This is a genomic window from Streptomyces sp. NPDC026672, assembly GCF_040638185.1.
Taxonomy (GTDB): Bacteria; Actinomycetota; Actinomycetes; order Streptomycetales; family Streptomycetaceae; genus Streptomyces.
In genome coordinates this window covers 1-56567 of sequence record NZ_JBEZXS010000019.1, presented here as the reverse complement: position 1 = coordinate 56567, position 56567 = coordinate 1, and the positions used below count along the sequence as shown (strand labels likewise).

Genomic DNA, 56567 nt, shown 5'->3' with positions numbered 1-56567 from the left:
GGGAGGGCAGCTCAGTGTGCTGCTCTGACCTGCCCCGACCTCGCCAAGGGAGGCATCGGCCATGACCATCATGTCCAGTTCCGCGCCGCGCGGCACATCCGCGAAGGAGTGGGTGGTCGAGGACGTCGCCGCGGGCACTTTCCGCGTCGACCGGACGACCCTCGTCGACGACGCCGTGTTCGAACGGGAGATGGCGTCGGTGTTCGGCCGTTGCTGGCTCTACGTGGGCCACGAGTCGGAGATCCCCCGGCCCGGGGACTTCAGGGCCCGCGACGTCGGGAACCGTCCGCTGCTCTTCTGGCACGGTCACGACGGCGTACGGCGGGTGCTGTACAACACCTGCCGCCATCGCGGCGCCCTGGTGTGCCGCACGCCGGAGGGCAACGCCCGCGGCATGAGCTGCTTCTACCACGCCTGGACCTACAACAGCACCGGAGCGCTCAACGGCGTGCCCGGCGACGAGGGGTACGGCGAACACTTCGACCGGGACGCGATGGGTCTGCTCCCGCCGCCCAAGGTCGACAGCTATCGCGGGTTCTACTTCGCCTGTTTCGACCCGGACGCGGTCGACCTCAAGACATACCTGGCGGGCGCGGCCGGGTACCTCGACCTGGTCGCGGACCAGGCGGACGACCTGGAGGTCGTACCGGGCGCCCACGAGTACTCGATGGACGCCAACTGGAAGCTGTTCGTGGAGAACAGCCTCGACGGCTACCACCTGCTGCCGCTGCACAAGACCTACTTCACGTACCTGGAACAGCGCGAGGGCAACACCCTCGACCGCGACGACACCACCGAGGCGCTGGACCTGGGCAACGGCCATGCCGTGATCTGCGTCCACGGCCCCTGGGCACGACCCGTGGCCCGCTGGACGCCCGCCCTCGGCGAACACAACCGTCCGCAGATCGAGGCCAAGTACCAGGAGCTCGTGGAGCGTTACGGTCCCGAGCGGGCCGAGATGATCGGGCACACGGACCGCAACCTGCTCATCTTCCCCAACTTGATCATCAACGACATCATGGGCGTGGTGATCCGTACGATCACCCCCACCTCGGCGGGCCACACGAAGATCTCCCAGTGGTCCCTGGCCACAGCCGGCGAGGACCCGGACCTGCGCGCACGACGCCTGGACAGCTACATCGCCTTCCAGGGGCCCGCGGGTCTGGCCACCCCGGACGACCTGGAGGCGTGCGAGGCGTGCCAGGCGGGACTGCGCACCGCCCCGGACGTGACCTGGTCGGACATCTCCCGCGGCATGCATCGCGAGCACGCCGGACTGCCGAGCCTGGCCAGTGACGAACTGCAGATGCGGGCCTTCTGGCGGCACTGGCAGTCGATGCTCGGCTGACCGTCAGAGCGTTTCCACACCCCCCACGAAGGTGCCGAACCTTCGGCCGCAGGACCCCAGAAAGGTGAAGACCATGGCAGAGGTGCTGGGTCTCGGAGTGACCCACTATCCGCCGCTCAGCGGTACGAACGACAACCTGACCCGTGTGTTCCTGCGGGCGCTGGCCGATCCGGGGCTCCCCGAGGAACTGCGTGACCCGGCGAACTGGCCCGCGGAAGCCCGCGCCGAGTGGGCCGCGGACGAGGGCACCCTGGCGGGCCGCGCCCACCGGGAGGCTCTTGTCTCGCAGTTCGCCAGGGCACGCCGGACGCTCGACGAGTTCGCCCCCGACGTGGTGGTGATCTGGGGCGACGACCAGTACGAGAACTTCCGCGAGGACATCGTCCCGCCCTATTCCGTGCTGGCCTACGACGACCTCACGGTCCGGCCGTGGGAGCACTCGGCGGAGTCCAACGTCATGGGCGACCGCAATGTGTGGGGCGAGCCGAAGGACCACGAAATCGTGGTCCGGGGACACCGCGAGGCCGCCAAGCACTTCACAAGTGCGCTGCTCGGACAGGACATCGACGTCAGTTACGCCTACAAGCCGCTGCACCACCCCGGCTTCCCCCACGCGTTCCTCAACACGGTCCTCTACCTGGACTACGAGCGCCGGGGCTTCGACTACCCCGTCGTCGCGTTCCCCATCAACTGCTACGGCCGCCGCGTGATCAGCTACCAGGGCAACATCAGCGCCCTCGGCGACATCCGAGAGCTGGACCCGCCGAGCCCTTCGCCCTCCCGAGTCATGCAGGTGGGCGCCGCCGTCGCCCGCGCGGCGGCGGAAAGCCCCTGGCGGGTGGCTCTGATCGCCTCGTCCAGCTGGTCGCACAGCTTCCTCGTGGAGTCCACGCACCACCTGTTCCCGGACACCACCGCCGACCGACGCCTGTACCAGGCGCTGGTGCGGGGAGACCTGGACGTGTGGCGGTCCACCACCCTCGCCCAGGCGGAGGCCTCCGGTCAGCAGGAGCTGCTCAACTGGTGGGCCCTGCTGGGGGCCATGGGCGAACTGGGCCGCACCACGCCGACCTGGTCGGAGTTCGTGGGCTCGCACCTGTTCGTGTCCGACAAGGTCTTCGCGGCCTACCAGCCGTGAACGGCCCGCTCAGGAGGAGTGCTTCGTTGACTACCGTGCGCAGCGTCAATCCGCACGATCCCGGGGAAACGGTGGCCGAGGTGGCCGCGACCCCCGCCGAGCAGTTCCCGGCCCTGCTGGAACTCACGGCCGACGCCGGCCGTGCGTGGGCCCGTACACCCGGTCCCGACCGGGCCGTGGCGCTGACCCGCGTCGCGGACGACATCGCGGCGGGGAGCAGCGGACTCGCCGATCTGATCTCCCGTGAGGTGGGCAAGCCGATCACCGAGGCCAGGGGCGAGGTGGTCCGTGCGGAACGCACCTTCCGCTACTTCGCGCAGACCGCTCTGCTCCCGGAGGGGGACGTGCTCCCCGCCGGCGATCACCGGGCCCTGTCCTACACCCGCTCCCGCCCCCGCGGAGTGGTGGGTCTGATCACCCCCTGGAACTTCCCGCTGGCGATTCCCGCGTGGAAGCTGGCACCCGCCCTGGCCTACGGCAACGCGGTCGTCCTCAAGCCGTCCGCCCAGGCCGTCGGTACGGCCGAGGCGCTCACCGAGATCCTGGCCCGGCACCTCCCGCCTGGCCTCGTGATGTTCGCGGTCGGGCCGGGCACCGGGGCTATGGTGTCCCACTCCCCCGCCATCAGCGCCGTGTCGTTCACCGGATCGACCGCGGTGGGCCGCGAGGTCGCGGCCACGGTCAGCGCTCGCGGCGCCATCGCTCAGGCCGAGATGGGCGGCCAGAACCCGACCGTGATACTCGCCGACGCCGACGTGGAGAAGTCGGTCGACGGCATCGTCGGCTCCGCCTTCGCCTTCGCGGGGCAGAAGTGCACCGCGACCAGCCGCATCATCGTCCACGAGGACGTCTACGATCGCACACGGGACGCCCTGGTCGAGGCGATCGGAACGCTGGTGGTCCTGGACCCGTCCGACCCCAAGTGCCAGGTCGGCCCGGTCATCGACCACGCCTCGCGCGACAGCGCCCTGGCGGCGGTCGCGGCCAGCGGCGGACGAGTCCTCACCGGTGGGACGAAGCCGGACGTGGCGGGTTCCTACCTGGAGCCGACGCTGGTCGAGGTCACGGACAGCGGCGACATCCTCGCCACCGACGAGGTGTTCGCCCCCGTCACCGCGCTCCTGCGCGCCCGGTCGGTCGAGGAGGCCGTCGAACTGGCCAACGCCACCCCGTACGGTCTGTCCGCCTCCCTCTACACCCGTGACCTGACCGCGGCCCTGGCCTGCACGGGGCGTCTGGAGGCCGGGATGGTCCGGGTCAACGCCCCCACCACCGGGCTCGACCACTGGGCGCCCTTCGGCGGAACGAAGGAATCCAGCTTCGGTCCCCGCGAACAGGGGCTGGCGGCACGGCAGTTCTACACCGAATCGACCACCGTCGTCATCGCCCCTTGACCGCGGGAACCGGCGTCGTGGTGAGCGTCGAAGCTCTCTCCTTCATGCGCCCACCACGACGCCAACCGTGAATCCGAACGAGAAGAGAGCGGTGTCGTGGAGAAGACCGCGAAGAGTTCGTCGCGGGCGATGCTCTTGCTGCCACCGCTCCTGACGGCTGTCGGACTGGCCTGCCTCCTCATATGCCTGTACACAGGGCTCGGCAGCACGTCCGCACCGCGGGTGCCTGTCGCCGTCGTGGCAACCAGCGGGCCCCACAAGCAGGCCGGCCGGCTGACGGCGTCCGTGCTGGAGACAACACGGGTGAACGACCGCGGCGCGGGACTTGTGTTGTTGCGGGACGGCGCCGTGGGCGGGGTTCTCTCCTCCTCGCGCACCGGGCTCCGCCTCGATGTGGCGGGAGCGGCGGGTCCCACTACCGCTGCCGACGTCGAGCGGGTCATATCCCGTGCGGCCTCGGATCTGCACCTGCCGTTGACGGTGCGCGACGTGGTGCCGCTCAGCATGTCCGACCAGCGGGGCCTGGCCATGTTCTTCACCGGGCTCGGCATCGCGCTGGGTTCCTCTGCCCTGGTCCAGGGTCTGAACAGGATGCGCATCCCGCTCACTTGGTCGCAGCGCGTCTTCATCACCGGTGTCTTCAGCGTGCTGACCGGCGTCGCGGGAGCGCTCCTCACGGGGCCGGTCACCGGGGCGTTGCCGGGTCCGCCGGTGCCGGTGGCGACGACTCTGGCGCTGCTGTCGGCGGCGGGTGCCCTCACGACCCAGGCTCTCACCCAATGGGTGGGAGCCGCCGGCCTTCCAGCGGCCACCGTTCTGTTCGTCGGCGTGGGCATGCCCACCAGCGGTGGTGTCGTCGACACCGATCTCCTGCCGCCCGCCGCTCGCTCCATGTCCGCCCTGCTACCCCCGGGAGCGGCGGCCCGCGCCATCCGCAACTTCTGCTACTTCGACGGTGTTCACGTCGTCGGACCGCTGCTCACCCTCACGGGCTGGGCCACCGCGGCGGCGGCACTCCTCTGGGCTCGTACGGCGACCTCACGCGGTCCGACACCTGTACCTGTTCACGCCGGATCCGACCGGAACGCGGGCAATGGGCGAAGCCGGACAGGGCCAGTCGTCAGCCGCCGTGGCGAGTGACTTCTCCCGCGCCAGGGGGCGAGGGCGGCGATGTCGTCGGCGGAACGGCGCTCGATCACTTCGACCGCATCACGTCCCATCGGCAGACGTGGGGGCATCGGATCGCTCGTCACGGCCTCGTAGATGAGCTGGGCACCCTTGACCGGGTCACCGAGCTGGAGGTGGTTGTTCTACTCAATCCACTCACGGTGCGGGCGGCCGGCCCATCGTCGTACTCCGCGATCCTGTTTGTGGTCTGCACCAGCGACGAAGGGTCGAGGAAGTCGGTCCGGAACACCCCGGGTTCGATGATCGTGGCCTGGATCCCGAAGGGTGCCACTTCGAGTGCGAGCGCTCCGGTGATGAACCAAGTAGACAAAGTGTTCCTATCAGTGCGTGCCGAAAGGAGGTGGTCAGAAGATGCGTTGGCTCTCCCCCGGAGGTGTTCATCGGGTCTCTAAGCCATCGCGGGACTCTCGGTCTCCGGCTCGGCGGCGAGCCTTCTGTTGCGGCGTACGGAGGACCAGAACGACCAGCCGATCAGGGCGACGCCTACCAGACCGGTGATGACCTCGTTGATCTGGTACTGGATGGTGACCATGAGGATCACGGCCAGCGCGCCGATCGCGTAGTGGGCGCCGTGCTCCAGGTAGACGTAGTCGTCCAGGGTGCCCTGGCGGACCAGGTACACGGTGAGCGACCGGACGTACATCGCGCCGATGCCGAGGCCGAGGGCCATGAGGACGATGTCGTTGGTGATGGCGAACGCGCCGATCACACCGTCGAAGGAGAAGGACGCGTCCAGGACCTCCAGGTAGAGGAACATGAAGAACGCGGCCTTGCCGGCCAGCAGCACCGCCGACCCGGGCTTCATCCCAAGGGCGGCCTTCTCCCCTTCGTGTTCCCGTTCTTCCTCCAGCCGGTTCTCGAAGAAGCCGGACACACCGCCGACGACGAGGTACGTGATCAGACCCGCGACGCCTGAGATCAGCACGGTCGAACGCTTGTCGACGTGGCCGACGTGCTGGTGGGCCTGGAGCGCGACGGTCGTCGAGGCCAGCAGCAGTACCAGAAGCGCGACGCAGACCGACAGCATGTCGACCTTGCCGAGCCTGGCCAGCGGCCGTTCCAGCCAGCCCAGCCACTTGATGTCCCGCTCCTCGAAGACGAAGTCGAGAAAGATCATCAGCAGGAACACGCCGCCGAACGCGGCGATGGCCGGGTGCGCGTCCGTGACCAACTGCTGGTAGCGGTCGGGCTGGTTGAACGCCAGGTCCAGGGCATCCACCGGGCCCAGCTCTGCGGTGACGGCGACAATGACGACCGGGAAGACCAGCCGCATGCCGAAGACCGCGATGAGCACGCCGACCGTGAGGAAGATCTTCTGCCAGAAGGCATTCATCCTCTTCAGGATTCCGGCGTTGACCACCGCGTTGTCGAACGACAGCGAGATTTCGAGGACGGCCAGGATCGCGACGATCCCGAAGGCTGTCCATCCGCCGTAGAACACCGCTGCGATCAAACCGAGCACGGTGATCGCGAACGACCAACCGAAGGTCCTCAGAACCACTGACAGATGTTCCTTTCCGTTGCTCACGCCTCGGTCGGAGGCAGAGCTGGTGGTCGTCCTCGTCACCTGCTGCGACTTCACCCGCTCGGTGCCGCCCGGTGAGTCCTGCGTTCAGACTCCTGCGCTTCTGATCTCTGTTCCCAGGACCAGCGGAGCGTCCGTGCGGGCTCGGACCTCGTCCACGCCGACGTCGGGCGCGGTCTCGACGAGCCGCAGTCCGTCGGGAGTGACGTCGATGACGGCGAGGTCGGTGATGATGCGGTCGACCACGCGCAGCCCCGTGTGGGGCAGGGTGTTCTCCCGCAGGATCTTCGGTTCGCCGTCCTTGGTGGTGTGCTCCATGAGGACGATGACCCGGCGGGCCCCGTGCACCAGGTCCATGGCGCCGCCCATGCCTTTGACCAGCTTGCCGGGCACCGCCCAGTTCGACAGGTCGCCCCGCTCGGAGACCTGCATCGCGCCGAGCACCGCCACGTCGAGATGCCTGCCGCGGATCATCCCGAAGGACAATGCCGAGTCGAAGAAGGAGGCGCCGGGCCGGACGGTCACGGTCTCCTTGCCGGCGTTGATCAGGTCGGGGTCCACGGCGTCCGGAGCCGGGTAGGGGCCGGTGCCGAGGATGCCGTTCTCGCTGTGCAGCACGACGTGTACGTCTGGGGGCAGATGGCCGGGGATCAGGGTGGGCAGGCCGATGCCGAGGTTGACGTACTCCCCGTCGCGCAGTTCCGCCGCGGCGCGGGCCGCCATCTGCCGGCGCGTCAGGCTCATCGGGCCGCCTCGGGGTCGGTGGTGGTGATCTTTTCGATGCGCTTGTCGAGGTCGGGCGCCCACACGACGTGCTGCACGAACACGCCGGGCAGGTGGACCTGGGCGGGATCGATCTCGCCCGGCTCGACCAGTTCCTGCACCTCGGCGACGGTGATGCGGCCGGCCATGGCACACAACGGGTTGAAGTTCTGTGCCGAGCTGTCGAAGACGAGGTTGCCGTGCCGGTCCCCCTTCGCCGCCGCGACCAGGGCGAAGTCCGTCACGATCGCTTCCTCGAGGACGTGGTCGACGCCTCCGAAGGAGCGCACCTCCTTGGGGGGTGAGGCCACCGCGACCGAGCCGTCGGGGGCGTAGCGCCACGGCAGTCCGCCGTCGGCGATCTGGCTGCCGACGCCCGCGGGTGTGTAGAAGGCGGGGATGCCGCAGCCGCCCGCGCGCAGGCGTTCGGCCAGCGTTCCCTGGGGGCAGAGTTCGACCTCCAGTTCGCCCGAGAGGTACTGGCGGGCGAACTCCTTGTTCTCGCCGACGTAGGAGCCGGTGACCCGGCTGATCCGGTGCTGGGCGAGCAGCAGGCCAAGTCCCCAGTCGTCCACTCCGCAGTTGTTCGAGACGACCTTCAAGTCGCTCACGCCAAGGTGCTGCACGGCGGCGATGAGCGTGGAGGGGATGCCGCAGAGGCCGAATCCGCCGACGGCCAGCGAGGCGCCGTCGCCGATCGCGGCGACCGCGCTTTCAGCGGTGCACGTCTTGTCCATGTGTCATCCCTCCGCCCTTCGGGGCACGAACTTGTGCAGGCAGCGATGGAGGCGTGGAGTCCGGCCCGTACTGCGGGCGAAGGACTGTGGCACCTCGGCCACGTAGACGGCTCCGGTCGAGTCGACGGCAACGGCGTGCGGGGCCAGGAAGCCCGTCTCCGGAGGTCCGATCCGCGCCGCGAGCCGGCGCTCCGGTGTCCACATCGTCACCCGCCCCGGCATTTCGTGCTCGGCCTTCCCGAGGCGCCACGACTTCATGTCGCCCGGCCCGCGGGCGAGTTCCGTCACATAGACGTTGCCATGCTCGTCGACGGCGGTGTCCGTCGGACGCTGGACGTCGTTCCACACGTCGAGGAGTTCGCCGCCGCGGGTGAAGACCTGGATCCGGTCGTTCTCCCGGTCGCAGACCAGCAGTCGCCCCTGGCGGTCCACGGTGATGCTGTGCGGGATCACGAAGCACCCCGGGGCGGCCCCGGCACCGCCCCAGAAGGTCACGAGCCGCCGTCGGCCGACGGAGAAGCGGTGCACGCGGCAGTTGCGGTAGCCGTCACTGACGAACAGTTCTCCGTCCGGTGCGGCGACGGCTTTCGTGGGCCTGTTGAAGGGGGGCCCGCCGGGCATGTTCTCGAACGCGTCCTCGGTACTGGTGTGTTCTGTGTCGTAGAACCCTGTCTTCGCCGGGATGCCCCGTCCGATCACCTCAAGTCGTCGGCCCGAGCGGTCGAACACCACAACCTGGTGACCACCGTCGTCAGCGATGTAGAGACGGTCGGAGGCGTCGATCGAGATCAGGTGCGGGCGTTCGGAGAGAAGTGTGTCGCCCCAGCGGTCCAGGACCGCGCCGTCGCGGTCCAGGACGGTGACGGCGGGGTCCCCCCGTCGCAGTGCGTAGACGCGGTCGCCGGAGTCGACGGCGACACCGGTCACGTCGTCGTCCCAGCTCTGGTCGCCCCATCCGGGGACTTCGTCGAACTCGATGGCCATCGTCACCGCGCCGGCGAATCGACCCAGTGCGGGGCCAGCGGCGCGGCGGCGTCGGAGGAGTCGTCCACGAGCGCGGGAACCGGTTCCTCGTCCATGAACCAGTCAGAGAAGTCGTATGCCTTCCACGCCTCGTCGGAGGCGTCGAAGGACGCGATCTCCAGCGGGTTGCCACTGGGGTCGAAGAAGTAGAAGGACGAGATGAACCGGTGGGCGTTGTTCGCGCCGCGCCGCTCGGAGATCTCCGACACGGCGACTCCGTGGGCGTGCAGGTGCTCGCGGAACCACACCAGGTCGGCGTGCCGGGGCACGTCGAAGGAGAGGTGGTCCAACTTCTGGGGCTCGGTGGGCCGGCTGCACACCTCCGACTTGATCGAGGGCCACAGGACCGAGCTCACGGGAGCGGCGGGCTTGGGCGCGACGTTGGGCGCCTCGTAGAGGGAGAACAGCTCACCGTTGCCCATCTCGAAGAAGACCTGGCGGACCGTCATGTCGACGGAGATGGCGGAGGATTCGTCCGCGTCCCGTACCGCGCCGCCGCTGGAGTGGTTGGCCGCGGTGCGCAGGCCGTCGGCGGAGGTGGTGAAGCGGACGGTGCGCACGACGCGCAGTCCGAGGAGGTCGCGGTAGAAGCGCACGCCCTCGTCCATGTCCCGCGTGAACAGGACGAGGTGGTTGATGCCGGTGATCAGGCCGGTCGCCGGCCCGTTCTCCTGGAGGATGTGCCGGCGGCGCCGCGAGTCGTCGAGGTCCGGTGCGCCGGTGTCCCGGGGTGCTGTGGTGGTCATCGCGATCAACTCCTGAGTGTGGTGCGGGTGGGCGGTCGGTCCGGTCGGCGCAGGGCCGGCGCCCGGTCTGCTGCCGGGCGTGCCGTGCACGTGCCGCTGCGTCCTGTCGGCTGCGGGAAGGCGTGGCCGGGGGTGTCAGGCGTCGAGTACGAGCCGCGGGGAGCGTGACCGCGAGACGCACACCATCATCGTTCGGCCTGCGGTGCGCTCGTCCTCGCTGAGCACCTCGTCCCGGTGGTCGGGGGTTCCGGAGAGTACGGGTGTCTCGCACGACCCGCAGATTCCCTCCTGGCAGGACGAGTCGATGTCGATGCCGAGTTCTTCGGCCATCGCCAGCACGGACCGGTCGGGGGGCACGGTGACGGCGACGCCCGAGCGGGCGAATTCGACGTCGAAGGGGGTGTTCGCCTGTTCGTCCTGTGTCTCCCGGCGGGTGAAGCGCTCCGTGTGAAGGCGGTCACCGGCTACTAGGGCGCAGGCCTCCTCCACCGCGTTGAGCATGGAGTCGGGCCCGCAGCAGTAGATGGCGGTGTCGGGGTCGGCCCGGCCGACGAGAGTTGCCAGATCGGCCTGGCCGTCGGTGTCGCTCTCGTGGATGTGGACGCGGTCGGGTCCCAGTCCGAGCACTTCGTCGACGAAGGCCATGGAGTCGATCGCGCGCCCGCAGTACGTCAACTGCCACTGGCTGCCCGATGACGCTACGTGTGTGATCATCGGCAGGAGCGGGGTGATGCCGATCCCGCCGGCGATGAAGAGATAGCGCCGTGCGGACACCAGGGGAAAGTTGTTGCGAGGCCCGGTGACACGGACGGTACGGCCTTTCTCGAAGGTCTCGTGGATGTGGGCCGAGCCGCCGCGGCCGTCGGGGACGAGGAGAACGGCCACCTGCCATTGCCGGTGATCGGTCCTCCGGCCGCAGAGCGAGTACTGGCGTACGTACTCCACGCCGCGGGAGGTGAAGTGCAGGTCGATGTGCGCGCCGGGCTCCCAGGCCGGGAGGTCGCTGCCGTCCGGGGGGACGAGGGTGACGCGGAGGATTCCCTTGGCCACCAACTCTGCTGCGGTGACCGTCAGTTCCAGGTCGCTGGGAGGCATCGGTGTTCCTTACGGGGTGGGGCGGAGTCGGTCGGGCGGAGTCGTCGTGAAGGACCGGCAGCGGTGCGGGTGGCGGGCGCCCGCACCGCGAGGGGGCCTTGTTGGTTCAGATGTCGATGACGATCGTGGCGTTCTCGACTGAGACCGGGACGGTCTCCACGCCCTCACGCAGCCTTTCCAGCACGTCCGCCGGGACGACCGACACGGGATAGCCCCGCACCCGCTGGCGGGAGGTGAAGATGGTCCGCCCCGTCTTGATCTCGAACTCCCAGTGGTGCCAGGGGCAGGAGATGATCTCGCCCGTGCGCACCCAGCGGACCTCGGGCTGGCCGTCGGCCTTCACGTCGGCCTCCGATGTGCCGCGCACCGTTCCCTTGCACAGTGGGCCGCCCATGTGCGGACAGGTGTTCTTCAGCGCGTAGAACTCCCCGTCGACGTTGAAGACGCCGATGCCGCTCTTGACCCTGTCCGGATAGACGACTGTGGACGATCCCGGCGGCAGTTCGGCGGCCGGTCCCACTACATAACGCATGTTCTGGTCCTCGGGTTCGGTCGGGTCGTCGTCATGCGCTCGTGTCGGCGGCGAACCGTGCCGCCAGGCGCGGGTAGAACTGCATGGCGTTGCCGCCCAGGCACCGGGCTCGCTCCTGCTCGGACCAGGTGGGGAACACGTCCTTGGCGTCCGTGCCGTCCCAGTAGGGGTGCCGGCTGCCGTAGAGGACGAGCGAGGAGGTGTCGCCGCCGATGGTCCCGCTGGAGCGGGGGCTGTGCGGGGAGATCTCGTCCTCGGCCTGGGTGATGAAGCGGACGTGCTGTTCGAGGTAGGAGGTAGGGGGGTTGCTCACCCATGGGACCTCCAGGCGGTCGGACTGCCAGTCCTTGTCCGTGCGTACGACGAGCGACCGTGCCGCGTGCGCGCTCACGTCGCCGAATACGACGCGGAGGTCGGGCAGCCGCTCGAAGACGCCCGCGACGATGAAGCTGGTGAGCTGGGTGATGCCCGACAGTGGCCGGATGGCGTGTGTCTCGGCGTAGAAGCTGGGGAAGCCGACCTGTGAGGGCGGCGGTTCTATCAGGGTGCCGAGGTCGTCGTGGACGAAGACCACCAGGCCCCGTTCCGCTGCCGCGCGCCAGATGGGGAAGAAGCGCTGCTCGCCGTAAGTGGCCAGGGCCCGCGCCGGCACGACGATCTGAACGAAGCGGTCGTCGTCGGCCCAGCGGTCGATCTCGCGCAGGGCGACGTCGGTGTCGTTGAGAGCGATGCGGATGGAGCCCAGGAAGCGGCCCTCGGCCTCGGGAGCGGTGAGCCATCGTTCGAACAGCATCCTGTTCGCGGCGCTCGCCACCGCGGCGGCCTGTTGCGGGTTGGGCCAGTATCCGCGGGTGGTCGGGCTCAGCACGGCCAGGTCGACGCCGGCGTCGCGGAGACGGCCGGCGACAGCCGCCGGGTCGGCGGCCTGGTCCTCGGGCACCGACAACTGGTCGAACGGCGCGGCGTACCGGTCGCCGTACAGGCCGGGCAGCTTGAGGAGGTTCCAGGGCGAGCCGATTTCCTTGTTGAACTCGCCGTCGGGGAGGACGGGGTGAACCGCGCAGTCGATGATCACAGTCGGCCCGCCGCCCTGTCGAACCGGTCCGCCGGCCTTGTGGTGGGCAGATCGTAGAAGACGCGTGCGTTCTCCGACATGATGCGTTTCTTCACCTCGGGCTTCAGGGAGCGCGGCAGCGCCTTGCTCGGTGGGTCGTAGTCGTAGTGCGGGTAGTCGCTCGAGAACATGAGGAGGTCACCGGCCTCCGCTTCCTCGAACAGATCGGCGATCTGCTGGGGGTTGGGGGACTCCTCGATGGGCTGCGAGGCCCACCGGAAGTGGTCCCGCACGTATTGCATCGGTGTCTTGTGTGTCGCGAGTTCCTTGCTGGTGCGGCTCCAGTGCCGCTCCAGCCGGTCGATGACCGGCCGGTACCACAGGAAGCCTCCCTCGACGAAGAGGAACTGCAGCCCGGGGTGGCGGTCGAGGACGCCGTTGCAGATCCAGCTGGCCATGTGGGTCGCGTAGGCCATCGGTGCGATCAGGGAGTGGTATTCGACGAAGTACTGGAGCGGTCCGGTCGAGGTCCAGCCGAGCGGCTGGGTGGAGCCACCGCGAAAGTGCATGGCCACCGGGAGGTTGTGCCGGGCGGCGGCGGCCCAGATCGGGTCGTACATGGGGTGGCCGAAGGGCCGCGGTCCGTAGTGGCCGATGATCACCTGGCGGAAGCCGGGGTGCCCCGCCCACTTCTCGATCTCCCTGGCCGCGCCGACCGGGTCGTCGACGGCGATGGTGATCGATCCGACGTAGCGGTTCTCGGCGTTGTACTCGGACAGCCAGGTGGCGGCGAGCCATTCGTTGACTGCCGAGGCCAGGGCGGTGTCCAGGGCCGGATCGACGGTGAAGCCCCGGAAGCTCCAGGGCAGCAGGATGGCGTAGTCGATCGGGTCGTCGACGAAGAGCTGCTTTCCGCAGAGCTCGGGGTCGGATCCGATGTCCCCGTGATCGGGGTAGGCGTCCTTGCGGCCTCCGCCGTCGAGGGTCTTGTACGTGGCGCGGCTGAAGGGGACACGGTCGATGAGGGACCGGTCCCGCCAGGGGGCGTCCAGGTAGGAGACGAGTTCGTCGAAGGACCGCGGTTCGACATGGACGTCGGTGTCGATGACCTGGACCTCGACGGAGTCGAGTGAGCTGTCCGGGGGGCCCGGCCGGGGCTGCGTCGTTGTCATGGGGTGCGAGTCCCTTTCGCGTGCGGTGAGTGGGTTCATGCGCCGGTGGCGACGAGGCGTCCGACGATGCGGCCGTCGTGCTTGACGCGCTCGACGCGTGTGTCGAACGGGCGGGACAGGGCGTCCAGGTGGTCGAGGATGCGCAGCGAGTCGTTCTCGTCGGCCAGGACCGGGCAGCCACGCCGGGCGCGGCTCTGCCCGAATCCGGCGGTGACGGGCAGGAGTTCGCAGCCGGCGAGGGCGCCGTTGTCGTCGAAGTCGAACTGGGCGACCACGGACTCCCAGAAGCGCCGTTCGGTGGCGTAGCCGGTGACCCGGTCGTACAGGTCCGCCGCGGTGGAGTCGAGTGGCATGCCCTGCTGCTCGTAGACCTCGACCGGGAAGGAGGCCATGGTTTCGAGGGTGAAGATGAAGTTGCCCAGGGAGTAGCAGATGGGCCGGTTCCGGTAGAGCTCCATGCCGCGCAGCATGTGCGGGCCGGACCCGAGGATCGCGTTGGCGCCGGCGTCGATGAGCCGGTGGGCGAGGGGGCGCAGGAACTCCGCCCCGACCTCGGTGTTCCACCGGCCGTCGACGCCTTCGTGGCTGTGCAGCGCCACGAACACCAGGTCGGCCTGCTTGGTGGCCTCGTCCACGACGGCGGCCAGGGCGTCCACGTCCCGTTCCAGAGCGCCGGTGTGGATGTGCGAGCGCTCGTCCGGGGCGAAGTGCACACCCTCGACGGCGAATCCGTCCGCGGGCGGGCGGTCGTAGACGTTCATGTCCGGATAGGGGAAGGAAATGCCCGGGGCGGTGGTGCCGGTGGCGGCCACGTTGACCCCGGCCTCCGCGAGGATGCCCCGCAGCGTCTCGAACTTCTCCCGCTCGATGTAGTGCGTCTTCTGCAGCCGCACCGGAGCCATGCCGGGACGGCCGATGTCCCCCTCCCCCGGGTCGGCGGCGATCGACAGCCTGGCGTTGGACGAGCCGGCGGAGATCAGCGCGACCCGCCCCTGGCCGGTCTCGAGGTAGACGGGCCGTCGTGCTTCCCGCAGGGTGTGGCCGACACCGGCGAAGACCATGCCCCGCTTGTTCAACTCGGCGATGGACGCGGCGAGTCCGTTGGTGCCGTAGTCGGTGGCGTGGTTGTTGGCCATGCCGTAGAGGTCGAAGCCGAGCCGACCGAACTCGTCGAGCAGGTCCGGGTCGACGCCCACGTGGGTGCCGTGGTAGGTGGTGGACGGCATGCGGCCCGCTCCGGGGAAGACCATCTCCAGGTTGGTGAACGACACGTCCGCGGCCCGCACCCGCTCCACCACTTCGGTGAAGGCCGGGGCGCGCACCGCCGAGAGCCTCCTGGTCAGGATGGAGTCACCGGTTGCCACAAGGCGGGTCGTCATAGCAGTCCCTTTCACGTCGTTGCTCAGGCGCGGGGGCGAGGGCCCACGGGCCTTGCTGTCGGGCCGACCGCATCAGGCGGTACTCACGAGGGCGCGGGGGCAGTGCCGTCCCACCATCGGAAGCCGGGCTCCGGTGTGCTGCGCGAATGGACGCGTCACGCCGGCGGTCAGCGGCTCCCGGCGAGGCGTCACTGAAACTATGTAAATGAATTGCGACGCGAACGTCAAGAGCCCGGAGTGCGAAGCGAAGACGGGGCGGGGGTACAGAACCGCACAAATAACGCCCTGAACGCGATGACGCACACTCCTTGACGGGTCAAGGAGCAATCTATTCTAATGAATTTCATCCGGGCGTGATCCGCAGTCGTGCTCAGACGCCGGGCCGCGACCGGACGAAGACGAAGCGCACAGCAACAGCACACCCCCGCACTGTGCGCAGCAGTTGCTCCGCCGTCGACGGCCAGGGAGGCGCCATGCGGTCCATCGACCGGCCGCCGCCGTTAGGCCCACGCCGCACCGGGCGCCACCCCTGGTCGTCCCTCCGCGCCGGCATCTGACCGGCGCTCACCGTCCGAGTGCATCACCGCGGCACCGGGTCGGCTCCGCCGGACAACATCCCCGTCCTTGCCGAGCCGCCCGCGCGAAAGAGCACGGACGGGCATGGATCGCGACACCCCGCCGGCCGGCAACCGGGCGCACCGGACGCCGGCGGCCCAGGGCCCGCGATCCCCCGCGCATCGCCACCGCCGTGCCCGAGTGGCACCCCTCGACAAAGGAGTCGTATGCGATCTGCAGCCCCATCCCCGCGATCACCGGCCAGAACCAGGGCAGGCGTCGTCATGGCGCTCGTCGTCGGTGCGGTGGGCACGTACAAGGCGATCGAGTCCATGGCGTCGCCGGCCCTGCCGATCCTCCAGAACGAGCTCGGCGCGACCCGCGCCGAGATCGCCTGGGTGATCACAGGGGTCCTGCTGACCGGGCCGGTGGTGACACCCCTGATCGGCCGCCTGGGTGACATCTACGACAAGCGCCGAGTACTGCTCTGTGTGCTCTCGATCGTCGGCGCCGGGACACTGATCTCGGCGCTGTCGATCTCGGTACCGATGCTGATCACCGGGCAGCTCCTCCAGGGCTTCGGGTTGAGCACCGTGCCGCTGGCCGTCGGCATCATGAAGGAGACCCAGTCCGAGGAACGGCTGAAGTTCGGCAACGGCCTCATGGTCGGGACGATCTACGCGTGCACCGCGCTGGCGATGCTGGTGGCAGGTCCCATCGCCGACCACTTCCACTACAGCGCGCTGTTCTGGTTCCCGTTCGTCGTGCTGGTGGCGATGACCGTTCTGTCCTGGCGGCTCATCCCCTCGTGCCCTCCAGCCCCGGACGGCCCCACCCGCATCGACTTCATCGGGGCCGTGCTGTTCGGCGGCGGCCTCGCCGTCTTCCTGATCGCCTTGACCCACGCACCCGACTGGGGATGGACCTCGTCGGGCTTCCTGGGTCTTGTCGTCCTGGCAGGGGCACTTCTCGTGACCTTCGTGCTCGCCGAACTGAAGATCCGTGAGCCCCTCGTCGACATCCGGATCCTGCGCGGCCGACGGGTCGTCGCAGCCACCGTCCTCATGATCGTCGCCGGCCTTGTCATCAACATCTTCTTCGTCTCGATTCCGATGCAGGTCCAGCAGCCGGCCTCGACGGGATACGGGCTGGGTGCGACAGGAACGACAACCAGCCTCATTCTGGTGCCCGGTGTCCTGATCGGCACCGCGGCTCCCGTCGTCTCCTGGATCGAGAAGGCCGCGGGAACCCGGCTCGCCAACTTCTGTGGGCCGGCCATCATGGCCGTGGGATTTCTCTGCGCGACGCAGTCCGCCGGCAGTTTCGGTCTGACGACCGTGTCGATGCTCTGCGCCGGACTCGGGTCCGGGATCGCCATCGCACAGGCCATGAACCTGGTGGTCGCGGCGGTCCCCGCCGACCGCGTGGGCGCGTTCAGCGGGCTCAACTTCGTCGCCAAGGCCGTCGGGTCCACCTCCGGAGCACAGGTCTCCGCCAGCATCCTGTCGACCAACGCTGCGGACGCCGACCAGGCGCCGGACTGGACCGCCTTCCACACGATCTTCTTCCTGGGGCTCGCGTTCACGGTGCTGGCCCTCGTTGTCGGCCTGCTCGCCGACGGAAAACACGACAGTGCAGAGCCGGTTCAGGACCTCACCGACACGGAGGACGTCGTCGAACTCAGGCCGGGAAGCAGTCGCTGAGCCCACGACCGTGGCCCCCTGGGACCTGTCGGCCCCCGGGGGCCCGCTCGACGGCACGTGTCTCCGTGCTCATCGCACCGGTTCTCACGTGTCTCCATGTCATCGCACCGGTTCTTCCACCGGGCCACCGTGCACCCGTAGGGAGAACACCGCCGACCGCACCACCCTCGTTCGCCCGCCGCCGGAGCGGTTGTCCTCAGCGCCGCGTGTCACGCGGATCGTGGGCTCGTCAACCCGGCAGAGATCGGACCAGGTATGGTGACGGAGTGAGGTCGGTAGGGAAAAAGACGGCACGCCTCGTAGCGGGCGAACTCGTGCGTGAGATCACCACCGAGGGTCTGAACAGGCTGCCCTCCGAAGCCGAACTCCTCAAACGCTACCCCGTGAGCCGGCCCACGCTGCGGGAAGCGTTGCGCATCCTCGAAATGTACGGGGTCATTTCGCTCAAGCCCGGCCCGGGTGGCGGAGCAGTCGTCAATCAGGTCGCCAGCTACCAGTTCGCGAACTCCTCGTCGCTGTATTTCCACCTCCTTCAGCTGACTTTGCGTGACCTCATGGCCACCCGTCTGAGGTTGGAACCGTTCATGGCCCGTCTGGCAGCCGAGCGCGTCGCGCGCGGCGAAGTCGATCCCTCTGAAATCGACAGCGCCGGGGCCCCGGTACTCAGCGCGGACGACATTCATCTCTGTGTGGCCAGGCTTTCAAACGATCCGATTCTCCTGCTCGTTGCGGAGGCCCTTCGCGACCTCTTCTCCGCCGCGTCGAGCATGGAACGCGTCCGCAAAGGCATGGCCGGCAACGTGTCCCCCACGCACGAGGCCATCGAGAAGGCCGTGCGTGAGGGCTCCGCGAGCGACGCGGAGCAGCTCATGCGCGAGCACCTCGGCGACTACACCTCCAAGCTGGAGCAGCACTATCCGACCCTGCTGGACGAAGTCATCGCCTGGACCTAGAGGTCGGGCGCACACAGCTTGAATAGGTGACCTGCGCCAGGTGACTCATCCTCAAGGACGTGTCGGGGTCCCGGCGCACTCGCCACAGAATCTCGAAATGGGCCCGCTGCAGCCCCATCTCGTCCTCGGCGGAGCCGAACCGCAAGCAGCCGGGCCTGGCATCAAGAGCTCACGTCCGGATCTCACGTCCGATCGAGCAGTTCAGAGGACCAGTTGGGCCAGCAGCCACACGTTGAGCACGATGACCAAGCCGGCGGCGAGGACCGCACAGGCCGTGGTGGTCGGGCGGTTCGCCCAGCGGCCCATCAGCGCCTTGTCCCGGGTGAAGAGAATGAGGGGCAGCAGGACGAAGGGAATCCCGAAAGAGAGCACCACCTGACTCAATACCAGCGCTTCAGTCGGGCTCATGCCACTGAGGAGCACCGCCAAGGCGGGCACCAGTGTCACGACCCGCCTCAGAAGAACGGGGACGCCGCGTCGCAGGAAACCGCCCATCACGATCTGCCCCGTGTACGCTCCGACGCTCGTGCCGGCGAGGCCGGACACCAGCAGCGCCACGGCGAACGCCGCTGCCGCGGCCGGTCCGACCAGTCGGCCGTACGCCTCGTAGGCCGCATTCAACGAGTCCCCCGCAGCGGGCGCCTTTCCGTACAGGGAAGTGGCGGCCGTGATGAGGAGGGCGGCGTTGACCGCTCCGGCCACCGCCAGCGCGATGAGCACGTCGGCGCGCACGTGGCGCAGCATCCGTCGGTGCGACGCCTCCACGCCGGTTTCCGTTCCTTGTCCTTCCCTGTCCTCGACTGCCGCGAGGGCATGCCGTTGTTCGCTGGTGAGAGCGGAGTGGAGGTAGACCACGTGCGGCATGACCGTGGCTCCCACGATGCTGCCGGCCATCACCAGGCTGTCGCCCCCGCGCAGGTGGGGTACGAGGCCGACTACGGAGCGGGCTACGCCGTCGGCGGCGACGACTTGGCTGAGGAACACGCCGAGCAGCAGGGTCAGTGAGAGGGTCATCAGGAGTTCGAACCTGCGCCTGCCTCTGCCGCGCATCGGGAGCAGGGCGAGTGAGACGACGGCGGTGACGGCACCGCCGACGGGCAGGGGCAGACCGAACAGGATGTTCAAGGCGATGGCCCCGCCGATCACTTCGGCCAGGTCGGTCATTATCACGACGGCCTCGGCCTGGAGCCACAGCCCGATCACCACCGGCCGCGGGTAGTGTCGGCGGCAGAGCTGCGGCAGACTCTCCCCGGTCGCCGATCCGAGTTTGGCGGAGAGGTACTGCACGAGCATCGCGACGAGGTTGGCCGCCACGACCACCCACAGCAGCAGCGGGCCGAAGGTGACTCCTGCCTGGACGTTGGCCGCGAAGTTCCCTGGATCGACGTAGGCGACTGCGGCCACGAACGCCGGTCCAAGCAGAGCGATCGAGAATCCGGTGGGCGGTCGCGGGCTCGGGGGGAGCCTGCGTGTGCCCGCCCCCGAAGGCGATCCGGGCGGTGCACAGGCATCCGGGCTCCCGCCCTGTTGCGGGTGCGGCATGTGTGGGCTCCATCCGATGGGGCCGGGGCGCGCCGTTCAGCGAGGTGCCACCTGGCACCGCGCGCCTTGAAGGACTGCGTATGAGGTCGGAGGGCGGCGTGCTGGACACGGAGCGTCCACGGCTCCTCGTCCGCGGGCGGTCGCGACGCTCGCCAACGGCCGGCAACCGTGCCGCAGGGCAGGGGTCAGTGCCGGGAGGTCACGAGGATCGCGACGGAGGCGAGGAGCAGGGCGAGTCCGCTCAGCAACACCGTGCGGCCGTGTGCACGCCACCAGTTCAGCCTGCGCGCCATTGCGTCGGAGGTCATGTCGGTGTCCGCCGAGCGGATCGCGAGCAGGAGAAGCCCCGTGACGAGGCTCAGGGCTGCCGCGAAGCAGGCCAGCCGGACGAACACGTCCTGCGGGGTCGACGTGGCCGACATCAGCTTGTGCCCTTCTCCCGGCAGGCACGGTCCGTTCGCTCCTCCGGGAGCGTGGCGCACCGGCGCTTCCCTCCCGCGGAGTGCGGCCACTTGGGTTCTGCGGGGTGCGCGGGGCAAGGGTGTGAATGTGCGTGCATCGGCGTTCACGGCGCTTTCTCTGCGGCTCAGGAAAGACGGCTGGCAGTCCAGCGAGCTCCCTCTGTGAAATTCATTCAAATAGATTTCACCCGGAGCTGTCAACGGCAGCGACCGTCTACGCACCACGGGGGCGCCGAAGGTGATCCGGCCCAGCCCACGGCTCCGCCTTCTCGCAGGGCGAGACAGGGCGAGGCCGAGGCCGCCGTGCGAAAAGGCGTGCAGGACCGCGCCGAGACGGTCCGACGGCTCACCGCAGTGGCCACCGTTACTGTTCCTTGCCTCCCGCGACGTGCAGCGCCTCCGAGTCCAGGTGGGCGAGGAGTGTTTCGCCGATCGCGGTGAGCTGGTCACGTGCCTCCTCGCTCAGCGGGGCCAGGACGTGGTCGCGGACGCTGCACGCGTATACGGGTGCCGCCTGCTCGGCCCGAGCGAGACCTTCGTCGGTCAGAACGGCCAGCCACCCTCGTCGATCCCCTTCGGGAACTTCGCGGCGCACCAGGCCGTCCGCCTCCAGGCGGCCGACCGCGTGAGTGATCCGGCTGGACTTGGAGTGGGTGATCTCCGCCAGGCGGCTCATGCGCAGAGCTCGGCCGGGCGCCCTGCGCAGCCGCCACAGGATGTCGAAGTAGGTGCGGGGCAGGCCCGTCTTCCGCTCGAGGTCGGCGTCCAGGCGGGCCGAGACGGCTTCCCATGCGCGATTGAAGGCGCGGAAGATCCGCAGCTCGTCCGGGCTGAGCCAGTCACGCTCCTCGTCACTCATCACATCTACTACAGTACTGCACTATCTAGCGCTGTAGTAATCTGAGCGCTTCCCGTACGTGATCACGCGCAGGGGCGACCGTCACGGAATCTCCTTCACGTCGGAGCACTCGTCGTGTCCCGACCGGCCAGGAGCGGCGAGCCGGCCATGGATGCCTGTCGTCGGCACGTCGGGCCGACGACGCGAAGGACTACCGGACGGTGTTCGTCAGACTCGCCGCGTAGACGGCCGCCATGGACTGGAAGTAGGCCAGCACCACCGGGCCGAAGGGCTGGGCGGAACGTCGCAGCACACCGAGGCTCCCCCAGCGACGGTCGCCGAGCACCACAGGCGTGAATACCGCGATCCGCGACTCCGCCGCGTTCGGGAGCGCGGCGGTTCGGGCGTAGGACAACAGTATCGTCGGGTCCTTGGACCGAGGGCGCCCCCGGCTCGTAGACCTCGGAAAACGCCCCCGCCACCCCGGCGACGATGCACTCCCGGCTCGCTCACCCGGTCAGGACAGCGTTCCGCGCCGCAGACCTGGCCCTTGCCGGGACACGGCTCCTCCGCTGCTCTACTGCGCGCTGTCGTACTCCTCCCGTGCGCGGTCCACGCGCTCGACATTGGCCTCGGCCCACTTCTTGACCTGGAGGAGCAGCTCGTAGAGCTCCAGGCCCAGGGCGCTGAGTTCGTAGTCGACACGTACCGGCACGGTGGGCGTGACGGTGCGGGTCAGCATGCCGTCACGCTCCAGGCCGCGGAGGGTCTGGGTGAGCATCTTCTGGCTCACGTCCGGGATCTCGCGGCTGAGCTCGCCGTACCTCAAAGAGCCTCGCATGCCGAGAGCGCCGATGACCTGTGTGACCCACCGGTTGCTGACGTTGTTGAGCAGGGCGACCGCCGGGCAGGCACGGAAGAGCGCGGGCTCCGTGGCGGATCGACGCGGGGTCGTGGTCGGCATCGTGGTCTCCTCTCGCCGATAACACCATTCCATCATGGGTGCGCTACGAACCCAAAAGTGCCTACTTTCCTCTGGAACGTAACTCTTCCTAGGCTTGCAACGGTTCCGGCTCGCTGCCGGATCCCAGACGAAACCGAGGGAGAACAGTGGTGATCCAGCAGAGGATGCGGGCCGTCGTGGTCCGCCGAGCCGGTGGCCCGGACAGCGTCGAGGTGATCGAGGTCGAACGGCCCGAGCCGGGACTGGCCCAGGTACGCGTCCGGGTACACGCCGCGACGCTCAACCCCGTCGACGCCGGTGTCTGGAGTGGTGTCTTCGGCCGGCCCGCGGACGGCGGTCACCTGGCGCTCGGGTGGGAGTTCTCCGGCGTCGTCGACGCGGTCGGGCCGATGGCGAACCACGCCCCGGGCGACGCCGTCATCGGCTACGTCCAGGGGCCGGTACTGACCCACGGCGCGCAGGCCGAGTACGTCGTCGCGCCGGCCAACGCCGTTGCCCCGGCACCGGACGGGATCGACCTCACCGCCGCGGCCACCATCCCGCTGCCCGGTCTCACCGCCTCCCAGGGGCTCGATCTCCTGGCGCTGTCGGCAGGCTCCACCGTTCTGGTCGCCGGTGCGGCCGGCGCCGTGGGCGGATACGCCGTCCAGCTCGCCAAGGCCCAGGGAATGCGGGTGATCGGTCTCGACCTTCCCGGCACGGAGGAGACGGTGGTGGATCAGCTCGGCGCGGATCGTTTCGTCGCATCCGGTGAGCACCCCGCCGACGCCGTCCTGGAGATCTGCCCCGGCCGCGTCGACGGCGTGCTGGACGCCGCCTCGCTCGGCAGCCGGGTGATCGAGGCGGTCAAGGACGGCGGCTCGTACGTCACCACCGACCCGAGACCCGAGTTCCTGCCCGCCCCGGGCCGCGGCGTCCGCCGACGCGTCGTGCTGGCAGCGGGCGACGGCGCCCGGCTCTCGACCCTGGCCGACCATGCCGCCGCGGGGCGCCTCACCCTCCGCGTCGCCGAGACCTACCCGCTGACCGAGGCCCGCCGCGCACACGAACGGCTGGCAGCGGGCGGCCTCCGGGGCAAGATCGTCCTCCTCCCCTGACCCCCGCCCCACCCGAACCGCATCCCCTCAACAAGGAGCACCGTCATGGAACTCGAGAACAAGGTGGCCTACGTCACCGGTGCGGCCTCCGGCATCGGCCGGGCGGAAGCGATCCGCTTCGCCCGCGCCGGCGCCCGTGTCGCCGTCGTCGACCGCGACACCGCGGCGGCCGAGAAGGTCGTGGCCGAGATCGAGGCCGCCGGCGGCACCGCCGGCGCGTTCCACGCCGACCTCGCCGAGCCGGCCTCGGCGCAGGCCGCCGTCGAGGCGGCGCTCGGCCGATTCGGCCGCATCGACGTGCTCGGCTACACCGCCGGCATGTTCGACGGCGGACTGCCGTCCCACGAAGTCGGCGTCGAGCGCTGGAGCCAGGTCTTCGCGGTCAACCTCGGAGGCCTGTTCCACACCACCAATGCCGTACTGCCCCAGATGATCGAGCGAGGGTCCGGCGCCATCGTCATCGTCGCCTCCAACGCCGGCCTGATCGGCGGTGGAGGCGGGGCCGCCTACACCGCCTCCAAGCACGCCGTGGTCGGCTACGGCCGCCAACTGGCCGTCGACTACGGCCCACGGGGAATCCGCACCAACGTCATCGCCCCCGGCCTCATCGAGACCCCCATGGCCGCGGCCGTGGTGGCCGACCCGCACGCCCAGGAACTCATGCGCCGCTCACCCGCGGGCCGGCACGGTCAGCCCGAGGAGATCGCCGAGGCGGCGCTGTTCCTGGCCGGCGACGCCGCCAGTTACATCCACGGCGTCGTCCTCTCCGTGGACGGCGGCCGTCTCGCCAGCGTCGCCTGACCCCGACCACCCCTCCGGCATAGACCGACAAGGAAGCAGCCCATGTCCATCACCGAGACCAACACCCAGGTCGCCCTCAGCCTCCTCGACGCCTTCACCGCGGGCGACGTCGACAAGATCGTCTCCCTGCTCGCCGACGACGCGACCTGGTGGGCGGCAGGCTCCGTCCCCGGAGTCTCCGGAAGCCGCACCAAGGCGGAAGTCACCACCGCCGTCGCCGGCATGGCCGACCTCAGTGTGACCGGCACCCTGCCCACCACGATCCACCGCACCATCGCCCAGGGTGACCTCGTGGCGATCGAAGCCTCCACCGACGCCCGCTTCACCAACGGCAAGACCTACCAGAACCAGTACATGTTCCTGATCCGGGTCCGCGACGGCGAGATCGTCGAGATCAAGGAGTACATGGACACCGAACTCGCCCGATCCACCTTCCTGGGCTGACCCGAGCACGGGCCTGGGAACCAGCCATGACATGTTCCATCGACCCCCCACTCACCCCCGCCCTTGCGGTGCTGCCCGCCATCGATGTCCACGACCCCGAAACGGCACGCGCCACGGAACACGCGATTCTGTCGGAGCTGCCGGCTCCGCCCCTCCACGACCTCACCGTCGAGGAGCGCCGCGTACCCGAGCCCGACGCGGCCCCCGACGTCGACATCCGGATCTACCGACCGCGGCATGCCTCGCAGCCGTTGCCCGGCATCCTGAAGATCCACGGCGGTGGATTCGTCACCGGCGGCCTCGACACCGACCATGCCGCCGCGGCAGCACTGGCGAGCAGCCGTGGTCGTCTCGGTCGACTACCGGCTCGCACCGGAACATCCCTACCCCGCAGCCGTGCAGGACTGCTACGCAGTCCTCACCTGGCTCGCGGCCTCGACCGACGAGCCGGCCATTGACCCAGCCCGAATCGCCGTCCACGGCGAGAGCGCGGGCGGAGGACTCGCCGCCGTCGTCACCCTCATGGCCCGGGACCGCGGCGGACCCCGACTCGCCTTCCAGTTCCTGAGCATCTCCGAACTCGACGATCGTGTTGAGACGCCGTCGATGCTCGCCCAGCCGACACCCCGGTGTGGAACAGGCCGAACGCGGAAGCCAGTTGGTCGGCCCATCTCGGCGAGACGGCGGGGTCGGCCGACGTCACTGCGTATGCCGCGCCGGCACGGGCGGATGACCTCGTGGGTCTCCCGCCCGCCTACGTGAGTGTTTGTCAATTCGATCCGCTGCGGGACGAGGGAATCGAGTACGCCCGACGCCTCGCGCATGCCAATTTCCCCGTCCGCATGGACAACGATTCAGATGTCCACATGAACAAAGGGCCGGCTTGCACCCGCGAGCCGGTCCCCCTCTTTTTACTTCAATGGGACATCGCCCGGACACTCGTTTCACCGACGAGTGGCATCCGATGCGCCGACGGTCGCGTCCCAGCTCATCAAAAGCTTGAGACGCTCCTCCGAAGGTGAGCCGACGTTGACGGTGTACGCCGAGATGAACTGCCCTTCCGAGCGGTCGATCAGGAATGTCTCGAAGTTCACGGTGATATTCCCGACAGACTCGTGGTAGATCTCCTTGGTGCCGTGGCCGTGCTTGTAGAGGCGATAGTCCGCCCAGAAACGCGCGAATTCCTCCGAAGCGACGGAGAGCTCCCCGACCAGGCGCTCGAGCGCCGGGTCCGGCACGCGCGGGTCACGGGCCGCACGCAAGGAGGCCACGATGCCCCTCGCGACCTCGTCCCACTGCGGATACCGGATACGCGCCTCCGGATCGAGGAACAACCACCGGGCGATATTGCGATCCGCCACCGGCATCGCCCCGAAGTCGGTCAAAAGGGCCGCGGCCGCCCGGTTCCAGGCAAGCACCTCGAACCGAGGCCCCTGCAAAATCGCGGGGGTGGGGTCCATGGCCTCGATAAGGGTACGCAGGCCCACGCGAACGCTGATCTTCTCGGGCCGGCTGCGCCGTGGCCGGCTCGGACGCGGCTCCACCAGGGCACGCAGATGCTGGCGCTCGTAGTCGTCCAGGCGCAGGGCGTCCTCGATCGCTGTCAGCACTTGATCCGAGACATGGCCGACACGCCCTTGCTCAAGGCGGGCGTAGTAGTCGACGCTCACTCCCGCGAGCACGGCGACCTCCTCCCGGCGCAGCCCCTTGCCCCGTCGGGGCGTCGGCGAAGGAGGCAATCCGACGTCAGCCGGCTCAAGGGCCGCACGGCGCGAGGTGAGGAACTCGCGAAGAGTGTCGGGCATGGTCATTGCCCCATATTCCCGTATGGGGTGGTGGGTGGGCGATGGCTTAGCTGGTACTGGCAGTACCGGTTTGGCAGAGCCTGCTATGTCCTTCCGGGCCGGGGATGCCGCCGCTGTTATGGAAGAGACCCGATGAACACCCCCAAGGGAGAGTCATTCCATGACTGCGGCCGACACCACCGTGAAGATGGTGCAGCTGGCGCACCCGCGCGCCGACATCGGCGTCCAGGAATTCCACGACCACTGGCGCCACCCCCACGCGACCCTCGTCCGTGACATCCGCCCCATCCGGCACTACGTCCAGAACCACCGCATCACCAGCGATGTCTTCACCGACTCCGACTCGACCTACCGGGGCATCGCCGAATGCTGGTTCGACAGCCTCGCCTCGAACCAGGGCCTGGCCACCGACCCGCAGTACGTCAACCACGTGGGCCCCGACGAGCCGGAGTTCGTCGACCAGTCCAAGCACCTGATCACCATCACGACCGAGCAGGTGATCCACACCAACCGCGGTGACATCGCCCCCGACGCCCCGGCCGGCGACCTGTACTGGTCCGACAAGGACGCCCCCACCTACATCGCCCTGTGGCAGTTCGTCCGCGACCACTCCGCCCACTGGAGCCGCGAGGAGTCCCTGAAGGTCTCCCACTCCCTCGACGCCTTCCGCCAGGTCATCAACCGCAGCGTCGACCCCACCTCCGACATCGCGGCCGTACGCCAGTTCTACTGGCCCTCCCTCACCGCCTTCGAACATGCCGTGACCACCCACCCCACCGCCTTCGAAGACCTCCGCGCCACACCCGATTCCTTCCTCTTCCTCACCCACGCCGAACGCATCTTCTGAACAACGGCCCGACACGAAACACCACGATGGATGGCCACGATGGATGGCGAGGAACCATGACCGTCCGGAGTGACTCCCGGACGGTCCTAGCCGAGATCGAACGACAGTGTTCGGTCTCCGAACGAGCCGGTTCCGACCGTCCACCTCGCTCCGCCGCCGGAACCCAGTGACAGGCGAGGGCGGAGCCGGGCATCAGCTCACATCACTGTCAGCAACCAGAGCACACAGAAAGTACCAAGCGAATGATCGAGACCGTCCAGATCCAGGCGGCGTTCCAGGCCCTCCGCGCCGGACGGCGGGCCATGCGCGCCACCACCGCCGAGCAGCGCATCGAACTGCTCGAGAATCTCCGAGCCGAAATCCAGCGCCGCAAGACGGACATCATCGAGGCCATTCACCAAGATCTCGGGCGTCCGCTGACCGACGAGGGCGAGTTCGCCACGATAATGGGCAACATCGACATGGTCCACGCGCACCTCAAGGAGTGGATGGAGCCCGTCACCGTCGAGAAGTCCCCCACTTCCCCGGAGGCCGAGGCGATCTACATCAAGTACGAGCCCCGCGGGGTCGTCCTCCTGTTCGGGACCTGGGACTTCCCGTTCGGGATGTTCTTCTCCCCGCTCATCCAGGCGGTTGCCGCAGGCAACACGGTACTGGGGAAGACCAGTTCCATGGCGCCCGCGTCCGGCACCGTCGCCGCGGAGATCGTGCGAGCCGTATTCGGCCCGGACCAGGTCGCCGTGTTCGAAGCCGACGACGTGGAGACCACCGCCGACGGGCGCAGCCTCAACAACGTCCTGCTCGACCTGCCGGTCGACCACATCTTCCTGACCGGCAGCCCCAAGGTCGGCAAGGAGATAGTCAAGGCCGCCTCTCGGCATCTGGCGACGTTCACCCTCGAGCTCGGCGGCAAGTCGCCGGCCATCCTCGACGAGACCGCCGACCTCGACCTCGCTGCCGGGGCCTTCGTCGGCGGCAAGGCCGGCTACCAGGGACAGACCTGCCTGAGTGTGGACTACGTCTGGGTCCCGGAGGGGCTGCGCGACACCTTCATCGAGAAGTACGCCGCCGCTCTCCAGCGGGCCTACTACGTCGACGGCGAGTACCAGCTCGACCGGGACCAGCGCATCGTCAACCGGCGCAACTACGACCGGGTGAAGGGCTATCTCACCGAGGCGGTCGAGCGCGGTGCGAAGGTCGCGTTCGGCGGAAGCACCTGGGACGACGAACTCACCATCGAGCCGACGGTGTTGCTCGACACCCCCCTGGACACCGACGTCGTCCAGGAAGAGATCTTCGGCCCCATCCTGCCCGTGATGACCTACACGGACGTGGAAGAGATCTTCGCGCACTCCGACTCGCTCGGTAAGCCGCTCGGCTTCTACATCTACTCCGAGGACCAGCAGTTCATCGACCACATCCTCGACAACACCACTTCCGGGGGCGTCACGGTGAACGGTCATGTCGTCCACTGGCTCGAAGAGAACCTCCCCTTCGGGGGCGTCAACTCCAGCGGCTACGGCCGGTATCACGGCGTGTGGGGCTTCAGGGAACTGTCCAACACCCGATCGGTGTTCCACGTGAAGACCACCTGACGCGGACAGCCGCGAACTCACGTCTGATCCAACGATCAGACGTGAGACTCCACGGCGGTTGCTGTTCGAGACACCGCGGCCAGGGCCCAGTCGTCGGCGAGGTCATCGGCACCCGCCTCCCGCTCGGTGGGGTCCATGCGGAGTCGCCGAAGCTCCAGGCAGAGCGATGCGGGCGCGCCGAAGCGAAGCGGCAGGCACGCGAGGCGCTATGGACGCTGTCCGCCTGGCCCGAGCGAGGGGCCAGTGCCGATCGGCATGATCCGGCTGCCCTGACTCAGACGTCATCTCGTGTGGATCGATAGCCTGCCGGTCCTGGTTCCACTCGTTGAGCGGCTGGTGCCGGATGAGTTGTGGGAGTTGTTGCAGCGGGTGGTCCCGGAGGCTCCGTCGCGGCCTCAGGGCGGCGGCTCACCGGCGCTTTGCCGAGTGGTCGAAGGCTCGGGTGTGGGCAAAGCTCCACCACTTGGTCCTCGACGAGCTCGGCGCCCGCGGCGAGCTGGACCGGTCCCACTGCGCGATCGACTCCGCGAACATGCGGGCCCTCACGCCGAGGCGGGAGCGCGTTCGGGTGGCACGGTGTGTACGTCGTGCCGGTCGGCCCGGTTCTGCAGGGCGCACTTGCAGGCGTGGTCGAGATGACGCAGGCCGGCGAGGTTCCGCTTCCCGCTCGTCCGCCCCGTGTGGCGTGTGCAGGGAATATGCAGGACGTGTATGCGCCGTATCTCGTGTGTCTGCCACAGGGTGCCAGAGTTTTTCCACGAGGCGTCCGGCGGCGAAGGAGCGGGCTGTTGAACACACGATGGCGAGGAGTCACTGTGCTCGGAGTGTCCGCGGGCTCCGGCAAGACGAGCGTTTCCGGTCACATCCTGCGCGCACTCACCGATCGTGGAGTTCCGGTCAGGCCCTTCAAGGCCGTCGCCGTGGTGGATCCCGATGATCCGGCCTATCCGGACGTGCCCGGCCCGCTGCGCGGAGCACTCCACAACTGCGGTGCCGCCCGTGTCCGACCACGGTGGTGGCACAACCCGGTCACGGTGGTTCCCGACCGGCAGCGGCGGCACGAAGGCGAACTGTTCCTGTGCGGCGCTCCGGCCGGCGACGTCCCCATCCGCGGGCAGGACAGCATCGACCTGCACCGCATCTCGCCCCGGCTGCACAAGAAGTGTGTCGACGCGGTGCACGAGGCGCTGCGTCAGGAACCGGCCCAGTTGGTGATCGAGGGCGCGGGCGCGGTGGGTGAACTGGATCCCGAGCACGATCTGGCCAATCACCTCGCCCCGGTCTCCGCCGGTCTGCCCGTGATGCTCGTGGTGAACGCGGCTCGTTCCGGGCACGTCACCGCGTTGGCCGGCGTACGGCACCTGGTGGCGCCGGAACTGCTGCGGCTGATACGCGGCCATGTGCTCAACCAGGTACGCGACACCGAACACGCTCGCGCCACCGCCGAGAGGACCCGGCGGGGCTCGGACTTCCCGCTCCTGGCCACCATGCCCGAGGCGCTGCTCCCCGACGGTTATGACGGAACCCCGGAGAAACTCCAGCCGATCTATGACCGAGGAGCCGGCGACGTGATCCGCTCCGGGCTGCTGGACCGGCTCGGGCTGGACCTTTCCGTACGCGACCGCGAGGCGGTGGCGGCCGAGTGAACGCCATCAGCACTCGGGGTCTGCGCAGGACGTTCGCCCGGAAGGCCACCGAAAAGGTCGCGCTGCACGGAGTTGACATCGATGTCCCGGAGGGCGAGGTGCACGGCCTGCTCGGGCCCAACGGTGCGGGCAAGAGCACACTCTGCAAGGTCCTTTCCACCGTGCTGCTCCCCACCGCCGGTACCGCAAGTGTCATGGGCCGGGACGTGACCACCAGCACCGCCGCCGTACGGTCGCTGATCGGAGTCTCCCTCGGCGGCGACCGCGGACTGTACGGCAGGTTGTCGGCCCGGCAGAACCTCCGTTACTGGGGTGCGTTGTACGGGTTGAACGGCCGCTCCCTGGACGCACGAGTGGCGATGCTCCTCGACCGGGTGGGCCTGTCCGCCCAGGCGGACGACAGGGCCGAGACGTTCTCCCGGGGCATGAAGCAGCGTCTGCACCTGGCACGGGCCATCGTCCACGACCCTCCTGTGCTGCTGCTGGACGAGCCGACCGCCGGCCTGGACCCGGTCGCGGCGCACGGGTTCCGGAGCATCGTCGAGGAACTGCGCCGGGAGCGGCGTACCGTCCTGCTGGCCACCCACGACATGGCCGAGGCCGAGGCGCTGTGTGCTCGGGTGACACTCATCGACGGCGGCCGGGTACTGGCCACCGACAACCCACGCACCCTGGGCGAACGGGTGTCGGGGCACCAGCGGGTGGAAGCCGTGGACGCCCCCGCCGCCCTCCTCGCCGAGCTGCGCCGCCTGCCCGGGGTCCGGGGCGTCGAACACCACCCGGACGCCGTGGCGCGGATCGCCGTCGACGACGACCGCAGTGCCCGCGAGGTGCTGCGGCGGCTGGTGGACGCGGACGTCACCCGTGTCGCCGTCGTACGGCCGAACCTCGCCGAGATGTATCTCGACCTCGTCGGGGGACGCGGCATGGAGGTGGGCCGGTGACCGGTTCGTTCACCGCCGCGCCGGCCGCCTTCCGGCTCCAGACGACACTGCTGTTGCGTTCGCCCGGCAGCCTGCAACCGCTGTTCACCGCTCCCTTGTACACACTGATCTTCACAGCGATGGCCGAACACTCCGGCAGCCCGGAGAATCCGGGCTACGCGATCGTGGTGCCGGTGTTGATCTCGCTGTGGACCATGGCGCTGCTCACCGCCGGCGACCTGATCGCCCAGGACCGCTTCGACGGCACGCTCGAACTGCTGGTGGCGGCCCCGGCCGGGACGGCAGTGGTGACCACCGCACGCATCGCCGCCGTCACCGGGGTCAGCCTGGCCGCCGTCGTCGAGTGCTGGTGCACCTCGGCACTGGTGGCCGGCGCCTGGCCACCTGTCCACCATCCCTTCTTGCTCGCCGCCGGGGCGGTGGCGACGGCGGTCGCCCTGACGTGCGCGGCCTGTCTGATGGCGGCGGGTTTTGTGCTGGCGCGCTCGGCCCGGGTGTTCCAGAACGCGCTGAGTTATCCGCTCTACCTGCTCGCCGGGCTCACCGTGCCCGTCAGCGCGATGCCCGACTGGGTACGTCCGCTGAGTCGGCTGTTCTTCCTGTCTTGGTCCGCCGACCTGCTGCGCCGTTCGGTCGCGGAGGCGCCGGTGCCCGACCCGGCGGGGCGGCTGGCGGCCACCGTGCTGCTCGGCCTGGTCTGGTACGCGGTGGCTCTGCTCGCCTTCCGCGTGGTCTTGACCCGGGTACGCGCCACCGGAACGGTGGGCCTGGTATGAGCATCGTGCCCGACGCTCTCCCCGCCGCCGCGCGGGCCGTGCAGTGCGGGGCCGTCAACGGCCTGGCGGATCTGCGGGCGATCAACACCTGGTGGTCGTGGACCTTCGGCTGGCTGGCCCGAATGGTGTGTCAGGTGCTGTTCTTCGCCGTCTCGGCGACCGTACTGGGCCCCGAGGCCGACGCGAAGTTCCTGGTCGTCGGCAACGCGGTCGCGGTGTGCGCGATCGAGGCGATGATGGTGGTCGCCTCCAGCGCCTGGGAACGCCGGGCAGGGACGCTGCCCCTGCTGGTGACCGGTCCGGCGAATCCGGTGTGGGTACTGGCGGGGCGGGGCGTGCAGTGGCTGCTCAGCGGTACGGCCACTTCGTTCATCGCGTTCTGCCTGCTGCTGCCGCCCTTCGGGGTGCGCCTGTCGGCAGGCGTGGTACTGGCCGCCGTACCGCTGATCGCCTGTGCCTCGGTGTCCACCTACTGTTTCGGGCTCTTCGTGGCGACTGTCGTGCTCGGCTTCCCGTCGCTGCGCAATGTCGCCGCCAACGCGTCGTTCCTCGTGATGATGGCGGTCTGCGGCGTCGAGGTGCCGCGGGACTTCTGGCCGGGGCCGGTCCGCGCGGTCGCCGAGCTCCTCCCGCTCACCCATGAACTGCGCGCCGTACGGCGCCTGCTGGCCGGGGCCCCGGCGGACGCGGTGGCCGGCCCCGCCGCGCTGGGGCTGCTGGTGGGGTGCGGCTGGCTGGCGCTGACCGTACTCGCCCTGCACCGGCTCGTCGAGCGTGGACGGCGCGACGGGTCGATCGAGTTCACCTCGTGAGCCCACCGCTGTCACGGGACGCGCCGCACCCGGTGCGGCCGCACGGACTCCCGGCGCTACCTGCCGCCGGGCCGCAACGGACATGGAGAGGAGGGGATTTCGATGGAGCGTAACCACGCGACCGGGCTTCGCCCGCGGCTGGACAAGGTGAAGGTCGGCGACAAGGCGTAAGTCACCGAGTGCCATCCGTGTGCCGCCGCGGAAGCGCCTGTCCGCGGCGGCACGTGCCGTGCCGGCGACCGAGACCGATGGACGACGAGGGGCGGGACCCGTGGAGAAGTACCGACTGACCGGCGGAGTGACGCTGCTGGGACGTGCCGAGGACCACTGGCGAACCACCAGCCTGTGCCTGGCGGTGGACTTCGGATCGCGCCATGACCCGCCCGGGGGCGGCGGAACCGCTCACCTCCTGGAGCATCTCCTGATGTCCGCCCCTACGGCACAAGGCTGTTCGCTCGTCGAGTACGTGCAGCGGCTCGGCGGCAGCGCCAACGCGACCACCGGCCTGGACCGCATGCTCTTCGAGGTCCGGGTGCTCAACCGGGACGCTCTTGAAGTCGCTGCGCTGCTCGCCCGGTCGGTGCTGCGGCCGGTCCTGACCGAAAAGACGCTGGACGGCGAACGGAAGGTCGTCCTGCAGGAGTTGGCAGCGGCGGCGGCCGACCCCAGTGACGTCGTGCAGGACGCGTTCCTCGGCCGGATCTTCGCCGGACATCCACTGGGCCGACCGGTCGGCGGTACTCCCGCCGAGTTGCTCGACACCGGCGTCCGGACGGTCCTCGATGTCCACCGCGACCGTTTCCTGAGGCGTCCGATGACGCTCGCGGCCGTGGGCGGCACCCCCCTGGCGGCGCTGCGTGCGGCGCTCGCGGACTCCCCGCTGGGGGAACCGCCGGTGGACCCGCCCTGGCCGGGGGAAGGCGCGGGCGCGCCGAAACCGCTCGTCTCCGGTCCGGCGGTGCACTGGCCCGCAGACGGTTTCTGCTGGCTCTCCGTGGGCGGGCGGGCGCCCGCCGTCCACGACGAGCGGCGGCACGCGTACACGGTTCTGGCGGACCTGCTGGGCGCGAACCCGGCCTCGCTGCTGTACCGGCGACTACGAGTCGAACAGGGGCTCGCCTACATGTTCTTCGCCTGGGCGCGGGCCTACCGCGACACCGGAGCCTGGCGCATCCTGGTCGGCACCGAGGCCGCGAACGGCCCCGCCGTGCTGGCACTCGTACGCCGTCTCCTGATCGACCTGGCCGAACACGGACCGGACCCCGACGACCTCGCCGTCGCGCGGCGGCAGGCCGTGGCCGCGCTGCTGATGGAGACGGAGGACCCGGCCGCGTACGCGCAGCGCATCGCGACGGACGAGACGGCGGCGGCCGCGGATCCGGACGGGAAAGGCTCCGCCGCGGCGCTGGAAGCGGTCATCGGCGGCGACATCCAGGACGCGGCGGCGCGACTGTGCGCGGAGCTGACCGCCGTCGTCCGGCCGGACGGGGAGGCCGCATGAGCTGCGCGCTGGACGAGTTCCTCACCGCCGCGCTGCGCGCCGGCGTCCGTCACAGCTGGCGCGGCTTCGGTTATGTGGGCGACCGCTACACCGACGCGCTCACCGGGGAGGTCTCGTATCTCGTCGAGCACCTCGATCCCGACGTGCTGACAGCGCCGGAGCGGCTGACGGCCTTCGCGGACCACGTACTCGGCGAATGCCCCGGGGCGGACGGCGTGTTGCTGCGTGTCCCGGGCCGCCACACGCCGCCGCCCCGGTGGAACCGGCGGCTGACGTACCTGGCCAAGTCGGACGACGGCGATTCCGAGGGCACCGCTGCCGAGGACAACGGGCTCCGGGTGCGTGCCGCGAACGGCGGTGACACCTCCGACATCACCCGCTGGCTCGCCGACGCGTTCCAGACGGGGGCCGCCGACCAGGGCCGTCCCGTGGAACGTGGCACAGCCCTCCAACAGGCCGCCGAGGTGATGGCGGCACCGGACCGGTGCTCCTTCATCGTCCACAAGGACGGCGTCGCGCTGGGCCACGCCACGCTGCTCGTCGACGCCCGGGACGACGTGGACGGGACGACGTTCGTGAATCTGGTGGACATCCTGATCGAGGACCCGGCCGAACGACACGCCGCCACGGCGGCGTTGGTGCGGGCCTGTGCCCGGCGGGCGGCGACATCCGGGCGGCCGCTGATCGGCAACGTCATCCACCACTGGGCCGGCCGACGAGGAGACCGTGTGGTCGGCTCGCTGACGGCGGACGGCTGGCGCACACACTACGAGTACTGGTGGTACCCCCGCGAACCGCCGTCGCCCTTGCCCGAGTTCGGCCTCCGCACGCTCTACGGCCTGCTGCAACTGGACGAGGACGAGCCGCCGTCCGCCCTGGTGCGACGGGCCCGCGGCATCGCCCCGGTCCTGGCGCCGCTGGCCCTGTCGCTCGCCGTACGAGAGGGCGCCGAGCCCGGTCCTGGAACGGCCGAGGAACTGCGCCGCGCCAGGGAGAGAGCGGAGACGTACGAGCGGATCCTGCGCTCCTGCACACGGGCCGAGCCTGGTGTCCGCCCCGTGAAGGGCCCGTCGCTGCGCCGCTGGTACCCCGACGACGTGGTGCGCACCATGAACGACCTGGACCTCGTCGTGCCGGACGAGGCCGCCCTGTGGCGGGTGGTCGGCACCGTACTGTCCCAGCGGACCGTGTCCGGCGTCGGACTCTCCCTGCTGGAGGAACCGGGACGGTCGGTGGACGCCGGGCCGCACCTGCTGGTGGCGCCGTACTGGGAGCCCGCCGACCCGCTGCTGGACCCGGAGATGCGGGTGGAGATCACCACCTTCGGCTACGCGGGCGACATGGCCGCCCTGCCGATCCGGGCGGAACTGCCCGCGGACCAGGTCCTGGCCGACCTGCTGGCACTCGCCGAGGAACGGATCCAACGGCCTTTCAACGCCAAGGACATGCTCGACGTGAGCCTGCTGCTGCATCCCGCGCGGATGCCGGACCCCGCTGTGCTGACGGCGACCGCCGAACAGTACCGGCTCGCTCCGGAACTGGCCGAACTGCTGGAACTGGCCCGTCGGCGCGGCGGACTGCTGGCCCACCTCCCCGAGACGCTGCCCCGAACGCTCGACGATCTCGCCGAGCGGGAACGCGCCCGGCGGACGGCCCCCGGGCAGCCTCCCGCCGCCCGTACCCGGTACGGCATGCCGCTCGGCCCGGTCCGTATCCCCTCCGCCGGCACCTCCGCCGTCCGCACGCACGAGTGCGGGGCGGGCACGCTGCTGTTCACCCCGGTCGGGGCCTATCTGCTGGTGGACGGCGACCGGGTGGACCCCGAGCGGTTCGAGGCCGCGCGGGCCGAGGCCGCCGCCCTGTCACCGGTCCGCGACCTCCGCGACCCGGACCCGGACCCGTCGAAGCCACGGCGGGGCCAGTGACCGGCGCTGCGTCCGGCGGCCGACTCACGGGGGCGGATCGCGCTACCGAAGGCCCCGCACCGTGCGCCACCGCAGCCGCCCGCATCCGGCTACGCCGCACCGACCCGAACCGTCTGTAGCGCACCACACACCGACTCGGCTCACATCCGCTGGGGGAACCATGCCGGCCCTGACCACCACCACACCGACGAACACCGAGACGCCGCTGCCGGACACCGACCTCATCGTGGGCGCCGACCCCGGCCGGTCGCTGGACGCTCTGTTCGTCAACGCCCCGCTGCGGGACTACACCTTACGTCCCAGGGTGAACGACTACACGCTGCCCGTGCTCGGCATGGCCTACATCGCCACCTACGCCCGGCAGGCCGGATTCAACGTCGGCATACTCGATGCCGAGGCGCACGGGCTCGGCATCGAGCGGACCGTCGCCGTCGTCAACGCCGCCCGTCCCCGCTGGGTCGGAATGAACCTGCTGGCGCCCACGTACGAACTGTCCGCGCGGATCGCCGCAGGGCTGGACGACGGGATCGCGCTCATGGTCGGCGGCCACCATGCCAAGGCCATGCCGGAGCGTGTGCTCGCCGACCCGCGCATGGCACGGCTGCGCGCACTGGTGCTGGGCGAGGGCGAACCGCGTGTCGCCGCGCTCCTCGCCGACGAGACACGCCGTAGCGAGCTGCCCGGCGTGATGTGGCGCGACCGGCTGCTGGGCACCCCGGTCGTGGGGCTGGCCCGGGGCAGGGACGCCGGACGCTGGCTCTCCCCTGACATCGACGCCCTGCCTCTCGTCGACCGGGTGTTCCTTCCGCAGGACCCCTATGTGGCGGGCGACGGCCGCATCGAGGCGAACATCGTCGGCTCCCGCGGCTGCCCGTACGACTGCGGGTTCTGCGGCGCGGCGGTGTCCGCCAACCCCGACATCAAGATCCGGACCCGCTCGCCCGAGGGCATCATCGAGGAACTGGAGACACTGAACGCCGAGTACGGTGTCACGGCCTTCCGGTTCGTGGACGACCTGTTCCTCGGCGCCGCTCGCGTCATCAAACCCTCGATGGAGGCGTTCACCGCGCACAGGATCGGTGAACGGTACGTATGGGACGCGACAGGTCGTATCAACGTCCTGCACCGCGCCGACGATGCCATGCTCGACACCTTGGCCGACAACGGGCTGCGTGAAGTGGCGCTCGGCATCGAATCCGGCAGCGACCGGGTACTGGCGTCCATGGACAAGCGCATCACGGCCGACATGACCGCGTCGGTGGCCGGCCGGCTCATGGCCCGGGGCATCAACGTGAAGGGGTATTTCATCCTCGGGTACCCCGGCGAGCAGCGCGAGGACCTCGACGCCACTGTGCACCACATCCACCAGTTGTGGGACACCTCCGACCGGCTGCCGGGCACCTTCCGTGCCTCGGTGTTCGAGTTCCGTCCCTACCCGGGAACGCCGGTGTGGCAGCGGCTCATCCAGGCAGGGCACGACGCGGACCAGATGCTGGCCTACGGAGACGTCGATCTGACCGACCAGGGCGCCGACGAAAGCATGCGCGCGCGGGACGAGTTCAACTTCTCGGTCGGCATCCAGTTCGCCGACACGCCGCTGGCCGTACTGCGCAGCCACCTCGCCGACCTGACCCGCGAGCAGCACGTCCGCGGAAGCGCCGCGAAAACGGCCGTCTGACCCCTCGGACGGCCTCGACGGACGCGGATCGCACAGGAGACCGGTGTCGGATCGCCGGGGCGCTGGACAAGGTGGTTCCCGGGCTGTTCGCGTCCGACTACGACGAGCGGCTGGAGGCCGCTCGTCGTCCGCGGATCCTTCACCCGCGGATCTCGCCCGCGGCAGGGTGACCGGCCGCCGACGGCCGACCGTCCGGATCCGCGTCGGCGAACCGCACCGCACCGCACCTAGTGGTCGGGCGCGGAGCCGAGTTTCTCGAAGAGTTCGAGGGAATAGGCGCGAAGGAGGCCGTGCAGGACGTAACGGCCGGGAGTGCGCTCGCAGATCATCTGCGTGCGGGAGAGCTCGACGAACAGCGCGTGGGCCCGACGGGGGCTGTCACCGATGAGGCCGGCGGCGACATCCACACTGATGTCGGGCCCCTGATGCGCCGACAGTAAGCAGAACAGGTGTGCGGCCGGAGCGCTGAGCTGGCGGTAGGACCATGACAGCGCGGCGCGGAGGTCGGTGTCGCCCTCGTCGGCGAAAGCGTCGAGGCTTCCGTGGGCGCACCGCAGTTCCCCGGCTATCGCCTTGAGGGGAAACTCCGGGTGCACCTGGGCCCTGGTGGCGACGATGGCCAGGGCCAGGGGAAGACGGCCGCACAGGTCGACTATCTCTTCCAGTGCCTCGGGCTCCGCGGAGGCCCGCTCGATGCCAAGCCGTCGGGTCATGACCTCCAGCGCGGCCGCCGTGTCCAACGAGCACAGCCTCAGCGGGGTGACCCCTTCCGCGGCGACGAGGGTCGACAGGGAGGGTCGGCTGGTGATGACGGTGCGGCAGCCCGTCGCCGCGGGCAGGAGCGTACGTACCTGCTCGGCGTCCCGCGCGTTGTCGAGAATGATGAGTACTCGGCGCCGGGCCAGAGCGCTGCGGTAGAGCCCTGTCCATTCGTCCGGGCTCTCCGGAGGCCGGACGGGATGGATGCCCAAGGCATGGAGGAATGCCTGCTGTGTCGTGGTCGGGGAGAGGGCGGGAGCGTTGCTGAAGCCCTTGAGGTCGACGTAGAGCTGCCCGTCGGGAAACAGGTGAGCGACCCGATGTGCCCAGTGGACGGCCAGCGCGGTCTTGCCGCTTCCTGCCGTGCCGCTGATCGCCGTGACCGTCACGGCACCGCTCGGGTCGTCGGCCTCGGACACCAGGGCGTTCAGGTGTGCCAGTTCCGGCTCGCGTCCGACGAACGCCACCGGGTCTCGGGGAAGTTGTGCGGGAGGTACCGGCAGAGGTGCGGGAGGCGGTACGACGGCGTGCGAGCGGGCGTCGGCGGGCCGGGCCGCCGGTGCGCGGTCGTCCGGGCCCTCCTTGTGCCGTCCGTCCGAGCCGACCAGCCAGGGGTCCGCCTCCAGGATGCGCTGATGCATGGTCCGCAGAGCGGGACCGGGCTCGACGCCCAGCTCCTGCCGTAACACGCTGCGGGTACGACGGTAGATGTCGAGGGCCTCGGTCTGTCGGCCGGAGCGGTACAGGGCCAGCATCAGCAGTTCGGAAAGACGCTCGCGCAGGGGGTGGGTCTCAAGGAGAGAGAACAGTTCCACCGATGCCTGGGCGTGTCGGCCCTGCTCGATGTCGATCGCCAGGCACTCTTCGGCTGCCAGCGCCTTCCATTCGTCCAGGACGTTCCGCTGGACCTGTGCGAAGGGCGTCTTCTGCCCCGCCAACGGGGTTCCCGACCAGATGCGCAGCGCCTCACGCAGCAGGGCGGCGGCGTCATCCATCGCCCCCTGCGACTTGGCCGCACGAGCCCGCACGGTGAGGTGCCGGAACCGCTCCACATCCAGGCTTTCCGACGAGACCGCCAGGCTGTAACCGCCACTTCGGGTACAGATGAGGCTCTTCTCGGAACCCAGGATCTGGCGTAAGCGGGTGATGTAGGTGCGGACGACACTGGCGCCGGAGACGGGAGGGTGTTCGCCCCACACGGCACGGACAAGATGGTCCGTCGATACCTGGGCGCCGTTGTTCAACAGCAACACCGCCAGCACGGTCTGCTGTTGGGGGGATCCGAGCGCGATCTCCGTCTCACCGCGCCAGGCCCGGACCGGGCCGAGCAGGGAGAACCGCACGGTGTCCGACTGCGCTCTCTCTTCCTGGTCCCACTCGCCCCGAGCATCCGCGATGTCCGCATGGCAAGTCGGGGAGTCCAGTGCGACGAGATCTGGCATGCGAATCTCCGTTCAGTACGGGAAGGACGGTGGGACGAGGACGGCCTTCGCGGCGCGGCCCACCGTGAGGCGCGGCACTCCGCGGCGTACGGAAACCCGGTGGCGGCGTTGCAGGAGGATTCCTCCGCTCTCCTCATCCGATTTTTTCATCGATGGAATCGACCGTCAGGTATGCCTGCGACAAGGTCGGCTGCGGTGGGTAATGCGGGGTCCTCTCGTCCGGAGTATTTCAAGGAATGTTCAACCGGCAGTCACGCGTTGGCTGTGACGCATATCACGTGTATTTGCCGAGGTGGCGAGATCATCACCGGGTTTGCACAGCAAGAATCATCCTGATCTGCGGCGTACCGCAGAGGACGATCGCGGATTGGCTTGAAGTTTTCTCCGGTAAGGCGTCACGACGCGGTGCCCGATGTATTTTTTTCAGCTGAGGCGTAAGCGGCGAGCCGCCTTGCCTTCAGAGAGGGCGAGTGGCAGGCGATTTCGTCCAGGCGTGACCTCGCCGGCAGATCTTTCCGGAACCGCGCCCGCCGCGTCTCCGCGACGCGAGAGGCTACCGGTGCCGAAAAGTGCAGCACAGCAAGAGGAGCGCCCATGGCCGCCGTTCTGACGACCGATCACCCTGCCTGGCACGAGGGCGAGGACGGTACACACGTGCGTGTCGTGTGTACGTCGGGTGGTGTGTGGGTCGTGTCGTGGAGTCAGGACGGCCCGCACATGACCTGCGTGCGGGGAAGCGAGGACACGAAGCCCACGGTCGTCACCACGGATCCCGCGTGTCTGCCCGACACGGTTCCCGCCGCGCTCAGGGCAGGACTCGACGGTCTCGGAGCCTCGCGGCGTCTGACGAACCCTTCGCTGTGGGACGCGATCACCACCGCTGTCCTCCGGCAGGTGGTACGGGCGGCTCAGGCACGCAAGTTGTACCGCGTGTGGTGCGAGACCTACGGGGCCGTCGTCGGCACACCTCACGGTGAGCTGGCCCTCGCCCCCACCGCGGAACAGGTCCTGGCCCTCGACGAGGGGCAGTTCGCGGCCGTCGGCGCCAGGTTCCACCGTACTGCCCTGCTGGCCGCCGCCGCGTACTACGAGCGGCACGCCGCGCAGTGGCAGGGGATGGACGCCGCCGGTCTGGTGACCGCGCTGAGCGGCATCCCACGGGTCGGGCCGTGGACCGCGTCTGCCGCGGCAGCGGACTTCACCGGAGATTTCAGTGTCTATCCGCACGACGATCTCGCCGTGCGGACCTGGGCCGCACGGATCGCGCCCGACCACCCCTGGCCGGGCGCGAAGGACAAGAGGTTCGGCCCGCTGTGGGCCGGAATGGCCGGGCCCGACCGCACGGCCCTGCACACCCTGACCCTCTCCACCCTCACCTGGGGCTCACACGCCTTCTGACCAGGAAGAGTCGCCGGCACCTGCCGGCACCTTCCATGGAATCGCGATAGCCTCGATGATCTCGACCGCTCCAACGGCCACTACGGTCCCAGCAGCCACTCAAGGAACATGAACCCGGAACCAGCTCAACCCGTCATCGACACTCATGTCATCCTCCGCGCCGGAGACAAGATCCTCTTCTCTCAACGCGGAGGCCCCTACGGCCACGGGCGATGGCACCTGCCCTCGGGGAAACTCGACAAGGGTGAGCCGCTCACCGTCGGCGCCGCCCGCGAACTCCACGAGGAGACGGGCGTCGTCACCGATCCTGCGCACCTACGCCTCGTTCAGGTCGTACACCATCGGCAGGACGCGGAAATGGAGCGGATCGGCTTCTTCTTCGAAGCCACGGAATGGGAAGGGGAGCCGGTCAACCGAGAGCCCGAGAAATGCCAGGCGCTCCAGTGGTTCACCGTCCACGAGCTGCCCGATGACATCATCGAATATCCCGCGGCCGGCTTGAACGGTTACCTGACGACCGTCGGCCTGTTGACCGAACACGCCTGGTAACCAGGTCGTGCCCGGCGACCGGCCAAGTCCTCCCTTTACCGGGTGGCGTTGGTCGGGAGGGGTGTGGTGTGTGTGCCGGGGGCGGAGGGCTGGTCCGGTTGCGGGGTTGCCGCGGATCCGCGTGGGATGAGCAGGGAGGCGGCGGCTGCGGCGATGCCGACGACGACGAGGACGGCGAATCCGGTGGTGTAGCCGGTCTGGGTGGGCAGTCCGTCGGTGCGCAGGTGGGCGGTGACGACTCCTGCGGTGACGGCGTTGCCGATGGAGCCGCCGATGGTGCGGATGTTGGCGTTCATGCCGCTCGCGATGCCGGTCTGGTGTGCGGGTACCGCGGTGACGACGATCTGGGAGGCGGCGGCGTAGGCAAGGCCGATGCCGGCACCGAGCACGCCCGAGGCGAGGTAGATCTCCCAGGGGTTGTCGTGGGCCCACGCGAGGACGGCGAGCGGGGCGGTGGTGAGGACGGCACCGGCGAAGAGGACGGCGCGGGGGCCGAACCGGATGGTCATCGGGGCCGCGAGGAGTCCGGCGGCGAACATGACGGCGGTCATGGGCAGCATGTACAGACCGGCCGCGGTGGCGGTGGCTCCGAAGCCGTATCCGGCCGACGCGGGGGTCTGTACGAACTGGGGCAGCAGGCCGAGCGTCGCGTACATGCACATCCCGAAGAGCAGGGCGACCAGGTTCGTGGTCCATACGGCCGGGATGCGCATCATCTGCATGTCGACGAGGGGGTTGGCGGAGCGGAGTTCGGACCGTATCCACAGGGCGCAGAGCACAACGGTCGCCGCGAGCAGGATGAGCGTCGCGGGCGCGGTCCAGCCCCAGGAGCCGCCTTCGCTCACGGCGAGCAGGAGTGTGACCAGCCATCCGGCGAGGGTGACGGCGGGGGCCGCGTTGAGGCGGGTGCGGTCGGGGGCGGGTGATTCCGGCACGACCAGGGCCGCGGCCAGGATGGCCGCGAGGACGAGGACGAGGGGGAGCCAGAACAGGAAGTGGTAGGACAGGGCGGAGGCGATCGGTCCGGCCAGGACGATGCCCAGGCCGCCGCCGACGGCGACCATGGCGGCGGTGGCGCTGACCGCGGAGCCGACCCGTTCGGCGGGGAGCCGTTCGCGCAGGATGCCGAAGCCGAGCGGCAGGATCGCGCCGCCGACGCCCTGGATGGCGCGGGCGGCGATCATCACCCATGCGGAGGTGGCCACCGCTGCGAGGACGACGCCGACCGCGAAGAGGGTGAGCACCACGATGAGGGTCTTCTTCTTGCCGTGGCTGTCGCCGATCCGTCCCACGATGGGTGTGGCGACCGATGCCGCGAGCAGATAGGCGGTGAGGACCCAGGTGATGGTGTTCTGGCTGGTGTGCAGATCGTGCTGGATCACCGGGAGTACGGGCACGACCAGCGAGGTAAGCATCGACCAGGCGCTGACGGCGACGAGGACCACCAGGAAGGAGGCGGTGGCCGCGGTGGAGCGGGGTGCTGCGGAGTGCTTGTGCATGGGACGGGGTCTTTCGTGACGGGCTGCGCAGACAGCCGCCGGGTGGCCGCGGGCTTGCGCCGGCGGCCACCCGGCGGCTCAGGGATCAGGCTCGGGAATCAGTGGGAGTAGACGGACTGGGTGCCGAGGTACTCGTGGATGCCCTCGACGCCGAACTCGCGGCCGAAGCCGGACTGCTTGAAGCCGCCGATCGGGGCGCGCGGGTGGTCGTAGAAGTCGAAGAGGTCGTTGACCATGACGCCGCCCGCCTCCAGGCGCTCGGCCAGTTCCTTGCCGTGTGCGGTGTCGGCGGTGGTGACGTAGGCGAACAGGCCGTAGGAGGTGTCGTTGGCGATCTCGACGGCCTCGTCCTCGGTGCGGTAGGAGATCACGGAGAGCACCGGTCCGAAGATTTCCTCCTGGGCGATCCGCATGTCGTTGCGGACTCCCACGAAGACGGTCGGCTTGACGAAGTAGCCGTGCTCCAGCCCCTCGGGGTGGCCCTCACCGCCGGTCAGCAGCTCGGCGCCTTCCTCCAGCCCCGCGCGGATGTAGCTCTGGACGCGTTCGTACTGCTTCTCGGTGACCATCGGGCCGATCGCGGTCGCCGGGTCGAGCAGGTCGCCGACCTTCAGCTTGGCCACCTCGGCGGCGATGACCGTCTTGACCTCGTCCAGACGGCTCTCGGGAACCAGCAGGCGTGAGCCCGCCACACATGCCTGGCCGCTGTTCATGAAGGCCGCGCCGAGGGCGAAGGGGATCGCCTTGGTGAGGTCGGCGTCCTCCAGCACGATGTGGGCCGACTTGCCGCCCAGCTCCAGGGTGACCCGCTTCATCGTCTCCGCCGCGTTGCGCATCAGCTTGCGTCCCACGGCGGTGGACCCGGTGAAGGAGATCTTGGCGACGTCCGGGTTGGTGCCGAGTTCCTCACCGACGACCTCGCCGCGCCCGTGCACGACGTTGATCACGCCGGGCGGCAGGTCCGCGTCGTCGAAGCACTCCACCAGGACCTGGGCCTGCATCGAGCTGAGCTCGCTGGGCTTGACCACCACGGTGCAGCCTGCCGCGACGGCGGAGGCGATCTTGTGGCAGATCATCAGGATGTTGGAGTTCCAAGGGGTGATCAGGCCGGCCACGCCGACCGGCTTGAGCAGTACCTCCGCCTCGCCGAAGGTACGGCGGAAGTCCACGTCGTCGATGACCTCGCGGGCGTTGAGGAAGCTCTTGGCTGCGCGCGCGACGGTGGCGGTGGCGCGCTGCGGCGGGGCACCGTACTCGATCCGCATGGCCTCGCAGTGCTCCTCGGTGCGCGCGGCGACCGCGTCGTGCAGGCGCTGCAGGATCGCGCTGCGCTCCTCGACGCTGGTACGGGAGAAGGAGACGAAGGCGCGGCGCGCGGCCTTGATCGCTTCGCGCGTGTCGTGCTCGTCCCCCAGGGTGACCTGGCCGACGACCTCTCGGGTGGACGGGCTGATCAGGTCCATCACCTCCTGGCCATGGGAGGGGACGAATTTGCCGTCTATGTACTGGGTGGTGATCTTCTGCACCATTGCTCTGCCTCCGCGTCTGGAGTGGACATGAGGGGGGATTCCGGGGCCGGCGACCGGGCACTCCCGGTCACGGACACACCCCGGCTTCACAACCGGAGAACTCTCCGTATGCCTGGTAAGCTAACGGAGAACTCTCCACTTTGCAAATCACCCCCGCCGGATCAGGCGAAGGAAAGGGATGACACCGTCATGAGCGACAACATCGTGCGAGCCCTGGACATTGGGTCGGAGCCCGACATACGCGAGCGGACCATCGACATCACCACCACCGGCGCCCGCACCGACGCCCCGCGCCGCATCGAGATCTGGTTCTGGCAGGTGGACGGCAACTGGTACCTGGCCAGCGACACCACCCCCCGCGCGTGGTACCGCAATCTGCGGGCCCACCCCCGCTTCACCGTCCACCTCAAACACGGCGTGCACGCCGACCTACCGGCCACCGCCGTCGACGTCACCGATACGGACACCCGGCGCCATGTCCTGCGGGAGATCCTGGTGCAGTCCCCGAACCGGACCCCCGATCCCCTCGTACTGGAGGACTGGGTCCGCGACAGCCCGCTGATCCGCATCGAGTTCGACCATCTGAAGCAGGCCCGACCCCTGGCCTGAAGGTCCGGTGCCGCGCAGCCCAGGGGGCGGGCCTCCGGCCTGAACGGTCGGTGCCGCACAGGCCACGCGGCACCGGCGACGTACCGGACGGGTCGGGCCGGGAACTCCGGCCGGACAGGTCGGGCCGGGAACTCCGGCACACCGCAAAACACCGCCCGAACCCACTGCGCCCTCCCGCCGCACAGCGCGGGGCGGGCGACCGGAACCTCTGCGCTTGGAGGCGCAATGCCAGCACCATCGGGTGACCAGCGGCGCGCGGACGCCGTCCGCAACCACGAGCACATACTGCGTGTGGCCCACGAAGCCTTCCGCGAGTCCGCCGATGTCTCGCTCAACCACATCGCCAAGCTCGCCGGCATCGGCCCCGGCACGCTCTACCGCCACTTCCCCACCCGCGAGGCCCTGATCCTCGCCGTCTATCGGCACGACATCCGCAACCTGGTCGACTCCCTGCCACACCTCCTGGCGACACATGAGCCGCTGGAAGCCTTCCGGCACTGGTTCCGCACCCTCGCAGCAGACCTGCGCGTCAAACGGGGGCTGGGCGAAGCACTGAACACCGCGGCGAACCAGGCCGCCGTGGACGAGACCTACGGACCGGTCACCGCCGCCGTCGGAGACCTCCTGCGGGCATGCGCGGCCGACGGCAGCATGCGCGAGGACCTCGACCCCGCGGACGTCCTGCTGCTCATGGGCTTCATGTGGCGCGTCGGCCCCGGAGAGGAAGGAAGAACCCAGGCGGACCGAGTCATGGAACACGTCATCGAGGGACTCCGCCGGCGGTAGGCGACATCCCGGGGCGGGTGGAGGGCGGGCCAGGGCCAGTCAGGCACGCTGGCCGTGCCGCCCGACGACAAGACGTTCGCTCTGGTCTGACTGGGCGGTGAGCCTTCCCGGTACGTCACGCAGGTGCGGCGGAAGCAGTGGGGCCAGATGATCGGGTGCTCAACGACGCAACGGAAGATGCCTTGTTCAGCAATCACACGTCGGATCCCGCGGGCCCGGAGCAGGCGGCGGTCTCGGCGTGGTCGTAGCCACGCCCGGCCGGCAGTGCGTCCGGCCGTCGGCGAGGTCCACCCTCGACCAGCTTCGGCTCAGGTACCGGCAGCAACGGCTCGACGAGCGACTCTCAGGCGCGGCCCGTTCACCTCACTCCGGTTGCCAGGCAGGGCGGCCGGCATCAACGAGCAGGGCGTCGCGTGCCACGTGCCAGGACTCCTCGTCCGGGGCGTACAACAGCCCTCCGGACATCCGGGCCGGTGCGTACGCGCTCCCGTCGAAATGGGCGCTGTGACCGCCCGCCTCCTTGTGCAGCAGCCACCCCGGGGCGTGGTCCCACGGCATGAGGCGGTTGTAGCACAGCAGGTGGACATGGCCCTCCGCGGCCAGCCGGTACTCGTGCCCCGCACAGCGGAACCAGGTGTGCCCCGCGATGCGGAAGAGGTTCGCGCTGAGCACACTGCGCAGAGGCTCCTTGACGAACCGGGTACCTGCGATGGCCTCCATCTCGTTCAGGGGCACAGGAGCGGCGACGTGCAGGCGTCTGGCCTCGTGGCCGTCCCGCTTGAGCCACGCGCCTCCTCCCTCCTCGGCGACGGCGGACGTGCGGGTGACGGGGTCGTGGATGACACCGCCGACGATCCGACCGTGCTTCATGACCGCCGCCATCACGGCGAACAGCGGCAGTCCGGAAGCGAAGTTCTTGGTACCGTCCAGCGGATCGAGAACCAGGACGGACTCGGCACCCAGCAACTGCCTTGCGGAGGCGGGGTCCCGGTCAGCGGCCTCCTCCCCGACGACCACCGTCCCGGGCCACAGCTTGCCCACCGCGGAGGAGACGGCGTCCTCGACAGCACGGTCGGCGGCGGTCACGATGTCGAAGGCGGAGGACTTCCGGGTGATCTCAGCCGTACTCAGCCTGCCGAAACGCGGCATGACCTCCTCCGCCGCGACCGAGGAGAGCAGTTCGTCGATCCGTTCGATGTCCATGAGAGCAGTGAACACCCCGCCGCACGGCAAGCACACACCGCCCGCCGAACCGACCCACCGCGCCCGTCCCCGGACGATCTCATCCATCCCCCGTGCCTGAGCCACCCTCAGCAGGAAGCAGGCGAAGGAGGCCGTACGTGCCGTCAGGCATACCCGGGCCGGACGTTGAGCCAATCAGCCTGGTCCGGAATGCGGGCAGGACTCATCCCGCCCGCACGACCAGGGCCCGCCGGCAGGGCGTTCGGCACCCTGCACATCGAAGCCGACGAACTGGGCGTTCCGCCGTGAGGCTCGTAAGAGCCGGGGACGGTCAGGTTGTCTTCGGGTACGCAGAAGGCGCAGCCCACTCCTACCCCGTTGAGCTCCCACAACCTCGACCACCCGGCAGCCTCGAGGGCCCCTCGGACGGTGGCCGGCGATGATCCGGGGGCCAAAACCGCGGAGTTGGTGTCCCGGCCGAACCCACGGCGCACCGCAGTTGCCGGCAGATGACTGCACCTCACCTGCGTCGAGGCAGCGGCTGCCACCTTGCCCCCGCATCCGACGGTGTTCCCCGGAAGGTTGCCTGCGCACGGAGGTCGGGCGACCAGCGGCAGAGAGTCAGCGCAGCAGACGATCGGCAGGAAGCTTGCGGGTCGACTCCTTCAGCACCTCGCGCAGCCTGCGGGCAGACAACGGGGCTCCCGCATCGGCAGGGGGCGCGCTCAGCACCGGCCCGCCGGAGCGGAGCTCCTCGCCCATCCTGGCCAGGGCCGTCCGGAAAGCGGCAGGATCACTGCAGTAGGGCGTGACATAGGGAGCGGTTTCGGGCTCGAAGCGCCATCCCTCGGACAAGGGGCCGACATCCACGGTGTCGAACCCCAGCCCGCCGATCAGCACCCCGGCGCTCTCCTTCGCCTCCGGAACATCGCCGGCGATCGGCAGGGCCGAGCGGTCGGCGGCGTCCGCCGGACGGGCCAGAGCCGTGAGGTGATGCTGGTTGATGCTGTTGAACGCCTTGACGACATGAGCACCACGCAAATGGTCCTGGACCATTTCACTGGACGTGACCGTACCCGCGTCGAGCGCCTCGAAGTGCCCATCACGGAACGGGTAGTAGTTGATCGTGTCGAGCACTACCTTTCCCGCCAGCGCGGACGCCGGGAGCTGCCGGAAGGGCGCGAAGGGAATGCTCACGACCACCCAGTCGCCCGCCCGGGCCGCTTCCTCGGGTGTCGCCGCCCGGGCTCGCCCGCCCAGCGCCGCAACCGTGTCCGCCAGGCTTTCGGGCCCGCGCGAGTTGGACATCACCACGTCGATGCCCGCGGCGACAGCCAGCCGGGCGATCCCCGAGCCGATATTGCCGCTGCCGATGAATCCAAGCGTTGCCATGAACCAAGGTCTCCTTGTCTGGGCGGAGCGGCCTTTCGCCCCGGGCCCGCAGGAGGGCCGGGCGCAGGCAGAAAGCACCGGAGAGGGCCAGCTCCGCGAACACCTAACCGGAGCAGGTGCTCCGCATCAACGTAACACAAGCGGAGCAGGCGCTCCGGATGGATCCGGCTGTATCGTGGCGTCCGTGCCCCCTGCCGACCAGCCAGCTCAGCCCACCACCCGTGTCCGCCGCGCAGATGCCGAGCGCAACCGCAACGCGATCATCAAGGCGGCCGGAGCTGTCTTCGCCGAACAGGGCGGCGCTGTGGACGTCCGCGAGATCGCCCGGCGCAGCGGCGTCGGCATGGGCACCCTCTACCGCCACTTCCCCACCAAGGACGACCTCCTCGTCACCGTCCTGGAGCAGGAGTTCACCTCCTGGCTCGCCACAGCAGAGCAGGCAGAGGCCAAAACCGAGGACCCCTGGCAAGCCCTCACCGACTTCTTCGAGCAGACCCTCGCCCACCTGGCACGCAACCGCGCCCTCGTCGAAAGCTACGCCGACGCCAGCGGACCCTCCCCCAGCTGCGTCCGGCGCCAGGCCGACATCATCGAGTCCCTCCGCCGACGCTGCCTGGCCGCAGGCCGGCTGCGCCCCGATGTCACCACCGCCGACCTGACCCTGCTCATCGCCTCCCTCAGCCAGACCGTGCGATCGACGGACGCCAGCCATCCGGGCCACTGGCGCCGCCTGCTACGCATATCCCTCGACGGCCTCGGCAGCCACAACACCGGCCCCCTGCCCGACCCGGCATCGGCCCCAGCGGCATCAACAGAAACCGCACCCACAGGCTGACCCCGGGCAGACAGCCTCAATCCCGCACACCGCATCGGGCCGCGGCAGGACTGTTCGTGGAGGATGTGTTCGCCCCCGCACCGGCGAGCATCAGCGGGCCAAAGGCGAGGGCTGTCCGAGGGGGTTGATGCTCGACGAGCCGGCGCACGGCGATTCATCCGAACATCCGGCGCTTGAACATCTTGATGCGGTTGCCGTGCCCCCTACGACACCCGAGTTCCAAGGTTGTGTGAGGCTGGCGGTGACAGCAGCTCAGGAGGCTGGAGAATCCTCAGAACGACGCACCGGGACGACGCCCCAACGAGCGGGTCGCTGACCTGCGGAGGTGCCAGGTGACGCAGGAAGCTGGTGGTCGATTTTCTCAAACCGCCTGACATTCGCGGAAGTCGTGTCCACTGTCGAGGCAGAAGCGCCAGTAAAGGGGTGTTGACCCAGAGACAGTGGCGTGCAGTGACGCGGTGTCTCGGAGATCGGTTTCCAGTTGCTTGCTGATCGTTTCCGATGGCTCCTTAGACTGGGGCGCATGCGTGAACTGGTGTACCTCTCTGACGCGAAACTGGGTCAGTTCTTGCCGGATGCGAACCGGTTTCCGTGGACGGCGAGTTCTGTGAGCGTTTCGACACCGTTCGGGGGTGTTGGTGTCGCGCCGGAGACGAGCCACACCGGGGCTCGTCTGCGGCATCTGCGTCGGGTAGTGCGTGAGGTGGCCGCCAGTGCCCGAAGCGCGACCGACGTAGGTCTCCTTCCCGGTCAGTGGGTGCAGTTCGAGTCGCTGCTGAACTATGTGGTGTTGGCCGAACCCCATGACCACGTGCTGTTGTTCGCCGATCCTTTGGACCCGGCTGCGGGTGCCGGCCAGGGGCGTCTACTCATGCATGGCACGGCGGGGCACCTGCTGGCCGAGCGGCCTCCGCAGGAATATCCGTCTCCCGATGCCGAGCAGCGCAGGTGGGGGTCGGGAAGGGAGGCGTTCCGCACGTTGGCGACGGCTACCGCGGACGACGCGTCCGAGGCGGAGTGGACGTTGGGTTTCGTGAGGAATCACCTGCCGGCCGCGCCGGACCCGCATCCCGGGCTGAGGGCCAGGGTCGAGGCGCGTGCCGGGTGGCTCGCCGCGGGCGCGGACAGCCTGCTGCGGCTGCTCGACCAGCAGTTGAGCGCCGATACCGCGGTTCTCCTGCGGGGCTATGCCCGCGTCACCTTTGTGGTGCGGGAGCGGGGCGAGCAGCGCGTACTTGTCGCCAGCCCGCTCTACGCGGAGTACGTCCGTGGATGACACCTGTCGCCGTCCAGAGAGCCACGAGTAGGTCCGGTCAGCGACGACGCGAAACGATCACGACCCGTGGCAGGCGCAGCGAGAACAAGCCTCATAAACAAAGCAAACGGCACCGCTCGGTACGCGACACGATGAGACAGCCGCTTCCACAGGAGCTGGACCGTGCAAGAGGCGCACAAGCCCGGCGCGTGTGGCACAGGTTCTCATGCCAGGTGCCGACCGGACGGACCGAGGAGCAGCAGGAGGGGACAGCGGACAGCAACCTCAGGGGAAGCAGACCTGGCCGCAGCCAGCTTCCCGTGAGGGTTCACTGCTGGTCGAGAATGATGCGGATACCGGTGGAGCCGTGCGTGCCGTTGCGCAGACGGCTGCTGAGGAGAGTCAGGCGGCCGACGACGCCGTATTTGCGGATGATGAGCTTGCGGTAGCGGGCGGTGGTGTCGGGGTCACAGATCTCGGCGGTGGCCGGGACCTGGTCGCCAAGGGGGTTGCCTCGCAGGTCGCAGGGGCCGACGAGGATGTCGCCGCGGGCACGGATGCGCTTGACCTTGTAGGAGTCGGCGGGGGTCCAGATGCCGAGGGTGTCGCCGTCGTGTACGACCCAGACGGGAGTGGGGACAGGGCTTCCGTTCTTGCGGTAGCTGGTGACGAGCAGGTACTTGCCCGTGCCGAGGCTTTCCAGTGCGGTGGCGTCCATGTCGAGAGATCTCCTGATCCGGCGTGTCGGAGGGCCGGTTATAGGTGCGGCGTTGCTCAGAGGTGGTCGCGTAGGAAGCTGTCGATCTTGGTGACGGCGGGGGTGACGAACTCGGGGCGGTCGTAGAAGTCGAAGTGCGTCCCGTCCTCGATCAGGAAGAGTTCCTTCGGCTCCTGGGCGGCGGCGTAGGCGGCCTGGCTCTGCTGGAGGGTCTCGGCCTTGGTGCCGGCGATGAGCAGCAGCGGGGTGGGCGCGAGGAGTTCGATGGTGTCCAGGGCGGAGAACTGGGCCATCTTGTCGTACGACCACAGCAGCATCTTGTTGTTCCAGGCCGGGTCCTGGTTGCGGTCGGTGAGGTAGAACTTCTTGCCGTTGTTGACCCACTCACCGCCATCGCCGTCGGGCATGAAGGGCACGTACTGCGGTTCCGCGCCCTGTGCGTACGCCTCGCGCGCCATGGCGGCGGCGCCCATCGCCTGACGCCAGTCGCCCGCGTAGCCGCTGGTGATGGTGGCGCGCAGGTCGGGCAGGCCGCTGACCGTCGCGACCGCCTTGATCCGCCGGTCGGCGACGGCCGCGTAGGGGACGTAGCCGCCTCCACCGCACACGCCGACCGCCCCGATCCTGTCCCGGGCGACCTCGTCACGGCCCGCCAGGAACGTCACCGCGTTCTTGATGTCCTCGGTCTTCGCGTACGGGTCCTCGTCGAAGCGGGGCACCCCCTCGCTGTCGCCGTAGCTGGTGTGGTCGAACGCCAGGGCCGCATACCCCAGTTCGGCGAGCCGGGTGCCGTAGGCGGCCGGTGACTGTTCCTTGGTGCCGGAGGCTGCTCCGACCACGACGATCCCAGGAACCGCTCCGGTGCGCCCCTCGGGGAGGTACAAGTGGCCGACCAGACGGTTGCCGTGGCTGTCGAAGGAAACGTCGATACGCATGACTGACTGCCTTTCAGGGGAAGTTCTCTCGGGCTCGCCGATGAGTATTCGGTGGTGACACTGCTCTGACCAGAGGAAAGAGCCTTCCTGGGAAAGAGACTTCCTAGGTTCGCCGTACCCCTTCATCTCCCTCTGTCCCCGGTAGACCATGAGTGGCATGAACCCACGCACGGACCGTCCCAGGGAACTCGCCGCTTTCCTCAAAGCGCACCGCAGCCGCCTCGATCCGGCGGACGTCGGCCTGTCCACACCCGGGCAGTCCCGCCGTGTCCCGGGCCTGCGCCGCGAGGAGGTCGCCCAGCTGGCCTCAATCAGCACCGACTACTACACGCGCCTGGAACAGGGCCGCCTCGCCGGCGCCTCCCCGGCTGTCCTGGACGCCCTGGCCGACGCCCTGCGCCTGGGCGAGGACGAACGCAACTACCTCTTCCAACTCGCCGGCAAAACCGATCAGCACCCTCGCAAACAGACCGGGCCCGAACGGGTGCGTCCCCAGCTTCAGCAACTGCTGGACAACCTGCGCGACACCCCCGCCATCGTCCTCGGCCGCTACCTCGACATCCTGGCCTGGAACCCCCTGGCCACCGCCGTCTTCCGCGACTTCGCCCACGTACCCCGCCGTGAACGCAACTTCCTGCGCATGCTCTTCCTCGACCCCCAGATCCGCGGACGCTACACCGACTGGGCACCCCTCGCCCGGATCTGTGTCGGCTTCGTCCGCGTCACCACCAACGGACACAGCGAACCCGGAATCTCCTCCCTCATCGGCGAACTCTCCCTCACCGACGCCGACTTCCGCACCTGGTGGGCCGAACAGCACACCAGCTACCAGACCACCGGCACCAAGCACCTCACACACCCCGACACCGGTGACTACGCCCTCGACTGGCAGGTCCTGCGCACCCTCGACGAAGAGCAACTGCTCATGGTCATGACCGCGCCGCCAGACACCAACAGCCTGAACGCACTGCGCCGACTCGCCCGAACCATCTCCGCCGACACCGAAACCTGAGCTCCGGTCCCGGTGACCGTGCCAGACCCATGTCAACTCCAGCATCAGGACACAGCAGCAGCCCAGCGACTGTTCTGCCCTTGCTCCATGAGGCCGCAGGTGTTCCTCCGGCCGACGCTCTCATCACGCGTCGGGCTGGTTCGCCGGTGGATCGTCCTTGAGAGCCGGCCATGCCTCGTCGGTGCCCACCCGCCTTCAGTGACGCCACCACCGCCTACCGTCCTGCATGGATCGCAGCCGTCGATGCCCGCCAACTGCCAGGGCCTCAGCCTCACCTTGCACTGCCCGTCCGAAGAAGGTGCGGCACCAACGGAGATCCACCTGCCGGAGCGCAACCCCTCTGGAACCATCACGACATGCCAATGCCTTCCTGGCTGCGATCAGGGGGCTTCGGGTCGGATTGGGCCGTCTCTGTGTTCGCATCGATCAACCCGGCGTCGAATGAGTCACCATCGCAGCCCATGAAAACCCGGCGGTCCCCCTGGTGAGTCGCCGCCCCGCCGGCCTGAAGCCCACCCGGACAGTCGCGGCGAACCAAGGAGCCAGGGCTTGCCTATCACGCATCACAAATATATGGTGCTACACAAATAAGTTGCACAACATCAGGAGTCAACATGGCAAGCGGCATCCTTCAAGGCAAGACGGTGGTCGTCACCGGCGGCTCGAGTGGTATCGGACGTGGCATCGCCCTCGCGGCTGCCCGTCACGGCGCCGGAGCGGTCATCGTCGCGGACATCTCCGAGGACCCACGCGAGGACGCGGCGCCCACCGCACACGAGCTCACCGAGATGGGGGTGCCCTCTCGGTTCATCAAGACCGACGTCAGCAGGCGCGATGATGTCGACGCCCTCGTAGAAGCGGCCGGCGAGTTCGGCGGGGTCGACGTCATGGCGGCCAACGCGGGCGTCATGTCAGGGGCGGACGGCCTCGACATTCCGGCCGATGCAGTCGAATTCATCCTGTCGGTAAACCTCTACGGCGCTCTGTATTCGGCTCAGGCGGCCATCCGGCAGATGCGGTCGATGAAGAAGCAGGGAAGCATCGTCATCACGGCGAGCGGCGGAGCGTTCTTCGGCCATCGCGCGACTCCGATATACAGCGCGAGCAAGGGCGGCGTCGTACTGCTCATGAAATCGCTCGCCGATGCGGTCGGTCCCTACGGCATTCGCGTAAATGCGGTGTGCCCCGGTGTCGTCGACACCGTGCTGGCCCGGAGCACGGAAGCGGAGGACACCAAGGAAACGAGCGCGAACTGGATAAACACTGTGCCGCTGAAGCGAGTTGGTCGGCCGTCCGAGATCGGTGATGCGGTCGCATTCCTTGGGTCGGACCTCGCGACCTACGTTACCGGCGTGGCCCTGCCGATAGACGGCGGCCTTTCCGCAACCCGCTGAACAGACCGCAATTCTCTGCACAAGGCTGAACAGCTCACCCAACTACTCGCCGGTGAACTCGACGGTCCGGTCGAGGTGATCCAGAAGTCCGGAGGAAACCGCAGGAACGAATTTCAAGTCACAGGATCGGCGTCATCGAGGCTCCCGCAGGAACGACTGTCCACCGGCGTACTTGTCCGACGCCGGGACGGTGTTGCCGTCCACCTGGACCGGCGCCGAGGTACGACCCCTGTTCTCCGAGCGACGCCTCGCCGTCGACCGCACGCCGGCTCGCCAGATCTGTGCCAGTAGATTTGATGCCGTGGACAGGTCTGTAGTGCCCCTCGGCCAACCGCGCGGTGAGCGTGCCGACGCGGCGCGTAACCGTGAGCATCTGCTGGAGACAGCACGGGCCATGCTCGCCGAGCACGGAGCGGCGAAGGTGACCATGGACGGCCTGGCCGAGCGCGCCGGACTGGGCAAAGGAACCGTGTTTCGCCGCTTCGGCACCCGTGCCGGTATCTTCCAGGCGCTGCTCGATGAGGACGAGCGTCGGTTCCAGGAACAGGTTCTGTGCGGTCCTCCCCCGCTCGGCCCGGGCGCCGATCCTGTAGCACGCCTGATCGCGTACGGCCGCGCACGGATTGCCTTCCTGACGGAGCGCCAGACCATCGCGAGGGCAGCCCTGGACCGCAACCGACCCGCCCCCATCAGTGAAACCATGACGCGGGCACACATCCGCATGCTGCTCCGTCAGGCATCCCTCGACCTACCTGACCTGGACAGCCTCGCCATGCAACTCACGGCCGCGCTGGAAGGCCCGCTTCTCTTCTTTCTGGCCATGCCCGAGGCCGCCGGCATGCCCGCCCCGAACACCGACCACCCGTTGGCCAACGCCTGGCAGACGCTCATCGAGCGTCTTCTCGTCCAGACCTGATCCCACTCGGGGTAGGCAGAGCCGAGAGATGTCCGTGCGGTGGAGCAACTGGTGAGGCGGTTGTTGAAGCATCACGTGGCGGCATTACCGGCGGCCGATACACGCTCGATCGGTCAGTGCTTGACCTTTGCCTTCATACTCTCGGTGAATTCTTCGTGGGTCATGTCGAGTACGCCGGCGCCGTCGGCGGGGTGGTCGTGGACGAGGGCGGGGATCTCGCGGGCGAGTGCGTCGGGGGTCCAGCCGCCCAACTGCCGCAGCACATGGTTCTCGAACGGATCACTCCAGCCCGCGATGCGGTCACCCGCACTGCTGAAGATCTGCCCCGTCACGCCCGCCGCGAGGTCGGACAGCAGATAGAGCACCAGCGGCGCCAC

The 56567-nt window shown here is 68.9% G+C and carries 52 protein-coding genes and 4 pseudogenes (1 of these 56 running past the window's edge); 32 read left to right on the top strand and 24 right to left on the bottom strand.

Going from position 1 to position 56567, the window contains the following annotated elements; translation table 11 throughout:
* The 5 genes from AB0F77_RS22460 to AB0F77_RS22440 form a co-directional block, all read left to right on the top strand.
* A protein-coding gene (locus tag AB0F77_RS22460) for an aromatic-ring-hydroxylating dioxygenase subunit beta (RefSeq protein WP_361951348.1) crosses the window boundary here: on the top strand, positions 1-28 show its end. 527 nt of this gene lie to the left of the window's left edge; the window shows 28 of its 555 coding nt (coding positions 528-555); its start codon lies beyond the left edge, outside the window; its stop codon occupies positions 26-28.
* A 33-nt stretch (positions 29-61) separates the two neighbouring features.
* A complete protein-coding gene (locus AB0F77_RS22455; protein ID WP_361951345.1) occupies positions 62-1348 on the top strand; it encodes an aromatic ring-hydroxylating dioxygenase subunit alpha in 1287 nt (428 codons plus the stop codon).
* 73 nt (positions 1349-1421) lie between these two features.
* Positions 1422-2486, top strand: coding sequence for an extradiol ring-cleavage dioxygenase (locus AB0F77_RS22450; RefSeq protein ID WP_361951342.1), 1065 nt, complete (start codon positions 1422-1424; stop codon positions 2484-2486).
* Between the two features lie 26 nt (positions 2487-2512).
* Positions 2513-3880: an aldehyde dehydrogenase family protein gene (locus tag AB0F77_RS22445; protein WP_361951339.1), complete on the top strand. Its 1368-nt coding sequence runs from the start codon at positions 2513-2515 to the stop codon at positions 3878-3880.
* Positions 3881-4117: 237 nt separating this feature from the next.
* Positions 4118-5020, top strand: a complete 903-nt coding sequence (locus tag AB0F77_RS22440; protein ID WP_361951336.1) for a hypothetical protein — start codon at positions 4118-4120, stop codon at positions 5018-5020.
* Positions 5021-5456: 436 nt separating this feature from the next.
* Here the strand turns inward: AB0F77_RS22440 and AB0F77_RS22435 are convergent, their stop codons facing one another.
* From AB0F77_RS22435 to AB0F77_RS22390, 10 genes are all read right to left on the bottom strand, one after another.
* Positions 5457-6569 (bottom strand): DUF475 domain-containing protein, encoded by a 1113-nt coding sequence (locus AB0F77_RS22435; RefSeq protein WP_361951333.1) that lies wholly within the window; start codon positions 6567-6569, stop codon positions 5457-5459.
* A 111-nt stretch (positions 6570-6680) separates the two neighbouring features.
* A complete protein-coding gene (locus AB0F77_RS22430) occupies positions 6681-7337 on the bottom strand; it encodes a 3-oxoacid CoA-transferase subunit B (protein ID WP_361951330.1) in 657 nt (218 codons plus the stop codon).
* Positions 7334-8092, bottom strand: a complete 759-nt coding sequence (locus tag AB0F77_RS22425) for a CoA transferase subunit A (protein ID WP_361951328.1) — start codon at positions 8090-8092, stop codon at positions 7334-7336. The genes AB0F77_RS22430 and AB0F77_RS22425 overlap by 4 nt, the downstream gene beginning before the upstream one ends.
* Positions 8093-8095: 3 nt before the next feature.
* Positions 8096-9076, bottom strand: coding sequence for a hypothetical protein (locus AB0F77_RS22420; protein ID WP_361951325.1), 981 nt, complete (start codon positions 9074-9076; stop codon positions 8096-8098).
* Between the two features lie 2 nt (positions 9077-9078).
* Positions 9079-9861 (bottom strand): VOC family protein, encoded by a 783-nt coding sequence (locus AB0F77_RS22415; protein ID WP_361951322.1) that lies wholly within the window; start codon positions 9859-9861, stop codon positions 9079-9081.
* A 135-nt stretch (positions 9862-9996) separates the two neighbouring features.
* Entirely contained in the window at positions 9997-10956 is a 960-nt protein-coding gene (locus AB0F77_RS22410) for a PDR/VanB family oxidoreductase (RefSeq protein ID WP_361951319.1), read from the bottom strand.
* A 106-nt stretch (positions 10957-11062) separates the two neighbouring features.
* Complete coding sequence (locus AB0F77_RS22405) at positions 11063-11488, bottom strand: Rieske 2Fe-2S domain-containing protein (RefSeq protein ID WP_361951316.1); 426 nt, start codon at positions 11486-11488, stop codon at positions 11063-11065.
* A 31-nt stretch (positions 11489-11519) separates the two neighbouring features.
* The gene (locus tag AB0F77_RS22400; protein ID WP_361951313.1) at positions 11520-12563 is read right to left on the bottom strand and encodes an amidohydrolase family protein; all 1044 of its coding nucleotides are present in this window, start codon (positions 12561-12563) and stop codon (positions 11520-11522) included.
* The gene (locus AB0F77_RS22395) at positions 12560-13714 is read right to left on the bottom strand and encodes an amidohydrolase family protein (protein ID WP_361951310.1); all 1155 of its coding nucleotides are present in this window, start codon (positions 13712-13714) and stop codon (positions 12560-12562) included. Before AB0F77_RS22395 ends, AB0F77_RS22400 begins: the two co-directional genes overlap by 4 nt.
* 35 nt (positions 13715-13749) lie before the next feature.
* Positions 13750-15093 (bottom strand): CapA family protein, encoded by a 1344-nt coding sequence (locus AB0F77_RS22390; RefSeq protein WP_361951307.1) that lies wholly within the window; start codon positions 15091-15093, stop codon positions 13750-13752.
* An 839-nt stretch (positions 15094-15932) separates the two neighbouring features.
* On the opposite strand from AB0F77_RS22390, the gene AB0F77_RS22385 reads away from it, so the two are divergent.
* A complete protein-coding gene (locus AB0F77_RS22385; protein WP_361951304.1) occupies positions 15933-17351 on the top strand; it encodes an MFS transporter in 1419 nt (472 codons plus the stop codon).
* Positions 17352-17665: 314 nt separating this feature from the next.
* On the top strand, positions 17666-18304 hold the full coding sequence (locus tag AB0F77_RS22380; protein ID WP_361951301.1) for an FCD domain-containing protein: 639 nt from the start codon (positions 17666-17668) through the stop codon (positions 18302-18304).
* Between the two features lie 201 nt (positions 18305-18505).
* Here AB0F77_RS22380 and AB0F77_RS22375 read toward each other — a convergent pair whose 3' ends face one another.
* From AB0F77_RS22375 to AB0F77_RS22355, 5 genes are all read right to left on the bottom strand, one after another.
* A complete protein-coding gene (locus tag AB0F77_RS22375; RefSeq protein WP_361951591.1) occupies positions 18506-19726 on the bottom strand; it encodes an Nramp family divalent metal transporter in 1221 nt (406 codons plus the stop codon).
* 305 nt (positions 19727-20031) lie between these two features.
* Complete coding sequence (locus tag AB0F77_RS22370; protein ID WP_361951298.1) at positions 20032-20268, bottom strand: hypothetical protein; 237 nt, start codon at positions 20266-20268, stop codon at positions 20032-20034.
* A gap of 403 nt (positions 20269-20671) precedes the next feature.
* Positions 20672-21166, bottom strand: coding sequence for a MarR family transcriptional regulator (locus AB0F77_RS22365; protein WP_361951295.1), 495 nt, complete (start codon positions 21164-21166; stop codon positions 20672-20674).
* A 190-nt stretch (positions 21167-21356) separates the two neighbouring features.
* Complete coding sequence (locus tag AB0F77_RS22360) at positions 21357-21560, bottom strand: hypothetical protein (RefSeq protein WP_361951292.1); 204 nt, start codon at positions 21558-21560, stop codon at positions 21357-21359.
* Between the two features lie 162 nt (positions 21561-21722).
* Positions 21723-22109, bottom strand: coding sequence for a helix-turn-helix domain-containing protein (locus AB0F77_RS22355; RefSeq protein WP_361951289.1), 387 nt, complete (start codon positions 22107-22109; stop codon positions 21723-21725).
* 149 nt (positions 22110-22258) lie between these two features.
* On the opposite strand from AB0F77_RS22355, the gene AB0F77_RS22350 reads away from it, so the two are divergent.
* From AB0F77_RS22350 to AB0F77_RS22325, 6 genes and pseudogenes are all read left to right on the top strand, one after another.
* Positions 22259-23206 (top strand): NADP-dependent oxidoreductase, encoded by a 948-nt coding sequence (locus AB0F77_RS22350; protein WP_361951286.1) that lies wholly within the window; start codon positions 22259-22261, stop codon positions 23204-23206.
* Between the two features lie 45 nt (positions 23207-23251).
* Entirely contained in the window at positions 23252-24007 is a 756-nt protein-coding gene (locus AB0F77_RS22345; RefSeq protein ID WP_361951283.1) for a glucose 1-dehydrogenase, read from the top strand.
* Between the two features lie 42 nt (positions 24008-24049).
* A complete protein-coding gene (locus AB0F77_RS22340; RefSeq protein ID WP_361951281.1) occupies positions 24050-24451 on the top strand; it encodes a nuclear transport factor 2 family protein in 402 nt (133 codons plus the stop codon).
* Between the two features lie 26 nt (positions 24452-24477).
* A complete protein-coding gene (locus AB0F77_RS22335) occupies positions 24478-24909 on the top strand; it encodes a hypothetical protein (protein WP_361951613.1) in 432 nt (143 codons plus the stop codon).
* A pseudogene (locus AB0F77_RS22330) lies at positions 24848-25003 on the top strand (alpha/beta hydrolase fold domain-containing protein); the annotation flags it as partial. The gene AB0F77_RS22335 and the pseudogene AB0F77_RS22330, both read left to right, overlap by 62 nt.
* A 74-nt stretch (positions 25004-25077) precedes the next feature.
* Positions 25078-25473: pseudogene (locus AB0F77_RS22325) on the top strand (alpha/beta hydrolase fold domain-containing protein); the annotation flags it as partial.
* Here the strand turns inward: AB0F77_RS22325 and AB0F77_RS22320 are convergent.
* Positions 25396-26262: a helix-turn-helix transcriptional regulator gene (locus AB0F77_RS22320; protein WP_361951278.1), complete on the bottom strand. Its 867-nt coding sequence runs from the start codon at positions 26260-26262 to the stop codon at positions 25396-25398. The pseudogene AB0F77_RS22325 and the gene AB0F77_RS22320 sit on opposite strands and share 78 nt — an antisense overlap.
* Positions 26263-26416: 154 nt before the next feature.
* Between AB0F77_RS22320 and AB0F77_RS22315 the strand changes: the two genes are divergently transcribed.
* The 10 genes and pseudogenes from AB0F77_RS22315 (at position 26417) to AB0F77_RS22270 (ending at position 37980) form a co-directional block, all read left to right on the top strand.
* Positions 26417-27103 (top strand): EthD domain-containing protein, encoded by a 687-nt coding sequence (locus AB0F77_RS22315; RefSeq protein WP_361951275.1) that lies wholly within the window; start codon positions 26417-26419, stop codon positions 27101-27103.
* 242 nt (positions 27104-27345) lie between these two features.
* Positions 27346-28698: an aldehyde dehydrogenase family protein gene (locus tag AB0F77_RS22310; RefSeq protein WP_361951272.1), complete on the top strand. Its 1353-nt coding sequence runs from the start codon at positions 27346-27348 to the stop codon at positions 28696-28698.
* Positions 28699-29001: 303 nt separating this feature from the next.
* Positions 29002-29242: pseudogene (locus tag AB0F77_RS22305) on the top strand (IS5/IS1182 family transposase); the annotation flags it as partial.
* Positions 29243-29513: 271 nt separating this feature from the next.
* Positions 29514-30344 (top strand): hypothetical protein, encoded by an 831-nt coding sequence (locus tag AB0F77_RS22300; protein ID WP_361951611.1) that lies wholly within the window; start codon positions 29514-29516, stop codon positions 30342-30344.
* Complete coding sequence (locus AB0F77_RS22295; protein WP_361951269.1) at positions 30341-31288, top strand: ABC transporter ATP-binding protein; 948 nt, start codon at positions 30341-30343, stop codon at positions 31286-31288. The genes AB0F77_RS22300 and AB0F77_RS22295 overlap by 4 nt, the downstream gene beginning before the upstream one ends.
* Positions 31285-32064 carry an ABC transporter permease gene (locus AB0F77_RS22290; RefSeq protein WP_361951266.1) on the top strand — a complete coding sequence of 260 codons (780 nt, stop codon included), beginning with the start codon at positions 31285-31287 and terminating at the stop codon, positions 32062-32064. Before AB0F77_RS22295 ends, AB0F77_RS22290 begins: the two co-directional genes overlap by 4 nt.
* Entirely contained in the window at positions 32061-32876 is an 816-nt protein-coding gene (locus AB0F77_RS22285; RefSeq protein WP_361951263.1) for an ABC transporter permease, read from the top strand. The genes AB0F77_RS22290 and AB0F77_RS22285 overlap by 4 nt, the downstream gene beginning before the upstream one ends.
* Before the next feature lie 271 nt (positions 32877-33147).
* Positions 33148-34377, top strand: coding sequence for a pitrilysin family protein (locus tag AB0F77_RS22280; RefSeq protein WP_361951260.1), 1230 nt, complete (start codon positions 33148-33150; stop codon positions 34375-34377).
* Positions 34374-36302, top strand: a complete 1929-nt coding sequence (locus AB0F77_RS22275) for a hypothetical protein (protein ID WP_361951258.1) — start codon at positions 34374-34376, stop codon at positions 36300-36302. The genes AB0F77_RS22280 and AB0F77_RS22275 overlap by 4 nt, the downstream gene beginning before the upstream one ends.
* 160 nt (positions 36303-36462) lie before the next feature.
* Positions 36463-37980 carry a radical SAM protein gene (locus tag AB0F77_RS22270; RefSeq protein WP_361951255.1) on the top strand — a complete coding sequence of 506 codons (1518 nt, stop codon included), beginning with the start codon at positions 36463-36465 and terminating at the stop codon, positions 37978-37980.
* Positions 37981-38207: 227 nt separating this feature from the next.
* On the opposite strand, the gene AB0F77_RS22265 is transcribed toward AB0F77_RS22270, so the two are convergent.
* Entirely contained in the window at positions 38208-40181 is a 1974-nt protein-coding gene (locus AB0F77_RS22265; protein WP_361951252.1) for a BTAD domain-containing putative transcriptional regulator, read from the bottom strand.
* Positions 40182-40871: 690 nt separating this feature from the next.
* Between AB0F77_RS22265 and AB0F77_RS22260 the strand changes: the two genes are divergently transcribed.
* Both AB0F77_RS22260 and AB0F77_RS22255 read left to right on the top strand, forming a co-directional pair.
* Positions 40872-41579 (top strand): hypothetical protein, encoded by a 708-nt coding sequence (locus AB0F77_RS22260; protein ID WP_361951249.1) that lies wholly within the window; start codon positions 40872-40874, stop codon positions 41577-41579.
* A gap of 108 nt (positions 41580-41687) precedes the next feature.
* Positions 41688-42128, top strand: a complete 441-nt coding sequence (locus AB0F77_RS22255) for an NUDIX domain-containing protein (protein WP_361951246.1) — start codon at positions 41688-41690, stop codon at positions 42126-42128.
* Positions 42129-42163: 35 nt separating this feature from the next.
* Here the strand turns inward: AB0F77_RS22255 and AB0F77_RS22250 are convergent, their stop codons facing one another.
* Together AB0F77_RS22250 and AB0F77_RS22245 are read right to left on the bottom strand one after the other, a co-directional pair.
* Positions 42164-43627, bottom strand: a complete 1464-nt coding sequence (locus tag AB0F77_RS22250) for an MFS transporter (protein WP_361951243.1) — start codon at positions 43625-43627, stop codon at positions 42164-42166.
* A gap of 98 nt (positions 43628-43725) precedes the next feature.
* Entirely contained in the window at positions 43726-45156 is a 1431-nt protein-coding gene (locus tag AB0F77_RS22245; RefSeq protein WP_361951240.1) for an aldehyde dehydrogenase family protein, read from the bottom strand.
* A gap of 189 nt (positions 45157-45345) precedes the next feature.
* On the opposite strand from AB0F77_RS22245, the gene AB0F77_RS22240 reads away from it, so the two are divergent.
* On the top strand, positions 45346-45765 hold the full coding sequence (locus AB0F77_RS22240) for a nitroreductase/quinone reductase family protein (protein ID WP_361951237.1): 420 nt from the start codon (positions 45346-45348) through the stop codon (positions 45763-45765).
* Between the two features lie 225 nt (positions 45766-45990).
* Positions 45991-46551 carry a TetR/AcrR family transcriptional regulator gene (locus AB0F77_RS22235; RefSeq protein WP_361951234.1) on the top strand — a complete coding sequence of 187 codons (561 nt, stop codon included), beginning with the start codon at positions 45991-45993 and terminating at the stop codon, positions 46549-46551.
* 363 nt (positions 46552-46914) lie between these two features.
* Here AB0F77_RS22235 and AB0F77_RS22230 read toward each other — a convergent pair whose 3' ends face one another.
* Together AB0F77_RS22230 and AB0F77_RS22225 are read right to left on the bottom strand one after the other, a co-directional pair.
* Positions 46915-47754 carry an inositol monophosphatase gene (locus AB0F77_RS22230; RefSeq protein ID WP_361951231.1) on the bottom strand — a complete coding sequence of 280 codons (840 nt, stop codon included), beginning with the start codon at positions 47752-47754 and terminating at the stop codon, positions 46915-46917.
* A gap of 600 nt (positions 47755-48354) precedes the next feature.
* A complete protein-coding gene (locus AB0F77_RS22225; RefSeq protein ID WP_361951228.1) occupies positions 48355-49125 on the bottom strand; it encodes an NAD(P)-binding domain-containing protein in 771 nt (256 codons plus the stop codon).
* Positions 49126-49309: 184 nt separating this feature from the next.
* On the opposite strand from AB0F77_RS22225, the gene AB0F77_RS22220 reads away from it, so the two are divergent.
* Complete coding sequence (locus AB0F77_RS22220; protein ID WP_361951225.1) at positions 49310-49960, top strand: TetR/AcrR family transcriptional regulator; 651 nt, start codon at positions 49310-49312, stop codon at positions 49958-49960.
* Between the two features lie 523 nt (positions 49961-50483).
* Complete coding sequence (locus AB0F77_RS22215) at positions 50484-51236, top strand: SAVMC3_10250 family protein (RefSeq protein ID WP_361951222.1); 753 nt, start codon at positions 50484-50486, stop codon at positions 51234-51236.
* Between the two features lie 307 nt (positions 51237-51543).
* Here AB0F77_RS22215 and AB0F77_RS22210 read toward each other — a convergent pair whose 3' ends face one another.
* Together AB0F77_RS22210 and AB0F77_RS22205 are read right to left on the bottom strand one after the other, a co-directional pair.
* On the bottom strand, positions 51544-51933 hold the full coding sequence (locus AB0F77_RS22210) for a PPOX class F420-dependent oxidoreductase (RefSeq protein ID WP_361951219.1): 390 nt from the start codon (positions 51931-51933) through the stop codon (positions 51544-51546).
* A 56-nt stretch (positions 51934-51989) separates the two neighbouring features.
* The gene (locus tag AB0F77_RS22205; protein ID WP_361951216.1) at positions 51990-52868 is read right to left on the bottom strand and encodes an alpha/beta hydrolase; all 879 of its coding nucleotides are present in this window, start codon (positions 52866-52868) and stop codon (positions 51990-51992) included.
* A 157-nt stretch (positions 52869-53025) separates the two neighbouring features.
* Here AB0F77_RS22205 and AB0F77_RS22200 point away from each other — a divergent pair, with 157 nt between their 5' ends.
* The 3 genes from AB0F77_RS22200 (at position 53026) to AB0F77_RS22190 (ending at position 56190) form a co-directional block, all read left to right on the top strand.
* Positions 53026-53880 carry a helix-turn-helix transcriptional regulator gene (locus AB0F77_RS22200; RefSeq protein WP_361951213.1) on the top strand — a complete coding sequence of 285 codons (855 nt, stop codon included), beginning with the start codon at positions 53026-53028 and terminating at the stop codon, positions 53878-53880.
* 614 nt (positions 53881-54494) lie between these two features.
* The gene (locus AB0F77_RS22195) at positions 54495-55274 is read left to right on the top strand and encodes a glucose 1-dehydrogenase (protein WP_361951210.1); all 780 of its coding nucleotides are present in this window, start codon (positions 54495-54497) and stop codon (positions 55272-55274) included.
* 301 nt (positions 55275-55575) lie between these two features.
* Positions 55576-56190, top strand: coding sequence for a helix-turn-helix domain-containing protein (locus tag AB0F77_RS22190; RefSeq protein WP_361951588.1), 615 nt, complete (start codon positions 55576-55578; stop codon positions 56188-56190).
* A gap of 113 nt (positions 56191-56303) precedes the next feature.
* Here the strand turns inward: AB0F77_RS22190 and AB0F77_RS22185 are convergent.
* A pseudogene (locus AB0F77_RS22185) lies at positions 56304-56567 on the bottom strand (short-chain dehydrogenase); the annotation flags it as partial.

Bases quoted from the DNA above. Each gene is read 5' to 3' on its own strand.
- AB0F77_RS22455 (WP_361951345.1), top strand. From the start codon at position 62: ATGACCATCATGTCCAGTTCCGCGCCGCGCGGCACATCCGCGAAGGAG.
- AB0F77_RS22450 (WP_361951342.1), top strand. From the start codon at position 1,422: ATGGCAGAGGTGCTGGGTCTCGGAGTGACCCACTATCCGCCGCTCAGC.
- AB0F77_RS22430 (WP_361951330.1), bottom strand. From the start codon at position 7,337: ATGAGCCTGACGCGCCGGCAGATGGCGGCCCGCGCCGCGGCGGAACTG.
- AB0F77_RS22425 (WP_361951328.1), bottom strand. From the start codon at position 8,092: ATGGACAAGACGTGCACCGCTGAAAGCGCGGTCGCCGCGATCGGCGAC.
- AB0F77_RS22420 (WP_361951325.1), bottom strand. From the start codon at position 9,076: ATGGCCATCGAGTTCGACGAAGTCCCCGGATGGGGCGACCAGAGCTGG.
- AB0F77_RS22415 (WP_361951322.1), bottom strand. From the start codon at position 9,861: ATGACCACCACAGCACCCCGGGACACCGGCGCACCGGACCTCGACGAC.
- AB0F77_RS22410 (WP_361951319.1), bottom strand. From the start codon at position 10,956: ATGCCTCCCAGCGACCTGGAACTGACGGTCACCGCAGCAGAGTTGGTG.
- AB0F77_RS22405 (WP_361951316.1), bottom strand. From the start codon at position 11,488: ATGCGTTATGTAGTGGGACCGGCCGCCGAACTGCCGCCGGGATCGTCC.
- AB0F77_RS22395 (WP_361951310.1), bottom strand. From the start codon at position 13,714: ATGACAACGACGCAGCCCCGGCCGGGCCCCCCGGACAGCTCACTCGAC.
- AB0F77_RS22390 (WP_361951307.1), bottom strand. From the start codon at position 15,093: ATGACGACCCGCCTTGTGGCAACCGGTGACTCCATCCTGACCAGGAGG.
- AB0F77_RS22385 (WP_361951304.1), top strand. From the start codon at position 15,933: ATGGCGCTCGTCGTCGGTGCGGTGGGCACGTACAAGGCGATCGAGTCC.
- AB0F77_RS22370 (WP_361951298.1), bottom strand. From the start codon at position 20,268: ATGTCGGCCACGTCGACCCCGCAGGACGTGTTCGTCCGGCTGGCCTGC.
- AB0F77_RS22365 (WP_361951295.1), bottom strand. From the start codon at position 21,166: ATGAGTGACGAGGAGCGTGACTGGCTCAGCCCGGACGAGCTGCGGATC.
- AB0F77_RS22355 (WP_361951289.1), bottom strand. From the start codon at position 22,109: ATGCCGACCACGACCCCGCGTCGATCCGCCACGGAGCCCGCGCTCTTC.
- AB0F77_RS22345 (WP_361951283.1), top strand. From the start codon at position 23,252: ATGGAACTCGAGAACAAGGTGGCCTACGTCACCGGTGCGGCCTCCGGC.
- AB0F77_RS22340 (WP_361951281.1), top strand. From the start codon at position 24,050: ATGTCCATCACCGAGACCAACACCCAGGTCGCCCTCAGCCTCCTCGAC.
- AB0F77_RS22335 (WP_361951613.1), top strand. From the start codon at position 24,478: ATGACATGTTCCATCGACCCCCCACTCACCCCCGCCCTTGCGGTGCTG.
- AB0F77_RS22320 (WP_361951278.1), bottom strand. From the start codon at position 26,262: ATGACCATGCCCGACACTCTTCGCGAGTTCCTCACCTCGCGCCGTGCG.
- AB0F77_RS22315 (WP_361951275.1), top strand. From the start codon at position 26,417: ATGACTGCGGCCGACACCACCGTGAAGATGGTGCAGCTGGCGCACCCG.
- AB0F77_RS22310 (WP_361951272.1), top strand. From the start codon at position 27,346: ATGATCGAGACCGTCCAGATCCAGGCGGCGTTCCAGGCCCTCCGCGCC.
- AB0F77_RS22285 (WP_361951263.1), top strand. From the start codon at position 32,061: ATGAGCATCGTGCCCGACGCTCTCCCCGCCGCCGCGCGGGCCGTGCAG.
- AB0F77_RS22275 (WP_361951258.1), top strand. From the start codon at position 34,374: ATGAGCTGCGCGCTGGACGAGTTCCTCACCGCCGCGCTGCGCGCCGGC.
- AB0F77_RS22270 (WP_361951255.1), top strand. From the start codon at position 36,463: ATGCCGGCCCTGACCACCACCACACCGACGAACACCGAGACGCCGCTG.
- AB0F77_RS22265 (WP_361951252.1), bottom strand. From the start codon at position 40,181: ATGCCAGATCTCGTCGCACTGGACTCCCCGACTTGCCATGCGGACATC.
- AB0F77_RS22255 (WP_361951246.1), top strand. From the start codon at position 41,688: ATGAACCCGGAACCAGCTCAACCCGTCATCGACACTCATGTCATCCTC.
- AB0F77_RS22250 (WP_361951243.1), bottom strand. From the start codon at position 43,627: ATGCACAAGCACTCCGCAGCACCCCGCTCCACCGCGGCCACCGCCTCC.
- AB0F77_RS22245 (WP_361951240.1), bottom strand. From the start codon at position 45,156: ATGGTGCAGAAGATCACCACCCAGTACATAGACGGCAAATTCGTCCCC.
- AB0F77_RS22240 (WP_361951237.1), top strand. From the start codon at position 45,346: ATGAGCGACAACATCGTGCGAGCCCTGGACATTGGGTCGGAGCCCGAC.
- AB0F77_RS22235 (WP_361951234.1), top strand. From the start codon at position 45,991: ATGCCAGCACCATCGGGTGACCAGCGGCGCGCGGACGCCGTCCGCAAC.
- AB0F77_RS22230 (WP_361951231.1), bottom strand. From the start codon at position 47,754: ATGGACATCGAACGGATCGACGAACTGCTCTCCTCGGTCGCGGCGGAG.
- AB0F77_RS22225 (WP_361951228.1), bottom strand. From the start codon at position 49,125: ATGGCAACGCTTGGATTCATCGGCAGCGGCAATATCGGCTCGGGGATC.
- AB0F77_RS22215 (WP_361951222.1), top strand. From the start codon at position 50,484: ATGCGTGAACTGGTGTACCTCTCTGACGCGAAACTGGGTCAGTTCTTG.
- AB0F77_RS22210 (WP_361951219.1), bottom strand. From the start codon at position 51,933: ATGGACGCCACCGCACTGGAAAGCCTCGGCACGGGCAAGTACCTGCTC.
- AB0F77_RS22205 (WP_361951216.1), bottom strand. From the start codon at position 52,868: ATGCGTATCGACGTTTCCTTCGACAGCCACGGCAACCGTCTGGTCGGC.
- AB0F77_RS22200 (WP_361951213.1), top strand. From the start codon at position 53,026: ATGAACCCACGCACGGACCGTCCCAGGGAACTCGCCGCTTTCCTCAAA.
- AB0F77_RS22195 (WP_361951210.1), top strand. From the start codon at position 54,495: ATGGCAAGCGGCATCCTTCAAGGCAAGACGGTGGTCGTCACCGGCGGC.